Origin of the sequence: Alloalcanivorax mobilis (genome assembly GCF_002864685.1) — a bacterium.
GTDB classification, from domain to species: Bacteria; Pseudomonadota; Gammaproteobacteria; order Pseudomonadales; family Alcanivoracaceae; genus Alloalcanivorax; species Alloalcanivorax mobilis.
This window is the reverse complement of sequence record NZ_NMQZ01000003.1, coordinates 168286-220876: the sequence shown is the minus strand read 5'-3', so window position 1 is coordinate 220876 and position 52591 is coordinate 168286. Positions and strand designations below refer to the sequence as shown.

Annotated in this window: 44 protein-coding genes, 1 tRNA gene and 1 pseudogene (1 of these 46 cut by a window edge); 21 read left to right on the top strand and 25 right to left on the bottom strand. The window is 59.7% G+C overall.

Going from position 1 to position 52591, the window contains the following annotated elements:
• Positions 1-398 precede the first annotated feature (398 nt).
• Positions 399-806 (top strand): DUF2721 domain-containing protein, encoded by a 408-nt coding sequence (locus CGS25_RS03745; RefSeq protein ID WP_101674625.1) that lies wholly within the window; start codon positions 399-401, stop codon positions 804-806.
• Here CGS25_RS03745 and yegS read toward each other — a convergent pair.
• A complete protein-coding gene (gene yegS / locus CGS25_RS03740) occupies positions 803-1708 on the bottom strand; it encodes a lipid kinase YegS (protein WP_101674624.1) in 906 nt (301 codons plus the stop codon). The two genes, CGS25_RS03745 and yegS, sit on opposite strands and share 4 nt — an antisense overlap.
• Positions 1709-1941: 233 nt before the next feature.
• Between yegS and CGS25_RS03735 the strand changes: the two genes are divergently transcribed.
• Both CGS25_RS03735 and CGS25_RS03730 read left to right on the top strand, forming a co-directional pair.
• Positions 1942-2157 carry a DUF2061 domain-containing protein gene (locus tag CGS25_RS03735; protein WP_089034580.1) on the top strand — a complete coding sequence of 72 codons (216 nt, stop codon included), beginning with the start codon at positions 1942-1944 and terminating at the stop codon, positions 2155-2157.
• 76 nt (positions 2158-2233) lie between these two features.
• A complete protein-coding gene (locus tag CGS25_RS03730) occupies positions 2234-2920 on the top strand; it encodes a TetR/AcrR family transcriptional regulator (RefSeq protein ID WP_089033120.1) in 687 nt (228 codons plus the stop codon).
• 13 nt (positions 2921-2933) lie between these two features.
• On the opposite strand, the gene CGS25_RS03725 is transcribed toward CGS25_RS03730, so the two are convergent.
• The 4 genes from CGS25_RS03725 to CGS25_RS03710 form a co-directional block, all read right to left on the bottom strand.
• Positions 2934-3746, bottom strand: a complete 813-nt coding sequence (locus tag CGS25_RS03725; protein ID WP_101674623.1) for a class I SAM-dependent methyltransferase — start codon at positions 3744-3746, stop codon at positions 2934-2936.
• A gap of 278 nt (positions 3747-4024) precedes the next feature.
• Entirely contained in the window at positions 4025-6796 is a 2772-nt protein-coding gene (locus CGS25_RS03720) for a valine--tRNA ligase (RefSeq protein ID WP_101674622.1), read from the bottom strand.
• 74 nt (positions 6797-6870) lie between these two features.
• On the bottom strand, positions 6871-7296 hold the full coding sequence (locus tag CGS25_RS03715; protein WP_089033117.1) for a DNA polymerase III subunit chi: 426 nt from the start codon (positions 7294-7296) through the stop codon (positions 6871-6873).
• 88 nt (positions 7297-7384) lie between these two features.
• Entirely contained in the window at positions 7385-8860 is a 1476-nt protein-coding gene (locus CGS25_RS03710) for a leucyl aminopeptidase (protein WP_101674621.1), read from the bottom strand.
• On the opposite strand from CGS25_RS03710, the gene lptF reads away from it, so the two are divergent.
• The 11 genes from lptF to CGS25_RS03655 all read left to right on the top strand — a co-directional run bounded on the left by lptF (position 8848) and on the right by CGS25_RS03655 (position 20028).
• The gene (gene lptF / locus CGS25_RS03705; RefSeq protein ID WP_269800680.1) at positions 8848-10020 is read left to right on the top strand and encodes an LPS export ABC transporter permease LptF; all 1173 of its coding nucleotides are present in this window, start codon (positions 8848-8850) and stop codon (positions 10018-10020) included. The genes CGS25_RS03710 and lptF overlap by 13 nt on opposite strands.
• The gene (gene lptG, locus CGS25_RS03700; RefSeq protein WP_089033114.1) at positions 10017-11078 is read left to right on the top strand and encodes an LPS export ABC transporter permease LptG; all 1062 of its coding nucleotides are present in this window, start codon (positions 10017-10019) and stop codon (positions 11076-11078) included. The genes lptF and lptG overlap by 4 nt, the downstream gene beginning before the upstream one ends.
• 82 nt (positions 11079-11160) lie before the next feature.
• Positions 11161-11247, top strand: a tRNA-Leu gene (locus CGS25_RS03695).
• Between the two features lie 399 nt (positions 11248-11646).
• A complete protein-coding gene (locus CGS25_RS03690; protein WP_067608685.1) occupies positions 11647-12516 on the top strand; it encodes a metal-dependent hydrolase in 870 nt (289 codons plus the stop codon).
• On the top strand, positions 12517-13533 hold the full coding sequence (locus tag CGS25_RS03685; protein ID WP_198588683.1) for a BtrH N-terminal domain-containing protein: 1017 nt from the start codon (positions 12517-12519) through the stop codon (positions 13531-13533). It abuts the gene before it with no gap.
• A 77-nt stretch (positions 13534-13610) separates the two neighbouring features.
• Positions 13611-14072 carry a PaaI family thioesterase gene (locus CGS25_RS03680; RefSeq protein ID WP_198588682.1) on the top strand — a complete coding sequence of 154 codons (462 nt, stop codon included), beginning with the start codon at positions 13611-13613 and terminating at the stop codon, positions 14070-14072.
• Between the two features lie 43 nt (positions 14073-14115).
• On the top strand, positions 14116-14511 hold the full coding sequence (locus CGS25_RS03675; protein WP_089034576.1) for a PaaI family thioesterase: 396 nt from the start codon (positions 14116-14118) through the stop codon (positions 14509-14511).
• A 49-nt stretch (positions 14512-14560) separates the two neighbouring features.
• Positions 14561-16111 (top strand): long-chain-fatty-acid--CoA ligase, encoded by a 1551-nt coding sequence (locus CGS25_RS03670; protein ID WP_089033113.1) that lies wholly within the window; start codon positions 14561-14563, stop codon positions 16109-16111.
• 43 nt (positions 16112-16154) lie between these two features.
• Positions 16155-17315, top strand: a complete 1161-nt coding sequence (locus tag CGS25_RS03665) for an acyl-CoA dehydrogenase family protein (RefSeq protein ID WP_089033112.1) — start codon at positions 16155-16157, stop codon at positions 17313-17315.
• A gap of 9 nt (positions 17316-17324) precedes the next feature.
• Complete coding sequence (locus CGS25_RS03660; RefSeq protein ID WP_101674619.1) at positions 17325-18437, top strand: acyl-CoA dehydrogenase family protein; 1113 nt, start codon at positions 17325-17327, stop codon at positions 18435-18437.
• Positions 18430-20028 carry a GMC family oxidoreductase gene (locus CGS25_RS03655; RefSeq protein WP_101674618.1) on the top strand — a complete coding sequence of 533 codons (1599 nt, stop codon included), beginning with the start codon at positions 18430-18432 and terminating at the stop codon, positions 20026-20028. Before CGS25_RS03660 ends, CGS25_RS03655 begins: the two co-directional genes overlap by 8 nt.
• A gap of 72 nt (positions 20029-20100) precedes the next feature.
• Here CGS25_RS03655 and CGS25_RS03650 read toward each other — a convergent pair whose 3' ends face one another.
• The 6 genes from CGS25_RS03650 to CGS25_RS03625 form a co-directional block, all read right to left on the bottom strand.
• Positions 20101-21012, bottom strand: a complete 912-nt coding sequence (locus tag CGS25_RS03650; protein ID WP_089033109.1) for a metal-dependent hydrolase — start codon at positions 21010-21012, stop codon at positions 20101-20103.
• Between the two features lie 32 nt (positions 21013-21044).
• Positions 21045-21908: an SDR family NAD(P)-dependent oxidoreductase gene (locus tag CGS25_RS03645; RefSeq protein ID WP_080530901.1), complete on the bottom strand. Its 864-nt coding sequence runs from the start codon at positions 21906-21908 to the stop codon at positions 21045-21047.
• 24 nt (positions 21909-21932) lie between these two features.
• Positions 21933-23435, bottom strand: coding sequence for a flavin-containing monooxygenase (locus tag CGS25_RS03640; protein ID WP_089033108.1), 1503 nt, complete (start codon positions 23433-23435; stop codon positions 21933-21935).
• Positions 23416-24381, bottom strand: coding sequence for an alpha/beta fold hydrolase (locus CGS25_RS03635; RefSeq protein WP_232802240.1), 966 nt, complete (start codon positions 24379-24381; stop codon positions 23416-23418). The genes CGS25_RS03640 and CGS25_RS03635 overlap by 20 nt, the downstream gene beginning before the upstream one ends.
• 118 nt (positions 24382-24499) lie before the next feature.
• A complete protein-coding gene (locus CGS25_RS03630) occupies positions 24500-27577 on the bottom strand; it encodes an Ig-like domain-containing protein (protein WP_101674617.1) in 3078 nt (1025 codons plus the stop codon).
• A gap of 35 nt (positions 27578-27612) precedes the next feature.
• Positions 27613-28893 (bottom strand): OmpP1/FadL family transporter, encoded by a 1281-nt coding sequence (locus tag CGS25_RS03625; protein WP_232802239.1) that lies wholly within the window; start codon positions 28891-28893, stop codon positions 27613-27615.
• 666 nt (positions 28894-29559) lie between these two features.
• On the opposite strand from CGS25_RS03625, the gene CGS25_RS03620 reads away from it, so the two are divergent.
• The 4 genes from CGS25_RS03620 to CGS25_RS03605 all read left to right on the top strand — a co-directional run bounded on the left by CGS25_RS03620 (position 29560) and on the right by CGS25_RS03605 (position 36207).
• Entirely contained in the window at positions 29560-31200 is a 1641-nt protein-coding gene (locus CGS25_RS03620; RefSeq protein WP_089033106.1) for a 3-(methylthio)propionyl-CoA ligase, read from the top strand.
• Positions 31201-31293: 93 nt separating this feature from the next.
• The gene (locus CGS25_RS03615) at positions 31294-32337 is read left to right on the top strand and encodes a BtrH N-terminal domain-containing protein (RefSeq protein ID WP_089033105.1); all 1044 of its coding nucleotides are present in this window, start codon (positions 31294-31296) and stop codon (positions 32335-32337) included.
• A 125-nt stretch (positions 32338-32462) separates the two neighbouring features.
• The gene (locus tag CGS25_RS03610) at positions 32463-34082 is read left to right on the top strand and encodes a class I adenylate-forming enzyme family protein (RefSeq protein ID WP_101674616.1); all 1620 of its coding nucleotides are present in this window, start codon (positions 32463-32465) and stop codon (positions 34080-34082) included.
• A gap of 340 nt (positions 34083-34422) precedes the next feature.
• A complete protein-coding gene (locus tag CGS25_RS03605; RefSeq protein WP_101674615.1) occupies positions 34423-36207 on the top strand; it encodes an AMP-binding protein in 1785 nt (594 codons plus the stop codon).
• A 90-nt stretch (positions 36208-36297) separates the two neighbouring features.
• Here CGS25_RS03605 and CGS25_RS19390 read toward each other — a convergent pair whose 3' ends face one another.
• From CGS25_RS19390 to CGS25_RS03540, 14 genes and pseudogenes are all read right to left on the bottom strand, one after another.
• A complete protein-coding gene (locus CGS25_RS19390) occupies positions 36298-36657 on the bottom strand; it encodes an acyl-CoA dehydrogenase family protein (protein ID WP_408608716.1) in 360 nt (119 codons plus the stop codon).
• A 64-nt stretch (positions 36658-36721) separates the two neighbouring features.
• Positions 36722-36838 (bottom strand): annotated as a pseudogene (locus CGS25_RS19385) (acyl-CoA dehydrogenase family protein); the annotation flags it as partial.
• Between the two features lie 37 nt (positions 36839-36875).
• Entirely contained in the window at positions 36876-37682 is an 807-nt protein-coding gene (locus tag CGS25_RS03595; protein ID WP_232802238.1) for an SDR family NAD(P)-dependent oxidoreductase, read from the bottom strand.
• Between the two features lie 56 nt (positions 37683-37738).
• A complete protein-coding gene (locus CGS25_RS03590; RefSeq protein ID WP_067610063.1) occupies positions 37739-38158 on the bottom strand; it encodes a MaoC family dehydratase in 420 nt (139 codons plus the stop codon).
• Positions 38155-38613: a MaoC family dehydratase N-terminal domain-containing protein gene (locus tag CGS25_RS03585; RefSeq protein ID WP_014994410.1), complete on the bottom strand. Its 459-nt coding sequence runs from the start codon at positions 38611-38613 to the stop codon at positions 38155-38157. Before CGS25_RS03585 ends, CGS25_RS03590 begins: the two co-directional genes overlap by 4 nt.
• Positions 38614-38625: 12 nt before the next feature.
• Complete coding sequence (locus CGS25_RS03580; RefSeq protein WP_014994411.1) at positions 38626-39807, bottom strand: lipid-transfer protein; 1182 nt, start codon at positions 39805-39807, stop codon at positions 38626-38628.
• A gap of 17 nt (positions 39808-39824) precedes the next feature.
• Positions 39825-40700, bottom strand: coding sequence for an alpha/beta fold hydrolase (locus CGS25_RS03575; protein ID WP_232802237.1), 876 nt, complete (start codon positions 40698-40700; stop codon positions 39825-39827).
• 10 nt (positions 40701-40710) lie between these two features.
• Positions 40711-41895: an acyl-CoA dehydrogenase family protein gene (locus CGS25_RS03570; protein WP_089033102.1), complete on the bottom strand. Its 1185-nt coding sequence runs from the start codon at positions 41893-41895 to the stop codon at positions 40711-40713.
• Between the two features lie 19 nt (positions 41896-41914).
• On the bottom strand, positions 41915-43420 hold the full coding sequence (locus CGS25_RS03565) for an acetyl-CoA acetyltransferase (protein WP_101674613.1): 1506 nt from the start codon (positions 43418-43420) through the stop codon (positions 41915-41917).
• Positions 43417-45066, bottom strand: coding sequence for a flavin-containing monooxygenase (locus tag CGS25_RS03560; RefSeq protein ID WP_101674612.1), 1650 nt, complete (start codon positions 45064-45066; stop codon positions 43417-43419). The genes CGS25_RS03565 and CGS25_RS03560 overlap by 4 nt, the downstream gene beginning before the upstream one ends.
• A gap of 32 nt (positions 45067-45098) precedes the next feature.
• The gene (locus CGS25_RS03555; RefSeq protein WP_269800679.1) at positions 45099-46094 is read right to left on the bottom strand and encodes an alpha/beta hydrolase; all 996 of its coding nucleotides are present in this window, start codon (positions 46092-46094) and stop codon (positions 45099-45101) included.
• Positions 46095-46114: 20 nt separating this feature from the next.
• The gene (locus tag CGS25_RS03550; protein ID WP_067610075.1) at positions 46115-46954 is read right to left on the bottom strand and encodes an SDR family NAD(P)-dependent oxidoreductase; all 840 of its coding nucleotides are present in this window, start codon (positions 46952-46954) and stop codon (positions 46115-46117) included.
• Positions 46951-47883, bottom strand: coding sequence for a metal-dependent hydrolase (locus tag CGS25_RS03545; RefSeq protein ID WP_067610079.1), 933 nt, complete (start codon positions 47881-47883; stop codon positions 46951-46953). Before CGS25_RS03545 ends, CGS25_RS03550 begins: the two co-directional genes overlap by 4 nt.
• 193 nt (positions 47884-48076) lie before the next feature.
• Positions 48077-49141 carry an AraC family transcriptional regulator gene (locus tag CGS25_RS03540; RefSeq protein WP_101674611.1) on the bottom strand — a complete coding sequence of 355 codons (1065 nt, stop codon included), beginning with the start codon at positions 49139-49141 and terminating at the stop codon, positions 48077-48079.
• A gap of 123 nt (positions 49142-49264) precedes the next feature.
• Between CGS25_RS03540 and CGS25_RS03535 the strand changes: the two genes are divergently transcribed.
• The 3 genes in view from CGS25_RS03535 to CGS25_RS03525 are tightly spaced (at most 17 nt apart) and all read left to right on the top strand, a layout consistent with a single transcriptional unit that may run on beyond the window.
• Complete coding sequence (locus tag CGS25_RS03535; RefSeq protein ID WP_014994420.1) at positions 49265-49585, top strand: 2Fe-2S iron-sulfur cluster-binding protein; 321 nt, start codon at positions 49265-49267, stop codon at positions 49583-49585.
• Between the two features lie 12 nt (positions 49586-49597).
• Positions 49598-51010, top strand: a complete 1413-nt coding sequence (locus tag CGS25_RS03530) for a cytochrome P450 (protein WP_101674610.1) — start codon at positions 49598-49600, stop codon at positions 51008-51010.
• Between the two features lie 17 nt (positions 51011-51027).
• Positions 51028-52591: the 5' portion of a GMC family oxidoreductase gene (locus tag CGS25_RS03525; RefSeq protein ID WP_101674609.1), read on the top strand. It continues 86 nt past the right edge of the window; 1564 of the gene's 1650 nt are visible here — the first part of the coding sequence; the start codon lies at positions 51028-51030; the stop codon falls past the right edge of the window.

The window sequence follows — 52591 nt, the reverse complement described above, 5'->3', positions numbered from 1 at the left end:
ATCCCCCTTGCATTCGCGCCTACGCTCATGAGCTACAAGCCACAAGCCAAAAGCCACAAGCCAAAAGCCTCAAGCCTCAAGCCCCAAACCCCAAACCCCAGACCCAACCAATCCCAGAAACCCTTCTACCCCCTAACCCAATCCCAGAGCCCTCAGATAAAGCCCACCCCCCCCCACCCCGCAAAATCAAAATCGTCGCTGGCTGGGCCTGCTCCTACAAAATAAACACACACCTCGCCTCCGCCAGCCTGCCCTTTTACACCCAATCCCAGAAACCCCTCTACACCCCAACCCAATCCCAGAAACCTCCCTAAACAAACCAAACCAACCCCCCAACCCACCTCCCCACCCCAACCACTTTCCGGTACAGTCAACCTCTCCACCGCCACGAGCCCGCCATGACCCTCACCACGCCAGCCCTACTGTTCCCCGCCATCTCACTGCTGCTGCTCGCCTACACCAACCGCTTCCTGGTGCTGGCCCAGTTGATCCGCAAGCTGGCCGATGAGGAGAAAGCCGGCCATCAGGAAGTGGCGACGCTGCAGATAGAAATGCTCAATCGGAGGGTGGTGTTGACGCAGAGAATGCAAGTGGCGGGCGTGCTGAGCTTTCTGCTCTGCACGCTCTCCATGTTCGCGCTCTACCTGCACCTGGAGATGCCGGGGGTGGTGCTGTTTGGAGCCAGCCTGATCACGCTCTCGATATCGCTGCTGTATTCCCTGTGGGAGGTGTTGATTTCCACCAACGCGCTGAACGTTCAACTCAAGGCGCTGAACAGCAAAGCAAACGGTGAAGAGCGGGGTTAGTCCGCGTCGCCGGTGAGTGGGCAATCTTCGGGCAGGTGCAGGGCAATCGCGTGAGGGTGCAGCCGAAGAGTGAACTCGGTGTCTTTCAAGGGTTCACCGTCCAGATTCAGGTGCATGGGCTCAGGGGTGGTGATGGTCAACTCACTAAGGCGGGCACGCACGAACAGCCCTTCGTTGTCAGCGACGCCACCATTGTTGAACAGCTTTTTCACCCCGGCGAGCAGGTCCATTTCGGCGGGCAGAATGGCCACGTCCATCAGGCCGTCGTCGAGTTTCGCCTCCGGACACAGGCGCTGGCCACCACCGGCCTGGCGGCCGTTGCCCACTCCGAGGGCGAGAAATTCCCCCTGCCATTCGAAATCAGGGCCCTTGAAGGTGCCCTTGGCGGGGCGCACTTCGGCGAAGCGGGTCAGGCCGGTGAGCAGATAGGCGGCGCCACCGAGCACGCTCTTCAAGTCTTCCGAGGTTTCCGAGGTGACTTCGGTGCCAAAGCCGCCGGTGGCCATGTTCAGGAAGTAGCTGTCGTTGGCCTGAATCACATCCACCGGGGCGGCGGGCCGGTCGAGCAGGGCGAGGGCGTCGGCGGGCGCTTCGGGGATGCCCGCCGCGGTGGCCAGATCGTTGGCGGTGCCCAACGGCACGATGGCCAGGGCCAGGCCGGATTCCCCGGATTCCATCAGCGCCTGGGTGATGTCCCGCACCGAGCCGTCGCCGCCGGCGGCGATCAGGGTCGCGTAACCGAGCGACAGCGCTTCCCTGACGTAACGCTCGGCATCGCCGTCTTCCCAGGTCACCCTCACCGCCAGATCCCAGCCGTCTTCCCGGCGCGCCATCACGGCTTCGCGGATATCCTCGTTACCGGCCTGTTTGCCATGCAGAATCAACAGCGCTTTGCGATCCATGTCGTCCCGTCCGTTATCAAGAGTTCAGTGTGATCATCAGATCGTAGAGTAAGGATATTTGCGCCCCAGCACCGGTGCCCGCGAGCCAATTAACAAAAGTTAACCGCCAGAATTCCGCAATAGTTTTTTGCTTTCCGCGAAATAGAATCTATTCCTTTTCGCTATCAAATGAGAACCATTAATGTTGGGTAATGACGCAGGAGGTTCCCATGTTGAAGACGGTCGATTCCGGAGTGCTGAAGACGTTCAGTTTTGGCGCCATGCACATCAGTGTGGCCTTTTTGGTGGTGTGGGCAATGACCGGCGATTGGCGGATCGGCGGCGCCACCGCGCTGGTGGAGCCGTGCGTCAACACCGTCGCGTACCATTTTCATGAAAAGATCTGGAAACGCCGGTTGGGGCGCCGGGCGGGCGCCAATCCCGGGGCCGGGCCGGCTCTGCCCGCCTGATAGACTCACTGTTTACTTGGAAGGCCGTCCTTGGGTAAGCTAGCTGCCGGGTAAACAAAATCAGGGGATAAAGCGAGTGCAGCGTTCCAGTGAAGACCTGGATGCCATCCGGCAGGTCGTAAATCAGGTGCTTGAGGCGCACGCCGAAGAAGAGGGCGAGCAGCGCTCCCAGGCGCGCGCGGAAATCCTGATTCATTCCGTGCAGGTATTCGCTTTGCGGGGCCTGGCCAGAACCACCGTGCAGCATCTGCTGGACGCCGCCAACGTCTCCCGGCGGACGTTCTATAAATACTTTCGCAACAAGATGGATGTGCTGGAAAGCATTTATCGCATCTTTGTCGACAACATGCTGCTGCATTTTCACCAGGAAATGCGGCAGGCGCTGTCGGTCAAACAGATCATCACCAACACTACCCGTGTGTATTTCAACTACCACGTCAGCATGGGGCCGGTGATCAAACTGATGATGGAGGAAGCCCGCTCCTCGGCGTCGGCGCTGGCGCCACATCGCGTGCGCGCCCAGCAGATTGCCGCCGACGTGGTCACCGCGGAGATCAGCCGCCTGACCGGGCGCGAGCTGGATCCGCTGGTGATGCGCACCATGCTCTGGACACTGGAAAACTATTCGCTGTATATCTTCGAAAACGGCGAGTTTTCACAGGAACGGCTGGAGCAGTGTCAGCGTGTCATGATCGGTATCGCCGAGGCGGCGATCCTGGGCAACGAAGCCAGCCCGGGCTTTCTGGAAAAGCCGGCATCCTGAGAAGACGTCGGCGCTATTGCCCCGGCTTGCGGAAACGCAGGGTCATGCGGTCGCTCTCGCCGATGTTCATGTATTTCTCCCGATCCTGATCTCCCCGCCGCAATGTGGGCGGCAGTGTCCATACGCCCTGCGCATGTTCGGCGGTATCACGGGGATTGGCGTTCACGGGGCTGTTGCCATCGAGAACAAAGCCGGCTTTTTCCGCCGCTTCGATCACATAGGTTTCGGTCATGTAGCCGCTTTCAAGCTGCTCTTCCAACGGCCGGCCGGCGGGGGCCCGGTGTTCCACCACGCCGAGTAGGCCACCTGGTTTGAGCGCTTTATAGAAACTGGTGAACACGGCATCGGTGACGCCCGCCTGGGCCCAGTTGTGCACGTTGCGGAAGGTCAACACCCGGTCGACGCTGCCCGCTGGCGCGATGTCCAGGTGCTCAGGCGCTTCCAGCGCCGTGACCTTGACCTGATCATAAAGCTCTGGCTGGGTCGCCAGTTTCTTCTCGAAGGCCGCCCGTGAACGGCGAAAAAACGCCACCTTGCTGTCCGCCGGGAACTGGGCCGCGTACAGCGTGCCGCGGTCACGCAGCCACGGCGCCAGGATCGAGGTGTACCAGCCGCCGGCGCCGGGCCATATCTCCACCACCGTCATTTCCGGCCGCACCTGAAAGAACTCCAGGGTTTGCTTGGGATGCCGATACTGGTCACGCAGCAGTTCCCCGGCCTGGCGATGGGGGCTCTGAATAACCTGTTCCAGGCTCGCCGGGGTGGCCGCTTGAGTGACGCTGGCGAAGGCCGTTAACACGGCGCACAAGGCAATAACAACACGCATGGGTTCTCCTTGTCGGAAAAACAAATGACCGGCCGCGGGCGGCCCGCTGGCGGCGCCAGCGATCAGGTGATCACCCTTAGAATAGGGCCCGGGGAGGAAAGCGCAACGCGAACGCCGTGAAGGCGCGTTGGGTTGCCCAAAGACACCGCCATCGGAGCGGCGTCACAGCGTTCCCACTGACAGGCCAGACCGGAAAAGCGGTGCGAGGGCGTATTGCCGTACCGGCGCGGATCGGCGGGGCCCTTCAGAGCGCCCTCCTTGCCGCGCCGGCGAGGCGATTACAGGTACTTGATCTTCTCCAACTGCTCTTCCAGGCGTGCCTGCTGGGAGCGGTAGTCGTCCAGTTTCGCGCGCTCCTTGGCGACCACTTCTTGCGGCGCTTTATCGACGAAGTTGGGGTTGCGCAGTTTGGCGTCGCCCCGGGTTACCTCATTGCGCAGTTTGTCGATTTCCTTGCCGAGTCGTTCGATCTCCGCGTTCTTGTCGATCAAGCCGGCCATCGGCACCAGAATTTCCATATCGCCCACCAGACCGGTGGCGGAGGCGGGCGCCGAGTCTTCCGGGTTCAGCCAGCGCAGGCTGTTGAGGCGGGCCAGGCGGCAGAGAAAATTATGGTTGGCATCAAGGCGCTGGTGGTCGGCCTGTTTGCCATTGTGCAGGAACACGTCCAGATCCTTGCCGGGGGGAATGCGCATCTCGCCACGGATATTGCGGATCGCGGTGATCACCGCCTTGATCCACTCGATGTCCCGTTCCGCGTCGGTGTCCAGGCGGTCCGATTCGCCGGCGGGGTAGGGCTGGCACATGATGGTGTCGTGCTCCTTACCCGTCGTTTTGCCGGCCAGAGGCGCGACCTTTTGCCAGATTTCCTCGGTGATGAACGGCATGAACGGGTGCGCCAGACGCAGCACTGCTTCCAATACTCGCACCAGGGTACGGCGGGTGCCGCGTTTCTCCGCTTCGCTGTAGTCGTCGCCATAGAGCACCGGTTTGGACAACTCCAGATACCAGTCGCAGTACTCGTTCCAGATGAACTCGTAGGCGGCCTGGGAGGCCACGTCGAAGCGGAATTGATCCAGCGCTTCGGTGACTTCTTTTTCGGTGCGCTGCAGGGCGCTGACGATCCAGCGGTCCGCCAGTGACAACGTCATTTCGCCGTCCAGACCACAGTCCTGGCCTTCGGTGTTCATCAGCACATAACGGGCAGCGTTCCAGATCTTGTTGCAAAAGTTGCGGTAGCCCTCGATTCGGCCCATGTCCCATTTGATATCGCGGCCGGTGGAGGCGAGCGACAAAAAGGTGAAACGCAGCGCGTCGGTGCCGTAGCTGTTGATGCCGTCGGGGAATTCCTTACGGGTGCGCTTGGCGATCTGCTTTTCTTTCTGAGGCTGCATCAGCCCCCGGGTGCGCTTGTCCACCAGGGTGTCCAGCTCGATGCCGTCGATCAGATCCAGCGGATCAAGCACATTGCCCTTGGACTTGGACATTTTCTGCCCTTCGGCATCGCGCACCAGGCCGTGCACGTAGACCTTCTTGAAGGGCACTTCGCCGGTGAATTTGAGCGTCATCATGATCATCCGGGCGACCCAGAAGAAGATGATGTCGAAGCCGGTGACCAGCACGTCGGAAGGGTGGAAGGTCTTCAGCTCATCGGTTTGTTCCGGCCAGCCCAGGGTGGAGAAGGTCCACAGGGCGGAGCTGAACCAGGTGTCGAGCACGTCTTCATCCTGGCTCAGCGGAATGTCGCCCAAATTGTGGCTCCGGCGCACTTCGTCCTCGTCACGGCCCACGTAGACGTTGCCGTTTTCGTCGTACCAGGCGGGAATCCGGTGGCCCCACCAGAGTTGCCGGGAAATGCACCAGTCCTGCAGGTCGCGCATCCACGAAAAGTACATGTTCTCGTAGTTCTTCGGCACGAACTGGATGCTGCCGTTTTCCACCGCCTCGATGGCCGGCTTCGCCAGGCTTTCCACGGCCACGAACCATTGATCGGTGAGGTAGGGTTCGATCACCACGCCGGAGCGGTCACCTCGGGGTACTTGCAGGGTGTGATCCTGCACCTTTTCCAGCAGGCCCAGGGCATCCAGGTCGTCGATCACTTTTTTGCGCGCGTCGTAACGGTCCAGGCCGCGATAGGGCTCGGGGACTTCATCGTTGAGCTGGGCATCGATGGTAAGAATATTGATCATCGGCAGATCGTGGCGTTTGCCGACTTCGTAATCGTTGAAGTCGTGCGCCGGGGTGATCTTCACGCAGCCGGAACCGAAATCCGGATCCACGTAGTCGTCGGCGATGATCGGGATATCACGATCGGTCAGGGGCAGACGAATGCTCTGGCCAATCAGATCCTTGTAGCGCGGGTCGTCGGGGTGCACGGCCACGGCGGTGTCGCCGAGCATGGTTTCTGGCCGCGTGGTGGCCACCACCAGGTGCCCCGAGCCGTCCGAAAGCGGATAGCGGAAGTGCCACATGTGGCCCTGTTCTTCGCGATTTTCCACTTCCAGATCCGAAATCGCCGTGTGCAACGCCGGGTCCCAGTTAACCAGCCGTTTGCCCCGGTAAATCAGCCCCTCCTGGTGCAGTCGCACGAACACCTCGCGCACCGCGTTGGAGAGGCCGTCGTCCATGGTGAAACGCTCGCGGGACCAGTCCGCGCTGGCGCCCATGCGCCGTAGCTGGCGGGTAATGGTGCCGCCGGACTCCGCTTTCCATTCCCACACTTTTTCGATAAAGCGATCGCGGCCCAGCTGATGGCGGTTGCTGCCCTCGGCGGCAAGCCGGCGCTCGACCACCATCTGAGTGGCGATGCCGGCGTGATCGGTGCCTACCTGCCAGAGGGTATTGCGCCCTTGCATGCGGCGGTAGCGCACCAGGGTGTCCATGATGGTGTCCTGGAAGGCGTGGCCCATGTGCAGGCTGCCGGTCACATTGGGCGGCGGGATCATGATGGCGAAGGGGTCGCCCTGGCCGGAGGGGCGGAAATAGCCCGCTTTTTCCCAGCTCTGGTACCAGGACTGCTCAATACGCTCGGGTTGGTAGGTTTTATCCATGATGTCCGCTGTGTCTGTTGCCGCAAAAAATGAGAGGCGGAGTATACCGCAGGAGGAGAGCGGGCGCGCCGCCTTCAGCCGTGATCGTCGAGCTTGTGGGTGCGGATATCGAACCCGCGCTCCCGGTAAAAGCGAAAGCGCTCGCGGCCCGCTTCACGCAGCGGCGCGTCGCCGGTGATCATTTCCGCCACGCGCTGAAAACGGGTGGCGAAGTCCGGCACCCGTGGGTTGAGGTTGATCATCACATCGTGGTGTTCGCCGGGGTTGTCGCCGTGGCCAAGCACCACCGGCGCCGCCTGGCCGGCCAGGCCGTGGGGCAGGAAACCGGTGGCCGGCCGGCTCCAGAACAGCGCATCAAGATGATGGCTGTGCTGTTCGTTCTCGCAATGCACGTAGACCTGGCGCCCCTGGCGCCAGGCTTTGTCGGCGATACGCCAGGCCAGGGCATCGCGCACCCCTTCGCCGGCTTGCTCGGTGATATAAAACAGGATTTCGGTCATCGGGGTCGACGCTGGCACGCATCACGCTGGCACGCAAGCACGCTGTGGGCCGGGCCCGGTGGCGTGCTTGCGTATCGCGTGTCGCCTGTCAGCCCTGCTCCGCCAGGTTGATCAGATAGCGGGTCAGCATCGGCACCGGCCGCCCCGAGGCGCCCTTTTCCTTGCCGCCGCTGGTCCAGGCGGTGCCGGCGATGTCCAGATGCGCCCACTTCACGTCACGGGCGAAGCGGTGCAAAAAGCAGGCGGCGGTGATCGAGCCCCCCTTGGGGCCGCCGATGTTCTGCATGTCGGCGAACGGGCTGTCCAGCTGGCTTTGATAGTCTTCCCAGAGCGGCATTGGCCAGCCTCGATCGCCGGTGGTACGGCCGGCTTCCAGCAGTGCTTCGCCGAGTTCGTCATTGTTGCTGTACACCGCCTGGGCGTGGGAACCCAAGGCGACCACGCAGGCGCCGGTCAGGGTGGCGATGTCGATCACCGTGTGCGGCTTGTGTTTTTGCTGCACATAGGTGAGCGCGTCGCACAGCACCAGACGGCCCTCGGCGTCGGTATTGAGAATCTCCACGGTCTGTCCGGACAGCGTTTTGACGATATCGCCGGGGCGGGTGGCGCCGCCATCGGGCATGTTTTCCGCCGCCGCCACCACCGCCACCAGGTGAATCGGCAGTTTCAATTCGCACACCGTTTTGACGCTGCCAAACACGCTGGCGGCGCCGCCCATGTCGTATTTCATTTCGTCCATATTGGCGCCGGGCTTCAGGGAAATGCCCCCGGTATCGAAGGTAATGCCCTTGCCGACCAGCGACACCGGCGCGCCGCTGGCGCCCTTGTATTCCATCACGATCAGGCAGCCCTCACGGGTGCTGCCCTTGGCGACGGCGTGGAAGGCGCCCATGCCCATCTTTTCCGCCTGGGCCTGGCTGATGATCTTCACCGACAGCTTTTCGTATTCACGGCCCAGTTCACGGGCGCGCCCGGCCAGATATTCCGGGTAGCAATCGTTGGGGGGCAGGTTGCCCAGATCGCGCGCCAGCGCCGAGCCGGCGGCCACCGCTTTGCCCACCTTGCTGGCTTTTTTCAGGCCGGCGTCACCGGCCTGGTGCCAGAACGTCCACTTTTTCAGGCTGGCCGCCTTCGGGGTCTTGCTGCGGTAGAGATCGAATCGGTAAGCGGCTTCTTCGGTGACCCGGGTGCCTTCACGAACCTGCCATTGCAGATCCTTGTTCACCGTCAGGGTGTCGAGCAGCCATACGGCGTGCTTGGCCGGGCCGCCCTGCAAGGTTTTGCTGACGCGCCCGAGCAGCTTAAGAAAGGTCAGGCCATCGAGCTCCGTTTTGTCGCCGCAGCCGACCAGCAGAAGGCGGCTGGCGGCCACCCCGGCGGGCTGGTGCAACCATGCCATCTGGCCCTTGTTGCCGGAAAAATCGCCGGCTTTGATGAACGCCTCCACCGTTTCGCGTGTCTCATCGGGCAGACTCTCCGGCAGGGATGACGCGCTGCTCAATGGGATTATCAGGCAATCCGCTTTCAGTTTCGGCAGGGCCGTATGGCTAATTGCGTACTCCATGCTCTCTCCTGGGTTACAATGCCGCGCATTGCGAGGCTGGATTCGTTGCGGGACCGACGTTGATATTACACCGCTACATTAATCGACAGGTATTCATGACCACGGTGATGGTCACCTTCATTCTTGTGATGGTGCTGGTCAGTGGTCGCTTTATCAAGTATCTGGCCGAAGCTGCCGCCGGGCAGATCGCCGCGGATGCGTTGTTCATGGTGATGGCGTTCCGGTTGCCGGAATTCCTGCAGATGATTCTGCCATTGAGCCTGTACATCGCCTTGCTGCTGGTGCTGGGGCGCATGCACATGGACAACGAAATGGTGGTGCTGCACGCCGGCGGCCAGGGCAACGCGCGGGTGATCCGTTCGCTGATCGCGCCAGTGCTGGTGGCGATGGCGGTGGTGGCGCTGTTTTCTCTGTACGTGACGCCCAAGGGCGACGCCGAGGTGAACCGCATCTTCGAGGAGCAAAAAGGCCGGTCGGTGCTTGAGCTGCTCACGCCGGGGCGGTTCCATGTCAAAGGCGACGGCGAGTCCCAGCGCGCCACCTACGCCGAGAGTCTTAATCGCGAGGAAGGCGTGTTGGAGAACGTGTTCGTCGCCGACGCCAGCTTCGGCGACGACGAAGCCGGCCGCATTCTTACCGTGTGGGCGCGCACCGGGCGGCTGGTGCAAGACGACAACATCAGCTACCTGGAGTTGCGCGATGGCTTTCAATACCAGGGCAAGCCCGGCGCCGCTGATTACCGCGAGGTCGCCTTTGAAACCGCTCGCGTGCGCATCGGTAACGAGCGATCCAGCAGCCGGCCGCCAGAGGTGCGCGGGCGCGCCACCGCCGAGCTGATCGAGGACGGTTCCAACAAAGCCCAGGCCGAATTGCAGTGGCGCTGGTCGCTGATTCTTACCATTCCGATCATGTGTCTGGCGGCCATTCCGCTTGCCAGGGTGAATCCTCGGCAGGGCCGTTTCCTGCGCATGATTCCGGCGGTACTGGGGTACATGTTCTACGTCGGCCTGCTGCTGACCATGCGCAGTTGGATCGCTGACCTGCCGGGCAAGGAACACCCCTGGTTCTACTCGACGTTATGGATTCACCTGTTGGCGGGGATCGCGGTGTTCGGCTTGTATTACGGTGACCGGCTGTTTAAGCGGAGGACCCGCCAATGAAGCTGTTGCAAGGCTACGTCTGGCGTGCGGTGTTGATTCCCTCCATCGCCCTGGTGTCGATCATCGTGGCGCTGGACAGCCTGTTTAATTTTATTTACGAGCTGGAGTTCCTGAAGGGTAACTATCAGGTGTTCCAGGCGTTGCAGTTCATTGTCACCACCTCGCCGCGCCGTTTTTATGAATACCTGCCGATGGCGATCCTGCTGGGCACGCTGATTGGCCTGGGCCTGCTCGCCAACAGCGGTGAATTGTCGGTGATTCGCGCCGCCGGGGTGTCCACCCTGCGGGTCAGCTGGATGGTGCTGCGGCCAGTGCTGTTTTTGATGATCCTGTCGATCCCTCTGGGCGAGTATTTGGCGCCATACTCCGAGCAGGTGGCGCAAAGCAATCGCTCCCTGGCGACGTCCGGAGGCGAGGCGTTGAGCAGCAAAAATGGCTTCTGGCACCGCGAGGGCGATGAGTTTATCCATATCAATACCGCCCAGCCCAATGGCGTTATCTATGGCCTCACCCGCTATCGTTTCAGCGAGGACCACAAACTGGCGGAAAGCCTGTTCGTGGAGCGCGCGGTATTCCAGGGTGAGCACTGGTCCCTGCAGGGAGTGCACGGCACGCGCTTCGACGAAAACGGCACCGAAACGTTCGAACGCTCCGGCGGCGACTGGACCACCAGTCTGACCCCGCAGTTACTCAGTGTGGTGGTGCTCGACCCCAACCGGCTGGCGATGAGCAAGCTGTGGACCTATTCGCGCTACCTCAAGGCGCAGGGGCTGGAAACCGCCGACTACATGCTGTCGTTCTGGCAGAAGCTGTTGATGCCGGTGGCCACCATGGGCATGGTGCTGATCGCCATTTCGTTCGTGTTCGGCCCGCTGCGTGAGGTCACCATGGGCCTGCGGGTGGCGGCGGGCATTGTCGCCGGCCTCACCTTTCACTATGGCCAACAGTTTTTCGGCTATCTGTCGCTGGTGTTCCACACCGAGCCGTTGATCGCCGCCGCCTTGCCGCCGGCCCTGTGTCTGGGGGCCGGCATCTGGTTGTTGGCGAGGGTGCGCTGAGCCACGCAGACACGGTATGGCCACTCGAGGCCTCCTGCATCTGGCGTCTCTCGTCTGGCGTGATATACTCGCCGCCCGCTTTGCCAGAGTGGTGAAATTGGTAGACACGACGGATTCAAAATCCGTTGCCCGCGAGGGCGTGCCGGTTCAAGTCCGGCCTCTGGTACCAAACATTATGTCGGGAATGGACTTCCGACGCAGCGTCGTCACTGGGATTTCCCTTTCTGGATTCGTTAGGACGCCCGTTCAACTTGCTCCTTCGACTAGCTACGTTGAGGCGGCTGTAAACATCCCCGCTTCATCTGGTTACAAGCCGGGCAGCCGTAATCGGTGGTTGCCCTCCTCTCTCCTCCCTTGAACCGCACGACTACCTTATCAAACAACGGACCTGAGTTCCGCGGACGTCCCGACGCCCCTTTGTATGCACTGCTGCTTCAGATGGCAGTGTCCTGTTACGGTAAAAGATGAGCGAGCTTTAAGAAAAAATTCTTATTGAGTCTTGGTTGGTTAACCAATAGCATCTTTGGAAACGTATACTTCATGCTGTAGTTCTCTAGAGGAGGTTCTGATGAGTGCAATCTCAATTCAGCCCCGTAAAGTAGATTTTGATGTGTCCTCTGTGCCGCGCCACTGGAATGGTGGTGATCCTGTGGTAACCCGTTTTTTTGACGCCTTGTCGGTGCATTTTCCCGAGGGGGAGCGGTTTTTTATCCAGTCGGTGCGCCATTTCCAGGATCAGGTGACGGACCAGCGCTTGCGTGAAGATATCCGCCATTTCATTCGTCAGGAGGGCCAGCACGGTATCGTCCATGATCGTTTCAATGACGTGATGGAGGCGCAGGGAATCGATGTCGATCAGATTACCCGCAACCTGCGTCGTTTTATTCGTACGACACAGAAATACATGCCGGAAAAGTATCAACTGGCGATGACCGCGGCTTTCGAGCATTTTACCGCCACTCTGGGCGAGGCGATGCTGAAGGATGAAACGGATATGTTCCGAGATGCGGATCCGGTAATGCGGGCGATGTTTCTCTGGCATGGTGTGGAAGAGGTTGAGCACAAGGCAGTGGCGTACGATGTATACCGAACCGCCGCAGGCGGGGGTTATTTGACTCGCGCTTCGGCCCTGGTGGTTGCCATGCTGATGGTGCACCTGGTCGTCGGACCGGTGTTCGTGAATATGTTGCGTCTTGACGGTGCGATGCGACGGCCGACGGTAGTGCTGCGTGGTCTAAACCGGCTCTACGGTCGTCGCGGTATTCTGACCCGCATGTTGCCCGAGTTTGTTGCGTGGTTCCGTCCGGGATTCCACCCCTGGCAAACGGGCATGCCGGAGAAAGTCGCGGCATGGTTGAAGGAGTACGGAGAGCATGGTGATCCGATGCGGGCATCGGCCGCCGTATATGAAACCGAGCCGGTGAGCGAGGCCGCTTGAATGGTCGGCGGAGAAGTGTCTGAAACGGCTGTAAGGCCAAAGATCGGGGCGCGTCACTGCCACAGGCCGGGCAGGCACTGTGGCAGTTCGGCCATCCGTGACTTGCTTGAGTTCCACGGCTTGGTGATGAGCGAGGCTTGCTGTTTTGGTCTTGGGGCCGGACTCGGCATTACCTATGTGGAGACTGCAGCCTCCAATACCCCTTTCATCGTCCATGTGCGTTCAATGGAATTCGAGGAAAACGTATTCAATACTTTGGATATTCCCTTTTCCTGGCGCGGCTACCGCGATCAACGGTCCGCCAATACGGATCTCAAACGGGTGCTGAATGAAAATCGACCCGCACTGTTGTTAACTGACATTTTCCATTTGCCCTACTTCCAAAGCAGCACACATTTTGCAGGGCACGCCATTGTGGCATGGTTATATGACGAGGAGCGGGACGAGGTGTTGGTCAGTGATACCGAACGCCCGGGATTGATCGCGGTATCTACGGCTAATTTGGCCGACGCACGCTTCTCCACTGCGCCCCCTTTTATTCATAACGGAAACCTGTTTGCCCCCGAAGCTATCAAAGCCAGCGTAACTCCGGAACGTATTCGGAGGGCCATCTTTGACAATGCCTATGCTCTGGCGAACGGCGATCGTTTTAGCGGTCTCGCGGCGCTGGATACTTGGATTGACGGGCTGTCACATTGGGCGGCTGACGAAAACTGGCGCTGGTCGTTGCGTTTTGCTTACCAGGTGATCGAAAAGCGCGGTACTGGGGGAGCCGGATTTCGTACCCTGTACGCCGATTTTTTGGAAGAGGCCAGTGCACGGCTTGCCGTGGTGAGAGATGCGAAGTTAGTGGAGCTCATGCGAGGCGCGGCAGCGGCTTGGTCCGGCTTGGCGGCTGTTTTGAAAATGGCTTCCGAGGCAACGACATTTCCTTCCGCCGATATCGAGTTGGCTATTAATCGGGTTAAATCACACGAGTCGCGTTATGTGAAGTGTGCACTAGATGCTCTGGGCTGATTAGATAAAAGCGACCGGACCCGGAGCGAGATACCGGCTCCCGAGTGGGCCAGCCAATGAAAGGGGGAAGCGATTCGATGTCAGATCGTTATTTAACCATGGCTAAGACCTTCTTTGGCACGTCCCATCCCTTGTTCAACGCCTTCGGCGTGGAAGTGGAGGAAGTTGGCAAAGGGCGTGCCGCCATGAGCCTCTCCTGCCGTCCAGCGCTTTGCGATCGGCACGGGGGGCTTCACCGAGGAGTTGTTGTCACGCTATTGGATACCAATTGCGGGTTGGCAATATTTTCCCGACTCGGTGACATGCGTCCGATTGCGACCATCGATCTGCGTGTGGATTTCATTCGCCCCGTACCCGCGGGGGAGGGAATCTACAGCGAGGTGGAGTGTTACGCGGTAAGAGGTGATATCGCCTATGTGCGCGGACAAGGTTGCGCTTATTCCGATCATAACTTGCTGGCAACGGTATTTGGTTCGTTTGCCGTCGGTACTCTCGGGCCTGCATTCGATTCAGCCATGAAAGGGGAGGGGACAGTATGAAAGAGCGATCGCTTTTGAATCGCCAGATGACGGGTTGGCCGACATGGCTCTGAATAAAGCGCAAAAAGAAATGCTTGAAAATACTCCATTTGTGGAGTTTCTAGGTCTTGAGGCGCTGACCTCTGATGAGGGGTTCTCTTGCCGGTTGTGCTTTCGAGAGCAGCATATCGGTAATCCTCTATTGCGCACCTTTCATGGCGGCATTCTCGCCAGTTTTGCCGAAATAACGGCAGCTCTTTATTTGATGGAATCGCTTGATCTGGTCGAAGAGCCGTTATGCAGTAGTATGACCTTTGATTATTTACGGCCCGCGTTTGCGGGCACGATTCGTGCCGAGCCTTGTATTGTCCGTGCAGGAAGACGTTTCGTAGTCGTTTCCGTCGACGTTTATCTGGATAAAACGCTTGTGTCAATCGGGCGCTTTATCTATAGCCGCTAAGTGTTTTCAACTGGGGGCTGATGCTTTTTGAACGACCTGGGAGAATACCATGATCATATCGCAAACATTACGTCGTGCGGTCCAGCAAAATCCTGACGGCATCGCCACGATTTACAAGGATAAAAAGCGGTCATGGCGCGCTTTTGAGAATCGTGTTGCGCGGCTGGCCGCGGGCCTTCGCGCCTTGGGAGCGGAAAGCGGGAATCGCGTCGCGATCTTGTCACTCAATAGCGACCGCTACCTAGAATATTTTTACGCCGTGCCATGGGCCGGCGCGGCTCTTAACCCCGTCAATATCCGCCTGGCACCGCCGGAGATCGCGTACAGTCTGAACGATTCCGCATCGTCCATCCTGTTTGTCGATGATGCATTCAGCGACATGCTGTCAAAACTGTGGCCGCTGCTTGAGACCGTTCAACATGTGGTTTTCATGGGCGACGGTAGTTTACCGGACGGGTGTGTCGACTATGAGTCGCTTATCGCTGAATCCGATCCGATGCGGGATATCAGCGAAGGAGGGAGCGAGCTTGCCGGACTGTTCTATACCGGGGGGACCACCGGGCGGTCGAAAGGCGTGATGCTGAGCCATGACAACCTTGTCTTCAATGCGCTTAATGTGGTGCCGGAAATGGATTATGGGTCCGGCACGATCTACATGCATGCGGCTCCGATGTTTCATTTGGCCGATATGGCAAGCACTTTTGCCGTGACGCTAGCTGGTGGCACGCACGGCATCGTACCTCGTTTCGACATAGACGATGTGCTCTCTTTTATTGAGCGTGAAAGAGTTACACATGCCTTACTCGTGCCAACGATGATCAATCTGCTGGTGTCCTCCGGAAGAATAAAGGAATTCGACGTAAGTAGCGTCAAGCGCATGCTCTACGGAGCGTCGGCCATGCCTGAGTCAGTATTGATCAGCGCCATGAAGCAGATGCCGGACGCTCTGTTCGCTCAAGGGTATGGACAGACGGAGGCGTCACCCATCATCACCGCCTTGCCACCCGATTTCCATGTGCCTGGAGGCGACAAACTTCGAAGCGCGGGCAGAGCCGCGCTGGGAGTCGAGGTTGCCATTTTTGACAAGGATGATACCGAGCGGCCGAGATGCGAAGTTGGCGAGATCTGCGCCAGAGGTCCGAACGTCATGCTGGGTTATTGGGGAATGGAGGAAGCCTCCGCTGAGGCCCTGCGTAACGGCTGGTTGCATACCGGTGATCTCGGTTATATGGATGAAGACGGGTTTGTCTTCATCGTCGATCGCGTCAAGGACATGATCATCAGTGGTGGGGAGAATATATTCTCGGTCGAAGTTGAGAGTGCTATCTATAGTCATCCCGCGATACAGGAATGCGCGGTGGTGGGGATTCCCCACGATGAATGGGTTGAAACGGTGCATGCAATCGTCGTGCCTCGCCAAGGCCATGTGCTCACGGAAGACGAGCTGTTGAGTCATTGCCGGGAGTTGATTGCCGGTTACAAACTTCCACGTAGTATCGAGTTCCGTAGTGAGCCATTGCCGATAAGTGGCGCCGGCAAGATTCTCAAGAATGAGCTGCGTGCACCCTACTGGGAACGGATGGGCCGATCGGTTACCTGATTTATCATTCTTGTCAAAACCACTTGCTTGGATGAGGAAAATTATGAATTTGCAATTTACGCAGGAAGAGCAGGAGTTTCAAAAGACGATACGCGCATGGATGCGCGAAAATATTCCTGAAGAGATTAGTCGTATTTCCGCGCTTGGCGAAATGCCGGAAAAATCGCAGCAACAGCAATGGGAGAAACGGCTCGGTAAACAGGGTTGGCTGGCGGTAACTTGGCCTGAACAATACGGAGGTCCGGGATGGACCGCGACACAACGTTATCTTTTTGATCTTGAGAGGGCCATGGCTGGGGCGCCTCCGGTAAGTCCCTTCGGTGTCGCCATGGTAGGCCCTGTGATCTACACGTTCGGATCCGCGGAACAAAAAGAGCGATGGCTGCCCGGGATAGCCAGCGGCGAGACGCTTTGGTGCCAGGGTTATTCCGAGCCCAATGCCGGATCGGACCTCGCATCCCTTAAAACCCGCGCCGAGCGCAAACGGGACCATTACCTGGTCAATGGCCAGAAGATTTGGACCACCCAAGCGCATTGGGCGGACATGATGTTCTGTCTTGTCAGAACCGACCCCGATGCCAAGAAGCAACAGGGCATCTCTTTCCTGCTAATAGATATGAACACGCCGGGTATCGAGGTTCGTCCCATTTATACCATTGATGGGCACCATCACCTCAACGAAGTGTATTTCACCGATGTCAAGGTGCCGCTGGACAATCTGGTGGGGAAGGAGGGTATGGGGTGGACGATCGCCAAGTTTTTGTTAACGCATGAGCGCACAACGATCGCCGGCGTTGCCGACAGTCACTATGCATTGGCGCGCATGAAGATGGCTATTGACGAAGCTCCGTATTACATCGATAAGCAACAGGCGCGACGACGTGTGGCCGAGCTGGAAGTCGAACTGATGGCGTTGGAGTACACCAACTTTAGGACCGTTGCCGCGACAGACGAGGGCCGACCTTTTGGACCGGAGTCTTCCGGTCTCAAGATCAAGGGTACCGAGCTACAGCAGAAAATGTCCCAAGCGATGGTCGAGATGGGCGGGTTGATGTCGCTTGTCTGGGATAGTTCATCAGCGGTGGGTAATGAAAGCTTTAATCATTCCCCTCGTCGGTACAATTTTCTTCGTGCCTGCACGATTTATGGCGGATCGAACGAGATTCAGAAGAACGTGCTTGCCAAGATGCTGTTAGGTTTATGAGAGGTCATAATGGAATTCAATCTTTCCGATAACACGACCATGGTTGCCGATACGGCGCGGCGGTATCTCAAGGATCACTATGGTTTTGATACCTACATGCAACAACTCAACCAACTCAATCATTGTGATCCATCACGATGGGAGTTGATGCGCGAGCTAGGCTGGTTTGGTCTGCCGTTTCCTGAGTCGGTCGGAGGCTATGGCGGCGATCTGATCGACGTGGCGATGATTGTTAGGGAAGCCGGCGCCGTCTTGTGTCTGGATCCCTATGTCGATCTGGTGATCGGTCCTGGAAAACTTCTCGAGTATCTGGGTACTGAGCGGGCATTGAAGGTATTGCAATCCATTGTCGATGATGATGAGAGAGTGGCATGCGCGCTCTATGACTATCACGCCGGATACAATATTTTGAAGCCGTCCCTGTCGATTAACGGTAGCAAATTGTCTGGACGGAAGAATTTCGTTCCTGATGGTGGCTGCGCGAATAGGGTGCTGACGACGGCGATGCTTGGAGATGAGCTGACCTTGGTCCTTGTGCCGCTTGAAGGCTGCGAGGTGACCCGTTATCGGGGCTTGGACGGTAGCCGGCTTGCCGATGTACTGTTCGATGACGTGGTGATTGACGAGGAGATGATTCTTTCTCGTGGCGTGAAGGTGGAGCGCGCCGTCAGCAAGGCGGTCGCCTGGCTGCAGGCGCTCGATTGCGCGCGCATGTATGGCGCCGCCAGCGCGCTTTATCAGCGCACTCTTGATTACGCAAAGACGCGGAAGCAGTTCGGTGCGCCGATCGGCAGCTTCCAGGTAATCCAACATTACCTTGTGGATATGTTCACGGATCTTCAACAGTTGGAGTCGATGCTGTTCATGGTTTCCGTCAAAGCGGATCTAGACGATACGCTCGAGCGGGAACACGCTTGTTCGGCCACCAAGGCGTACTACGCCGACAAGGGGGTGAAGATCGCGCAACAGGCGATCCAGATTCACGGCGGTATCGGGGTCACCGAAGAGCTTGATATAGGCCATTACTTTCGTCTCATGACGTACTGCTCCCTAACACACGGCCATGGTGACTACCATCTTGATCGTATCGCCGCCCTCGGAGAGGAGTGCGATCGTGGATGAATATGATTTCATCGTAGTCGGAGCGGGATCCGCCGGTTGTGTCCTGGCCAACCGACTAAGCGAGTCCGGCCGATTCTCTGTTTGCTTGCTGGAGGCGGGTCCGCACGACAACAGCGGGTTTGTGAACGTGCCGTTCGGGGTGATCGGTTTGATCAGGGAGGGCAAGCGTAACTGGGGCTATCAAACAGTGGCTCAACGAGCGCTTGACAATAGGCAGCTCTATTGGCCCCGTGGAAAAACTCTCGGTGGCAGTAGCTCAATCAACGCCATGGTTTATATTCGTGGACAACCTGAGGATTACGATGCCTGGCGGGACAGCGGGCTGAAGGGTTGGGGGTGGGATGATGTCCGGCCCATCTTCAACGCGCATGAGCACAATGAGGAGTATCCGCCGGACGCCTGGCACGGTAACGGAGGACCGCTGAACGTCACTCGGGTCAGGGATCCTAATCCGCTGACTGAGTTGTTCATTCGCGCCGGGGAAGAACTAGGCGAAAAGCGTAACGATGATTTCAACGGTGAATCGCAGCGCGGCTTCGGCCAATTCCAAGTGACGCAAAAAGATGGGCGACGCTGGAGCGCCGCGAGGGCGTTTCTCGATCCGGCGAGGAACCGCGGTAATTTGACCATTCTGACTAATGCAATGGTTTCCCGGGTAGTGATCGAAAATGGACGTGCGGTAGCCGTCGAGTATAGCGATACGGCCGGCTCACCTCACACCGTTCGGGCAAATCGGGAAGTCGTACTTTCGGGTGGGGCAATCAACTCGCCCCATTTGCTGATGCTTTCAGGCATTGGTGACCGTGACCATTTACAAAGTGTTGGCGTTGATTGTCTGGTGGACTGTCCAGAGGTGGGGTGTAATCTTCAAGACCATCTGGATATGACTATTTCGATTCACGATCGTAGCAAACAGTCAATTGGCTTCTCCCCTTACTTTCTACCGCGTTTGATGCGAGCGTTCTATCAGTACTTCCGCCATCGGCGCGGCTTTCTAGCCAGCAATGCGGCTGAGGCGGGGGCGTTTATTAATGTCGGCGAAGGGGCGCGCCCGGATGTGCAGATGCATTTTCTGCCCGCATTTCTGCGCGATCATGGCAGGGAGTTGACGTCAGGCTTTGGCTGCACCATTCATGTATGCCAGTTGCGGCCTAAAAGTCGCGGTTGGATTCGTCTCGCCAATAGCAACCCTCTCAGTGCCCCGCTCATCGATCCCTGTTACCTCTCCGATGCTGACGATCTCGGCGTCCTGAGAGAGGGCGTCAAACTGGCTCGGCGGGTGTTCCAGACAGAAGCTTTCGCCGAGGTCTTTGGAGGAGAAGATCTGCCGGCGAGCGATGTGCTAACCGATACCCAGATTGAGGACGATATCAGGCGGCGCGCTGAAACTATTTATCCTCCGGTGGGCACTTGCCGTATGGGGGTGGATGATCTGGCTGTAGTGGATGATCGGTTAAGAGTCAGGGGCGTGTTAGGATTGCGCGTGGCTGATGCGTCCGTCATGCCTTCTTTGATCAGTGGCAACACTAACGCGGCAAGCATGATGATCGGCGAGAAAGCGGCTGGTTATATCATTCAGGATCAAAAATGAGACGACATTGGCGCCACCAAACGGTAGTGCTAATGCCGTCCCCGGGTCTTTTGAGGCGGTTGAATTCGGATATTAGGCGATCTTGACTTGGTCGCCCTCGGGACGGTTTCTGTAAGCTCGGTACAGTGATCCGTTTTCAGCGAACAGGCGTTGTCGCCACGTATCTTCCAGTGCCCGCGTGTCGTGATTGTCAGGATGGTAACGCCGATCAACGAACTCCGGAAGCCGGCGTATGATCCCGGAGACAAATCCCTTTGGACCGAACAGTACGTTCAATCCAACGGCATTGTCCTTGACGCTGCCCAGCTTCCCGTCCTTGGCGAGCATCCATGCCCAAGTGATCCCCAACATCGGCAAGAGCACGACCAGGGATGCCGCCGTCGCTGCGATCCGCTCACCGTGACTATTGCCGATGATTTCGTAAACGTTGTAAGCAACAGATTTGTGTTCAAGCTCCTCAAGAGCATGCCATTGCCATATCTTTATCATCTCCGGGTCGGCCAGACTTTGAAACGTCTCGTCTTCCAATAGCTGCTCCGCAAGCAAGGCGGTAAAATGTTCCATGAAAGTAGTGGCGGCAAGCTGGGTGCTCTTCGGCAACATTTTCAGAACGCGGAGGCCGAATTTTACGAAGCGGTCCGGAGTGTCCATGTCGAAGCCCCTCTCGGCAAGCAATTCGTTAAGGCGGTCATGCTCGCGACCATGAATGGCTTCTTGCCCCATGAATCCGGAAATGGCCGCTCGCTGCTGCTTGTCGGTGACATGGCTTCGAAAATAACGCACCGAATCCATGAAGTAGCGCTCGCCGGGTGGAAAGAACCCGGACAGCATGGCAAAGAATGTGGTTGCCGTAGCGTTGTCCGCATAGAAGTACTTTGGTGTTGTGTCCGGAAACTGGAAGTCTATGTGACGGGGAGGGATGCCCACTGACGCACCGTTCAGGACATTGGACGTCTTTGCACTAGTTCTCTTCTTTAAAGCCATGACTCGGCCCTCTTTTTGAAGTTTGATCCTGCTTATTGCGATGATTGACTAGACATTTTTTGCCGCCCCTGTCGCATTCGAAAGAGCGCTTCGAGGGGCCGCTGATAGCCCGCCGGCATCAGGCGTTGGCCGGCGTCCAGTATCGTTGCGTCATTACCTATCAACACGCGACGCCGGTTCTTGCGAACCGCGTGGAGGATAGCGTTGGCTGCCTGTTCCGGCGTGGACCGTGCGATGCGATCGAAAAGTTCCGTAATTTCTTCCTTGCTGCCTGGGGCTATGTTACCCATATCGCCCATGCGGCTGTTACGGGCAATGTTGGTCTTGACGCCGCCCGGGTGCACGCAGGTTGCACTGACACAGCTTCGCTCAATGTCCAGTTCTTCGCGCAGCGACTCGGTGAACCCTCGAACAGCGAATTTCGCGGCGTTATAGGCTGATTGGGTGGGGACTCCAATGATGCCAAAGATGCTCGAGATGTTTATCACATGGCCGTCGCCGGATTGCTTGAGGTAAGGCAGAAAGGCCTTGGTTCCGTATACCACCCCCCAGAAGTTAATGTTCATAAGCCATTCGAAGTTGTCATAGCTCATGGCATCGACGGTTTCTCCGAGTCCAACGCCGGCATTGTTCATTATCAAGTTAACCTGTCCGTGCTCCTTGACACATTGATCCGCATACCGATACACCTCATTCCTTCGGCTTACATTAACAACATGGGTGGTGACTCTGACCGGGTAGTCGCGCAGGTCGATGGCGATGTCTTTTAGACTGTTTTCGTCGATGTCCGACAGAGCCAAATGGCAGCCTTTTTTAGCCAGCAGCATGGCGGTCGCTCGACCTATGCCTGAACCGGCACCAGTAATCGCAGCGACTTTCCCGTAAAAACGTTTCATAATATGCTCCAACAGGTAGGCGGATCAGGCACTCAGTAACTTGCGAAATACGCGGTTCCTTCCGCGCTTGATGCTACTTCCCTCAAAACGAAGGTGGCCATCCTCGAGGTTGCCATAGCGTAATGCGGGCAGGTCACGTAAATAGTCATCAAGATTCTGCCAGGGGGTCCTGCTGCCCTGACGAGGGAGGCGGTCGTTGGCGCGAAGAACATATCCGGAACGTAAGTTAAGGAAGTTCATCTGGGTCTTGCTCCCTTGCCCATCGACGGGTGTGACCACCCGGGCGCCAATATCGCGCATGTGATTCAGGAGGCGGCAGACGAATTCAGAGGCGATGTCGGCCTTCAGCGTCCAAGAAGCGTTGGTGTAACCGAACACCAGGGCCATATTTGGTACCCCTTCGAGCATCAGTCCCTTGTACATCAGGGCGTCCGCCACATGAACCTCACGGCCGTCGACTTCCAACCTCGCGCCACCGAACAGCTGCAAATCAAGGCCAGTGGCTGTGATCAGAACATCAGCGTCGATATGAGCGCCGGACTTCAATTGGATCCCGGTTTCGGTGACCGCTTCGATGTGGTCGGTGACCACGGAGGCCTGGCCTTCGCGGATAACCTTGAAGAGATCACCCTTGGGAACGGCGCACATGCGTTCTTCCCAGGGATTGTAATGGGGCTGGAAATGCCGCATGTCGACCTCCGGGCCGAGCTGCCGGCGCGCGGTCGCCAGAAGCAGGCGTCGCATCGCCTTGGGCTTACTCAGAGAAAGCCGATATACCGCTCTCTGCAACAGAATATTGCGGGCCCGGGCCAGCCGGTAAACAGCCATCTCCGGCAGAATGCGGCGCAGGTTCCTGGATATCAGATCCTGCTCTGGCACGGTGGCTACATAGGTGGGCGAGCGCTGCAGCATCACTACATGATCCGCCTTGTCGGCCATAGCCGGTACCAGCGTCACGGCAGTGGCGCCACTGCCAATAACCACCACCCGTTTGCCACTGTAATCGTAGTTTTCCGGCCAGTGTTGCGGATGGATCACGTCACCGCGGAATTGGTTGATCCCCGGAATCTCCGGCGTGTAACCGGAGTCGTACTTGTAATATCCGGTGCAATTGAATACAAAGCCGGTGCTGAACTGGTGCTCCTCATCGGTTGCCTCGTCGATGGCTTTGACGATCCAGTGTTTGTTTTCGCTATGCCAGGATTGCGAGATCACTTTCAGACCGAACTGGATTCGACGTTTCACACCGTATTCGCGTGCGGTGTCGTCAATATACCGACGGATAGAAGGGCCGTCGGCAAGCATCTTGGTATCGGTCCAGGGTCGAAAGTTATAACCCAGGGTAAACATGTCGGAATCGGAGCGGACGCCGGGATAGCGGAATAAATCCCAGGTGCCTCCGATCCGTTTGCGTCGTTCAACGATTCCAAAACGGACGTTGGGGCATTTTTCCTTTAAGTGACAGGCCGCGCCAATTCCCGACAGGCCCGCCCCGACGATCAGAACATCAAGATAAGGGTGTTTCATGGTGTTGCTCCGTAGTGGCAGTGCGGCACGATTCCGGCTCAGTGGCGGCTGGCCGTTCTTGCAGAAATCCCAATACCGCCTCGGTGAAAACACTGTTACGGTCTCCGGCGACCATATGGCCGGCCTGTTCCAGAACGACATAACGTGCCTCGGGGATTAGAGTGAGCAACTCTGTTGCGCCCCGGTCACTAAGAACATCGCTGTAGTAGCCACGTATCAAAAGCACCGGTACGTCCAACTGGCGGGCCGCCAGCTCCAGCCTTGCGCGGTCGAACATGCTCCCGGCCTTGGTTGGCGCGTTCGCGTGGTTGAGAAAAGCTGGGTCCCAGTGCCAGTAAAACCGGCCATTACTGTGTTGCCGCAGGTTTTTGCGTAGCCCGGAGAGATCTTTTGATGGCGGGCGGCGCGGGTTGTAGGCGGTGATAGCATCGCGTACCTGCTCCAGCGTTTCGAATCCGTCCTGATGATGACGCATGAATTCGATGATCCGGCGGACGCCCCGAGGTTCCAATCTTGGCGCCACGTCGACCAGTACCAGCGCCTCGCAATCCAGGGAGGCGTCTTCGCCAAGTGTAAGCAAAGCGGTCAGACCACCCATGGACGCGCCGACGATAACTGGCCGGGCCGGTAGCGAGCGAATCACCGCGCTGAGGTCCGCTGCAAGGGCTCGGGCACTGTAGTCGCCTTCTCGAGACCAGTCGCTTTCGCCGTGGCCTCGTGCGTCCAGGCTAAACGCGCAGTAGCCGGCATCGGCCAGCGCGATCGCCGTGTCGGACCAGGCATGGCGGGTCTGCCCGCCGCCGTGCAGGAGCAATACGGGGGGCGCCGTGTCTTCACCATGGCGGCTGGCCCACAGGCTCAACCCGTCACTGCCAGTGAATCGCACCCGAACACCGCGTCGAAGGCCGCAATGCGCGGAGGATGTCGTCGTGTGAGGGTCAGTCATAGTCAACTCTTTTGGCAATGCATTTGGTCGTCCAACCAATGTTACAGATTGAATATATCAACGGCAATGTTTCTCCAGCCCCTTCCAGACCAGCTTGTAACGGCCAGGGTAAAAGACGTTAAAAATCCTTCACCGGAAGGAACGTGAAGGTCAGGTCCACTCCCAAGGGAGGTGCTTCAAGTTCAACCGACGCCAGACCGATGCCGATCAGGTCGATGTTGGCGGGAATGGTCAGCGGGTCGGGATTGGAGACCTTGAGTATCAGTCTGCCATCGTCGACGAACCGAAGCGGTCCTTCGAGAGTGACGTTGTTAACCCGTTTGCTGCGAATATCGTGCCCAAGTTCAATAATCAACCTAGGTTCCAGTTCAGGCGCGTCTATCAACAGGTCGAAAGTGGTGCTGAACCAGGGACCGTCCTCTGTCTCGGTGATGTAGCCTTCAATAAACGGTGAATCGCCCTCGGGTAGTAAACGCAGAACCAAGGGACCTGTCTCGAGACCAATGGTGATAAGGCCTAACGCTCTGGCTTCGAGAAAGACTTGCGTGGTGGTCAGCGTGGTTGGAAAGACGGAAACAAGAACAGCGCCCGTGGTCCGATCATCCGTGTCCGGGTTACCGTCAATCAGTCGACGGTTGATGGAGACGGCGGAGTCGTATTCCCGGGGGCCGGCCTGCAACGCGCCGGTGCTGACGAAGGCGAAGCGTTTCTCCGGACAGTCCTCGCCAATTGAGCAGCCCAGGTTGGCGTTGGTAATCACGCCCCCGGTGTCCCGCAGCTCCAACCGCAGGTGGTTGGCGGGCGCCTTGATGACACCATTGTTGTCGGTAGCACCTTGTTCTGAATTGTCGACCTGTAGATTGGCATTGACGTCGACCGTCGGTAGGGAACGCAGGGATACGAGGGTATAACGCTGGTCGTCACCGGTCACGACAAAGTGGTTCACCATATCGGGGCCTCCCTCGCGCGGCGCTGGAGCCGTGTCGCTGCTCTGTGACAGTTGGCGTGTTTGCAAGGCAGCACCGTCCAGTGTGCAGATGGCGTTGTTTCCGCAGTCGGGACTGGTGGGCTCCGAGCGCAACGTATAGCGATATAGCTGACCGTCTCGCCAAGGGCTGTCAGGGAAAAACTCGACCCGTTGCGCCAGCACGTCGAGATGGCCTGGCACCGTTTGCCAATCCCCACCGGCATCGCGACGCTCGACGAAAAAAGTGTCGCCGTTGACTGTTGCCGGATCTATACGGCGGTTGAAGATGACCCGTATAGGGTACTCTCGAAAAAGCCCGACCACGGGGAACAGGGGGTCGCTTCCCTGGCCGCCCTGGCAGCGCCCGTTACGCCATTGTGATCGTTCATCGGTTAACCGGGCGTCGGTCAGAGCACAGGGGTATCCGGGGAAAACAGCGGCTACCAAGGGTGCACGAAGGCTGTCGCGGTTGCCATTCGGCAAAAACAGATCGTCAAGGCGCATATCAAGGGTGTAATCCTTGCTCAGCGGGTTGCCCGCCGTGTCCCGTAGTTGGCTGGTCAGTATGATTTCAACGTCCTGGTTGTGCTCCACGATTCCGGTGCCTTCGAGGATGACGGTGGCGCCGTCGACACGCATCGAGACGTCTTCAGGTGGTAGCGAAGTGCCGTTAACCTGGACGTTGATAGCGCCATCAAGAAACGCCGACGCAGGATCAATCGCCTTGTTAAAGTTCAGAATGACCGGATCCCCCGGGCGTGTGTTGGCCTGGAAGTCCTCACCCGGCAACCAGGATTGTAATTCCAGAGGGCGTAGATCCGGCTCAGGCATTGGCGGGTTTCGCTGCCCGGCGAAGGACTCCATGCGGAAGGATAATTGGGCACCAGCCTTTTCAAGGCCGAGAATGTCGGGGTCGACCACGGAGATCGCATCCAGCACCAGCTTGCCATCCTCGACAATGGCGAGACCGACGACCTGGATATTGAGCAGATTCTGACTGAGGGCGGCATTGGCGATGGTTCCCTCCGCGGTCATGGCCGCATCCATTCTCAGCAGTGCATAGCGAGGCGCCGTCGCCTCGGTACTGAAGGGATTGGGAATCAGATAGCCGTTGGCGTCACTGAGAAGGGTAATCTGCAGGTCGCCGGTCTCGATACCGGCGGGGATTTCCCCCAGAATGTTGACATCGACCGGCGCGCCTCGCAGTACCGTGCCGGCCGGCACCCGGAGGGGGACGGCATCGGCAAAGTCCGGGACAAAGCCCAGGTCCGCGGCTAGCGAGCCTGTTAGTTCGGTAACGGCGCTGTCACCGATGATAAAGCTGTCCAGTGGCACCTGATTGACCGGTCTTCCCGTCAGCTGGGATTGCAGGTCCGGCTGTTGCTCGCCTAGGGAACCGACCTTGATGACCGTGGTTTCGCGCGGCTGCGTGCCCATGGGTGTGAACTGGCGCTCGACTTCCGGCAGTAGAGAGCCGTCACGACTGCGCAGCCCCGATAATGCTAACGTGTATTCCACCGAGTCGAGGTCCCGGCGTGGATCCAGTATCAAATAGCGCCCCTGCAGTAGCACGGAGGCGTCGATCAGCTGGCCCTGGTCGTCGACAAGCGTGATCTGCTTGCCATAAACGGTGGTGGTCGGGTCGAGCGGTCGGTTGAAGACCATGCGTAGCGTGCTCATATCATTTATTCTGGCGTCCTGGATGCCGGCCAGCAGTGGATCGGGATCCAGAGGGGTGATGCCAAGTATCTTAAAGCCGTCATTGCCGACGGCGTCGGCGAACCCCGCATGGGCGCCCATCGTGTGAAATTGAAAATTTTTGAACACGGTATCGTCGATACGACCCAGGCCCGCCTCGCTGACACTCAGCCGATAATGCGTATTGGGCGACAGTGAAGTCCGTGGTTTCAGTACCAGTCCCCGGCCGCCATCGATCACTTCGGGGGTATAGGGCACGGTGTTTCCGGCGTCGTCGGCGAGCCGCAGACGGTCCTCGACATCGCCGCTCACTTCGTCACTCAGTGTGGTGGAGAAACGCAGCACGACATTGCCGCTCGTCGGCACCTCCTGCTGGCCGGGGTAGGGGTATGCGAACACCAGTGTGTCCGAAGCGCGCCATGGATTGGCGACTTTGCCTTCGTCATCGCCGCACGCACTGATCAACATCAGCCCGAACACCCAAAGGGCAAACGAAACGTACCGCGGACGAATGTTTATTTGCTTATTCATCTCTACTCTCCTGAATTCGGCTCCGCCATCGCGGTCTAGAATTTGAGTGACAGGGAACCCGAGATGACGTGTATGTCGCCATCCACGCGAACGGTCTCGTAGGGGCTGGGATTGGTTGGCGAGTTGATGGATGTGAGGTTGAACTCTCTTTCATCAAGCTGCTGGTATTGATAAGCCAGGGACATCACAAGGGGCATATTGATCACCGGCGCGCGTTTCAGGCGGTAATCGGCGCCAACACCGACCACGATACGGTCGCTGTCGAGGAAGTTGACATCCTGGGACCGGGTCGATTGAAGTGGGGAATCCTCGACGGCCACACCCCCATAAAGTTTAAGAGCGTCCGACCATGTGTAGCGGACGCCGATGCGGGGAACGGTGGTGTCATTAAAGCGCAGTCCAGCCTGGTCCCTGACCGTGTCACTGGCGAATTCACTATCCAGATCGGACCAATACTGGCGCTCTACAGCCGCAACCAGCTCGAATTTACCTAAAGGCACCAGCAATCCGATTCCGTACACCTGGGGCTGGAACGTGTCGAGAGTCGCCAGTGCAAGATCAAGGCCCGGCTCGGGTATGACGCCAGGAATCACCACGTTGGCGTCCACGCTGACGTCGTACTCCGATTCCCCTCGATAGAACAACGCCAGCTCCGGTTTAAGCGCGAAAGGCAGGCAGGCGCTCGAACCGCACAGCGTGTCGCTCAAATTGACGTTAATGCCCAGCGAGGGCGTCAATGTCGGTTCGGCTTCCAGGGAGAGCTCTTCGGAGTCGGTATTGCCGGACAGATCGGAGACCGCTTCAAGGCGGGCCTGGGCCGCCAGCGTGAGTCTTGCCGAGGCACCGATATCAACGCCGCGCAGGACGTTGCCAACCGCACCGCCAAAAGCGAGATACAGGGGTTGCGACTCAAAACGCAGGAACTGGCCTTCCTGGCTGGTATTGGCCGCGAAAGGCAGTGCGTTGGAGGCATACTCATCCACGCCGACGTTAATACCAAGATAAATCGGTGTGTCCAAGTCCGCCGCGCCGGCGACACGGGTCTTGATACCAAGAAGCAGCAACTCCGAACTCTGGTCCGTGAGCACATCGTTTTCGCGATCGAATGGTGCGGCTCCGCCGAGTGATTCGGCACGCAACTCCTGGTCACCGTGCTGAAAGACCACTGTGAGTTCACCTTCCGGCGAGCGCGCAAGTGCCGCCGGGTTGTAGTAGGTGGCCCAAGCACCGCTGTGGAAAGCGCTGAATGCCTGGGCCGAGCCGGCGTGAATGGGGCCCAGGCCGTAGGTGCTTGCTGCATCGCCCGCTCCGGCCATTACCTCGCATGGGAGCAGCACGACTATCAGAACGGCCAAGGCACGACGGACCCGAAGACCCGCGTTGGGGAGGAAAAGATATCCGCGGGACTGATGGTGAGACCTGATTATCGTCATAGGGAATCATCCTTTTTGTTATTCGGGGGTGGCATTTGGCATGCTTTGTTTGGTCGAACAAACAATGCGCTGGACTTGTTTTTGAGGCAATACGAAAAATTTCTTATCAGTCAATGAAAATTTAAGGTTTTACGGTGTTGTCGTCGCCAGCCGCCTTCCGCTCCAGCGAAAAAGTCGCGCAGTTCGGTGCGTATGATGCGCTTCTGGCCTTGCCGGTCCCGGTGCGGGGGAAGTCCTCGTGGATCTGGGCCACTTTCGGCACCTTGGAGCTGCCCGGCCACTGGCGGCGTGATGCTCCGGTTTCGCGAGCAGCACACGGGCTCGGGACATCGCGCGGAGAGTGGTCCTTGACCGCTCTGGGGCGGCTCTTGTTCTTGCCTATCGAAGTTAAAGAAGGATAGGGTCTTGAGCAAGCGCTTGGTTAGGAAGCAACATCGCGGGGCCTCCAGTGCGCTCAAAAATACTATTTTGTTCTGTCGACTGTTGCGGTTCCGAATACGCCATCCGACAGAAACCGCCAGAGAAAATCGACTGATTGAGGAGAGACAGATGCGTGGATTAATGATGGACCGGCCTTTGATGATTTCCCAGATCATCGAGTACGCGGCCGCCAGCTATCCAGAGCAGGAGATCGTGTCCCGGACTCCGGAAGGCGGCCTGCACCGTTACAACTACGAAGATGCGGCCAAGCGTAGCCGCCAGTTGGCCAACGCGCTCAAGTCGCTGGGTGTCCAGGCCGGGGATCGCATCGCGACGGTGGCCTGGAACACCTATCGGCACTTGGAGCTGTATTACGCGGTCTCCGGCATTGGGGCGATCTGTCACACAATCAATCCGCGTCTGCCGGTCGAGCAGTTCGGCTACATCGTCAATCACGCCAAGGATCAGTACATTTTCCTTGATCTGACCTTCGTTCCATTGCTGGAGAAGTTGCAAGGTCTGTTTGAAGGCGTGAAGGGCTACGTCGTCATGACCGACCGCGCTCATATGCCCGAAACCTCGCTGCCCAACGTGATGTGCTACGAGGAATTGGTCGGCGAGCAGTCCGATGAAATGGCCTGGCCGGAGTTCGACGAGCATACCGCTTCGTCGCTCTGCTATACCTCCGGCACCACCGGCAATCCCAAGGGGGTGCTGTACTCGCACCGCTCGACGCTGCTGCACGCCTTCTCGGTGTTGACCATCCCCGGAATGAATCTGGGCGAGGAGAGTGCCGTGCTGCCGGTGGTGCCGATGTTCCACGTTAACGCCTGGGGCGTCCCCTACTTCGCGCCAATGGTGGGCGCGAAGATCGTCTTCCCGGGGCCGAAGCTCGATGGCGAGAGCCTGGCCGAGCTGATCAATAACGAGGGCGTCACCGAGGCCTGGGGCGTGCCCACCGTGTGGCTCGGGCTTCTTGGTCATATGCGTAAGACCGAGCAGAAGTTCACCTCGCTCAAGCGTGTTCTTATCGGCGGCTCGGCCGCGCCACGGGCGATGATGCGCGAATTCCAGGAGAAGTACGGCGTCGAAGGCCAGCAGGGCTGGGGCATGACCGAGATGAGTCCGATCGGCACGGTTTCGATGATCCGTCCCAAGGACGCCGATCTGCCGCTTGATCGGCAGTTCGACATCAAGGCCAAGCAGGGGCGTGCGGTGTTCGGGGTGGAGATGAAGATCGTCAACGACGACGGTCAAGCGCTGCCGCGGGACGGCAAGTCCTTCGGTGAGCTGCTGGTGCGCGGCCCGGCGATCATCAGCGGCTACTACGAAAACCCTGAAGCCAGCGCCAAGGCCTTCGACAGCGAGGGCTGGTTTCGCACCGGCGATGTTTCCAAGATCGACCCCGAAGGCTACATGGAGATCGTCGACCGCACCAAGGACGTGATCAAGTCCGGTGGCGAGTGGATCAGTTCCATCGATCTTGAGAACGAAGCGGTGGGGCATCCCGAGATCGCCGAGGCAGCGGTCATCGCGGTGCATCATCCGAAATGGGACGAGCGGCCGCTTCTGGTGGTGGTGCGCGAGCCGGACAGCCAGCTCGACAAGCAGGGCGTGATCGACTATCTGAGCCAGCGGGTCGCGAAATGGTGGCTGCCGGATGACGTGGTATTCGTCGACGAACTGCCGCACGGGGCGACCGGCAAGCTGCAGAAGGCCAAATTGCGCGAGCAGTTCAAGGACTATTCGTTCCCAGAGGTTGGCGGTTAAAAAAGGCCTCGATCCGCGCCTCGTCGGCGGAGTGAGCTCGCGGTACGCCAACCGGCGTTGGCTCAGGTCTTTGAACACAGCTGGAGTAGTGGAATGAAAAGCGTGCAAATCTCCAACTATCCCCACCGGATGGGTGGGCACTGCGGCTCGGGCGCACTGCGCGACCTGTTGGAATGGGCCGGGCTTGGCTGGGACGGGCCGCCGGGCGAGGGGCTCGTGTTCGGCCTCGGCGGCGGACTGTCCTTTATGTATATGAGAGTATCCGAACTCACGCCTCCCATCTACCTGGTAGGGCGCAACGGTGACATGGAGCTCGACTTCTGCCACCGCCTCGGCATTGAAACCGAGCGTCGCCAAACCGACGATCCGGACGAGGGTTGGCGCTGGGTCGCCGACGAAATCGACGCCGGCCGTCCCGTGATGATCTGGGCTGACATCGCCGAGCTGCCGTATCTCAGGGTACGTTTATCCAACACCCGTCATGACATCGTCGTCATCGGCTACGACGAGAGGCGCGGCGTCGCCCGGGTGGTGGACAACGATCGCGAGGAGGTGCAGGAAGTCCCCCTAAAAGCTCTGGCGCGAGCTCGTGCCTCCCATGGCTTTCCCGATCCCAATCGCCACGCGACTTACCCGATACGCTTTCCTGATCGGCTGCCTGAGCTACTGCCGGTGGCGCGCGATGCAGCGGCAAGCGCGGCGCGCAATATGCGCGGCACGGATGCGACGCTGTTCGATCCGGCGGACCTGCCCGCCGATGGTGTGGTCGCCTCCGGCCTGAAGGGCGTCAATATCTTCGTCGACGATCTGGCCACCTGGGGAGATAGCCTGACTGATGACCAGCTTAACGCATCGCTAAGGGTCTTACCGGTCTTCGTCGAGAAAGCCGGCACAGGCGGTGGCTTGTTCCGCCGCCTCGAAGCGGAATTCTGCGCCGAGGTTGCCCGCCTCACTGGCGATCGATCCTTTGCCCGTGCCGCCGACGTCCTGCTCGACTGCGCCAACGCCTGGAGCCGTCTTGCTACATATGCCGCCGCCGATCAGCTTGACTGGCGGGCGCTCGTCGTCCATGCCGAACAACTCCCGTCATCCGAGCAACGCGCGGTGCAGGCGCTGGAGGAGGCGGCAAGCCCGTAGAGTCGGCGGTGAGCGCCGGCGAGACCCGACCCGCCGCTCGCGGATGCCAGCCATGAACCACAAGGCGGTAAGGCGCAGCGAGCGCGGACTCGGTTGGGGCCAATAAGCTTGGAGGAATAGGGTAAATGATCTTACACGAACCTGAACTGATCGAGGAATACTCCGATAAAGGCTACTGGGGTGACAGAACCCTGCTGGATCGCTTTGCCGCCAATCGTGCCGCCTACCCGGACCGGGAAGCGGTGGTGGATCCACCCAATCGTGACGAGCTGGTCGGCACACCGCCCCAGCGGCTCAGCTGGGCCGAGTTTGGTCGGGCCGTGGACGCCACCGCCGCCGAGCTGGCACGCCGGGGCTTCGGCAAGGACGACCTACTGGTGGCGCAGTTGCCGAACATCTGGGAGCTGGCCATGCTCTATCTGGCGGCGGCCAAGGCCGGCGGTCTGCTTTCCGCGTTGCCCCTGCAATGGCGAAGCAAGGATGTGGGCTATGTGAAAGAGATCACCGGCGCCAGATTCTACGCCTCGGTGGAAAGCTTCCACGGCTTTGATTACCGGGCCCTGGGGCAGGAGCTGGGCTTCGAGCACTACATTGGTCTGGCGGCGCTGACCGATATCGCCCATGGAGATCCGGGCCGGGTCCCGGAGGTGCCGGTGGATGCCAATGACATCTTCACCCTGTGCTGGACTTCGGGCACTGAGTCAAACCCCAAGGGCTGCCCCATGAGCCACAACAACTGGGAGTACATGACCAACCTGGTGTTCACCACCTGTGGCCTGCGCGAGGGTGACCGTATCCTGTGTGTGGCACCGCTGGTGAACATGACGGCGGTAGGGGTGAACTACCTCCCCTGGCTGGCGGCGGGGGGCACCCTGGTGCTGCATCATCCGATTACGCCGGAAATCCTGTTGCGCCAGCTGACCGAGGAGCACATCGAGTACACGATTCTGGTACCGGCAATGCTGAACATGATTGTCAAGCTGCCCAACGTGGACCAGCTGGATCTCTCCAGCGTGAGGACCATCACCACTGGTTCGGCGCCCCCCTCGGCCTGGTCGATGCAGGAGTTCAAGCGCCGCTGGGGCATCGAGATCGTCAACATCTGGGGCCAGAACGAGGGCACCAGTCTGGTAGCCGGCCCGGCCGATGTGCCGGACCTGGAGATGCGGGTGGATCACCTGCCCTGGTGGGGCGAGGCAGGAGTCCAATGGCCTTCCGGCGTCAGCGGGGTCGAGCTGAAAATTCTCGGCGATGAGGATGAGGAGATAACCGAACCAGGTGGCATCGGCGAGCTTTGCTATCGCAGCCCGGGTGTGTTCGCGGGCTACTTTCAGCGCCCGGATATTACCGCGGCTTCGTTCACTTATGACGGCTTTTTCCGCACCGGCGACCTTTTCATCGTGCGGGATGACAGGCACCTAGGGTTCTATGACCGCAAGAAGGACATCGTGATTCGGGGTGGTTACAATATCTCCAGTGTGGAGGTGGAGAACGCGGTGCTGGGCTTCGGCAAGGTACGGGACGTCGCGGTCATACCCCAACCGGACGAGATCATGGGCGAGCGGATCTGTATCTGCGTGGTGCCTGTTGACGAGGATAACCCGCCGACCCTGGAGGAAATCAACGACTACTTGAGGGAGCAGGGCATGAGTGTCTACAAGCTGCCGGAAAAGATGAAACTGATCAACGCCATTCCCCGCAATCCGGTGGGCAAGATTCTGAAGAAGGAATTGCGAGCCCTGTAGCCGGTTCGCCGTCATGCCTCTCATAGGGTGTCTCCAAATGACCCCGTATTGTCAAAAAATGACCTCGCTAGGCTGCTGTCACGCAACCATGGTTGGGAACAGATGGTGCTGCTGAAACTTCCACCGTTGCATAGACAGCCGGCTGGCCTAATTGCAACCGCGCATCCTGTGGGAGGAACTTTTAAGCGTTTCGACAACACCGAAATCGTCGACGAGTTTGAACGGGTTGCGGTCCAGCTTCGCGCGCGTCCGGTTCGGTGGAAACCACGGAAACGGGCGGGTTACCAACCCCGTCTCGCGCCTGCCATAACAACATAACACCAGTCAGGAGATCTTCGAAATGTCCGCTATAGCCCAGCTGAAAGCAATGCCCGAAGCCCGTGCGGCCCTCAGGGAGATTTTGGGCCAGTTTGGTTGGGGCGCGTTGGCGATTGGTGGCGTCCGGGCCGCGTGGCGTAGCCGGCTTAAGCGACAGGAGCTTCCGCGGCAATTCCTGCTTGCTCTATGGGAGCATTGGGGAGATCGTGAGGCGATTGTCGACGGTGATCGTCGGGTCACCTTCGGTCAATTCAGGGATCGAGTTCTCCGCCTGACCAATGGCCTGCACCGGCTGGGTATCGGCGAAGGCGAGGCGGTGGCCGAGGTGATGCACAACGGCGCGCCATGGTTCGAATTGATGCTGGCTTGTACGCTCAGGGACAATCCCATGCCGATGCTCAATTGGCATCTCCAGCCCAAGGAGTTGGCGGAATGTATCAACAAGGCCTCGCCAAAGGCTCTGGTATTGGGGGGCGCCTTTGTGGAAGCGGTACAGTCGGTTCGTGATCAGTTGACCACCGTCGAACACTTCATCGTGGTTGATGCTGACGAGTTGCCCGAGGGTATGATCGCCTACGAGTCACTGATCCGGGACAGCCGGTCCATACTCCCAAGCGGCAAGCTGGGCATGGCCCCAAAGACCTACAGCGGCGGTACCACAGGGACGCCGAAATACATCAACATCGACCGGGACCGGCTGACATCGGATTCGGCCGAGGCGCGGCGGGGCGCCTCCAAGGAGGAGGTGACCCGGTTGGGGTTGATGCAGATATCGGCCTTTCATTTCTACAAGATCGGCAAAATCCGGGATCCGATCAGCAACAACATCCGCACGCTGATTCCGGGGCCGCTGTATCATGCCGGGGTACAGATCGCGGTGTTGCCGTTCTTTCTCGGCGGCACCGCGGTGCCCATGAGCAAGTTCGATCCCGAGCTCATGCTTAAACTTATTCAGGACGAGCGTATCAACTGGACCTTCGTCGCCCCGACCATGCTCGAGCGCATCCTGGCACTGCCCGAGGCTCTGAAGTCCCAATACGACCTTTCCAGCATGCGGGTAATCATTTGCGCGGCGGCGCCTTGTCCGCCCAAGGTCAAGCGCGAGATCAACGCGCTGTTCCGCCACCAGGGAGCGTCGGATGATGTCTTCCATGAATACTACGGCGCTTCGGAGAGCGGCCTGATCAGCGTTCTCGCCAGCGAGGACTACCAGGAGAACCCGAAGCGCTACGACAGCGTGGGCAAGCTGCGGGCGGCGGAATGCCGGATCTATGACGAGGAGACCGGCACCTGGACCCCACCCGGCAAGGAAGGGAAGGTGCTCGTGCGCTCTCCGATGGCCCTTGCGCTGAACTATGTCGGCCTCAGCGAAGAGAAGATGAAGGAGAATTACATCGAGGTCGAGGGCAAGCTCTGGTACGACGATGGTCTGATTGGTTACGTGGACGAGGATGGTTTTCTGTACCTGACTTCGCGGATCAAGGAAATGATCATCTCCGGCGGGGTGAATCTTTTTCCCAATGAGATCGAGACGGTTATCAAGCAGCATCCGGCGGTTCTTGACGTTGCCGTGGTGCGGGCGCCGGACAAGGACCTGGGCGAGGTGCCGGCGGCGGTAATTGAGCTCAAGGAGCACCAGCAGGCCACCCGCGAGGAGATCATCGAGCACTGCAAAAAGGAGGGATTGTACGGATTCAAGCTGCCGAAGATCGTGGACTTTGGCGAGCTGCCCCGCAACCTGGCCGGCAAGCTGCCGAAGAAGCAGCTTGAGGAGAAATACTGGGAAGGTGTCGCCCGGCACGGTTAGCGGGCTGTTGGAAATGCTCGGCGGCGGCACCCCCGGGGACTGGGCGATATCGCCATCCGGCTGATGGAAGTCCGGCGACGTGAATCGCATTCAATCCTGCCCCCGCGCAATCAGCTCCTTCATGATCTCGTTGGTGCCGCCGTAGATCTTCTGTACCCGGGCGTCGGCGTACAAGCGCGCGATGGGATACTCGAGCATGTAGCCGTAGCCGCCGAAGAATTGAAGGCACTCGTCGACGATCTCGCACTGCTTTTGCGTGCACCACCATTTGGCCATCGAGGCCGTCTCCGCGTCGAGTGCGCCGACGCCGATGATCAAGCGCTCGCCCGGCTGTTCGACGACCAGCAGCGAGACGCCCCTGGCGGCCTCGGCCGGATTGGTCTTGCAGACGACGATCAGCAGGCCGCAGTGATGGCCGTTGGAGATGAAGGTTTTCGACCCGTTGACCACATGTTCTCGCCCCGCCGTATTCCTCCGGCACGTCGGTGCACAGGAGGCCGGCGGCGCCTGCCCTGGTCCACAGCGCGCGCTCGACGTGCTGCTGGGCGTCCCAATGTTCTTCGAAGGGTGTGATTTCGGTGGCGATGAACTTACGGACGTTGTCGCGGAACAGCGTTAGTTCTTCGTCCATCCAGGGTGATTGATTAAACGTCATGGTGTCCATGGCCTCACATTGAGAACCCGCCGCCACAGAGCAGCGTCTGACCGCTGATGTAGTTCGACTCCGGAGTGCAAAACAGATAGACGGCCCCGGCGGCCTCGGCCGGCGTGCCGGCGCGACCGAGCGGCACCATGGCCTCCATGGTCTTGAGCAGATCGGGGTTGACGCCGACCTTGATCTTGCGGCCTTCCACGTCGATGCTCGCATCGGAGCCAGCCTCCGCCTCTGTGAGGCGCGTTTTGATCAGTCCGAAGGCCACGCAGTTGACGTTCACCTTGAGCCGGCCCCATTCCTTGGACATCGCCTTGGTCAGGCCGATCACCGCCGCCTTGGCGGCCGAATAGTTGGCCTGTCCGGCGTTGCCGCCGGTGCCGGCGATCGAGGCGATGTTGACCACCTTACGGAATACCTCGCGCCCTTCGGCGGCTTCTTTCTTGGCCTGCACGCGGAAGTATTCGGAGGCCGCGCGCAGAATGCGAAAGGGCGCCGTGGCGTGCACGTCCATGATCGCCTGCCACTGCTCATCGCTCATTTTCTGAATCACGTTGTCCCAGGTGTAGCCGGCGTTGTTGACGATGATGTCCAGACCGCCCAGCTGTTCGATTGCCGTGTTCACAAAGCGTTCGGCAAAATCCTCCTGTGTCACGCTGCCGATGCAGGTCACGGCCCTGCCGCCGGCGTCCTTGATCGCCGCGACCGTTTCCTCCGCTGGGGCGGCATCAAGATCGTTGACTACCACGCTGGCGCCTTCGGCGGCGAGTTTGAGGGCGATTTCCCGGCCTATCCCGCGCCCTGAGCCGCTGACGATGGCCACTTTATCTTGAAGTTTCATACGCAGTCCTGCTTTGTTGGTGATGGAAAGGACGTGTTTCAGGCCAGCGCCACCAGGGCGTCGCCGGCGAGCTTGACTTCCCCCTGTTTATCGACCACGCCGATCTCGAGCCGGGCCAGTGTTTCGTGGCCGTCCTCGGTGATTTCAACGATCTTGCCGGTGCAACTCAGCCGTGCGCCGACTGGCGTGATGGCGGCGAAGCGGACCGAGAACCGGCGCAGCCGGGTCTGCGGTGCCCACTGGGTCAGAAAGCGGCCCAAATAGGCCATCGGCAGCATGCCGTGCGCGAACACGTCCGGCATGCCAGAGGCCTTGGCAAAGTCGATGTCAATGTGGATCGGGTTGTGGTCACCCGAGGCGCCGGCGAACAGTGCCAGCGTCGCGCGCGTGATGGGCGGAAGCTCGAGTGGCGGAAGTGCTTCGCCGACCTTGACCTGGTCACGAGTGGGGGCGTTCATGCTGCGTTCTCCTGCGGGTTGCGGACGACGATCACGCTGCGTGCCTCGAGCACGGTCTCGCCAGTCGCGTCCTTGATCAGCGAATCCTTGACGATGAATTCGAGCGCACCGCTCTTCTTGCCGTAGATGTCGCTAATCTTTGACTCGACGCTGAGCACGTCGCCGGCACATACCGGCGCGTGATAGGTGAAGCTTTGCTCGCCGTGCAGGATGCGTCCGATCGGCACGTTCAGCGTTTCGAGCAACGTGGTCATGGTGCCGGCATCGAGGTCGGCGCCCATCAGAAAGGTTGGTGGTGCCGGCAGGCTGCGGTAGCCGGCTGCCCGGGCCGCAGACTCGTCGAGGTACTCGGGCCGCGTTTCGCCGGTGGCTTTGGCGAAAAAACGTAACCGCCCCTTCTCGACCTCGAAGCTGACGGTCGGCAGGCGCAGCCCGATGTGTTTAGTGTCGATCATAGTTCGTCCTCTTCAGGTGGCCTGGTACATCGTCACCACGCAGGCGCCGCCCAGGCCGAGATTGTGTTGGAGCGCAATGCGCGCACCTTCGACCTGGCGGTCCGCGGCCTGTCCTCGCAGCTGTTGGACCAGCTCGGTGCATTGCGCCAACCCGGTGGCGCCCAATGGATGACCCTTGGAAAGCAGCCCGCCCGAGGGGTTGGTAACCACGCGCCCACCGTGGGTGTTGTCGCCGTCCTCGACCATCTGCTCGCCGCCACCTTCCGGCGCCAGCCGCAGTGCTTCATAAGTCAGCAGCTCGTTGGTGGCGAAGCAGTCGTGCAGTTCCACGGCGTCGAGCTCCTCCGGACCGATGCCAGCGGCCTCGTAAACCTGATCGGCGGCGGCGCGCGTCATGTCATAGCCGACCAGTTGCATCATGTTGCGCGCCTCGAACGTGCTCGGTGTGTCGGTGGTCATCGCCTGCGCCAGGATGCGCACTCGGTGATCGAGAGCGTTGGCCCTGGCGAAGGCTTCGGAGCAGACGATGGCCGCCGCCGCGCCGCAGGTCGGCGGGCAGGCCATCAGGCGGGTCATTGGGCCGATCAACACCGGGGAGTCCATCACTTCCTCCACTGTCACTTCCTTGCGGAACAGCGCCACCGGGTTGCGCGCGGCATGCCGGCTCGCCTTGGCGCGTATTTTGGCGAAGGTCTCCGCCTTGGTGCCGTACTTGTCCATGTGCGCCATGCCCGCGCCGCCAAAATAGCGGATCGCCAGCGGCACCTCGGGCTGTCCCACCAGCTCCTCGCAGATCCGGTCAAAGGGTTCGAAGGGGGTCGGCCGGTCGTTGTAGTAGCTGCCCAGCGCTCCCGGCTTCATTTGCTCGAAGCCCAGGGCGATCACGCAGTCGGCGGCGCCGGACTCCACCGCCTGGCGCGCCAGGAACAGGGCGGTCGAGCCGGTGGAACAATTGTTGTTGACGTTGACCACGGGAATGCCGGTCATGCCGATTGGGTAGAGCGCTCGCTGGCCGCAGGTGGAATCGCCGTAGACATAGCCCACGTAGGCTTGCTCCACCTTGGCGTAGTCCAGTCCGGCATCGGCCAGGGCCTGACGCGCCGCCTCGGCACCCATCTGGTAGTAGGGCGCGCTGGCGCCGGGTTTCGCGAACGGCACCATGCCGACGCCGCTGATCACCGCTGTGTGTTTCATGCTTTTCTCCTTACCCTCTAGGTATCACCGTGCATTGCTTGTCGCACTGCATCCCGCACCACTTCCGGTCGCTCCATGGGCAGAAAATGGGTTGTTCCAGCCAGAACGTTCAACTCGGCGGAGGGTAGCAAGGCATGTAGGCGCCGGCGCGCCCTTGGCGAGAAGGTTGAGGCGCGTTCCGCGGCCAGTACGACCATCGGACACCGCAATCGTCGGACGGCGGGCCAGGGGTTGTGTTCGGTATGGGCAAAGGTGGTGCTTTCCCATTCCGGCGTACAGGCCAAGCGAAAACGATCATCATGGGCCACGAGGCCGTGCTCAACGTAGTTTTCCAGCCATGCTTCCGGCCAGGTTCTGAAGCCACCACGGCCACGAAAGTTCTCCAGTGCGGCGGCGCGCGAGTCAAACACCCTGCGGCGACGTGCGGCTCCGGCGGCCAGTGAAAACCGCTGTGACTGGCGTAGCAGCTTGGCCGACCACAATCGCCAGCCCTGCCAGGGATCCATGATCACCGGTTCCGCCAGGATCAAGCCCCGCACCTTGTCCGGTCGTCGGGCCGCGGCCATGATACTGGTCGTGGCACCGATCGAATGACCGGCAAGCCAGACAGGCTCATCCAGACTTTCCAGCCAAGCGACAAGGTCTTCGTAGTACGTTTCCCAACCGCGGAATGTTTTAATATCGGCCGCCTCGGCGCTGGCCCCGTGGCCCCGCATATCCCAGGCCAGCACGTTGCAATCGTCAGCCAATTCGTCGAGCAGCGAGCGGTAAACCTGGCTATGGAAGCCCGTCGCATGGGCCCAATGCAGGGTGGGGCGTTCGCGCGATCCGGGCCAGCGCCACAGCGCGATTTGCCGCCCGTCCGGGGCAGTGAATCCGTCACGCTCGATCACGTCACGCGTCTCAGTAGGATTTGGGTAAGCCAAGGACATGTTCTCCGATGTAGTTGAGCAGCATTTCGTTGTTGATTGGTGCAACCTCCATTAACCGTGCCGAAGGCCATAGCGTGATGATGTCGTAGTCCCGGTCGAAACCGTAGCCGCCGTGGGTCTGCAGGGCGGCCTCGACGGCTTTGACCGCCGCGCGAGAACCCAGCAATTTCGCCATGTTGGCATGAGAACCGGCATCGCCACCGGCGTCGAACGTCGCAGCCGCGTGGATCATCATCAGCCGTGCTGCCTCCAATTCGGCCTTGGCCTCGGCCAGCCGGTGCTGTATAGCCTGATAACCCCCGATGGGGGTGCCGAAAGGTTTGCGTTCGTTGGCGTAGGCCACTGCCTTTTTGAGAGCGTAATTGCCCAGGCCCACGGACATGGCGGTGACCAGCAGGCGCTCCGAATTCAGCGCCTCGAACATTCCGGCCAGGCCCTGTCCCGGGTTGCCGATCAAGCGACCCGCGTCGAGTTTGACGTCATCGAAAAAAACCAGGTATTGCCGCTCCGGCCAACCGACGTCGATATTCAGGGGCTGTAGTTCCACGCCGGGCGCGTCGGTATCCACCACGAACAAGGACATACCCTCGGTGCGTCGTTTGACTTCGCCGGCTTTTTGGGTGCGGGCCACGACCAGCATTCGATCGGCGTCCGCCGCACCGGAAATAAAAACCTTGCGCCCGGTCAGCCGATAGCCGTCACCATCCGGTGTCGCCAGCGTGGACATCGCGAAGCTGTTGGTCCCGGCATCCGGCTCGGTGATTGCGAAGCACAGTTTCTCGGCCCCGCTGATTGTCGGCTTGACGAACCGCTCTATTTGCCCGGGTGTGCCATTGCGGATGATCGGCACTCGCGCAAACCCAGTGAGCAACAGCATGGGCAGCACCAGCCCGGCCTCGGCCAGCGTTTCCATCAGCGCGACTAGTTCCACCTGGCCGCCGCCCGAGCCCCCCAGGTCCTCGGGAATGGTGATGCCAAGCAGCCCATATTCGCCCAGCGCTTCCCAGGCCTCCTGAGGGAATCGGTGATTATCGATGCATTCGCGCATGTATTCCCGGGAAAAGCCTTCGCTCACGACGCGGGTGGCCTCGCGAATGTCACGCATGCGTTCGGCTACGCGCGCTTGGTCGAACTGGGCTTCGGACGCGATGCTCATTATCGTCTCCTCCTTGCGCTCACCCCTCCGGGGTAAATAGGTTGCGTTTGCCATCGTGGTGCACGCGGCCCGTGCGATTGAGAAATTCCTCGTTCGTCATGGCATTGAGCAGGTCCGTGTCGGTGGGAGTGTTGGCAACAAACCGCCGGCCATCGCTCAGGCGGCCCAGCACAATACCCTGGACCGGGCGGTCGGCGCGGTCGTGCATGACAGTGTAGGTCTCGATGCGGGCCTTGCCCTGCGCCTGCTCCACCAGTTCCACGACGGGGCCGGCGTCGATCTCGGCTTGCAGCCCGGCCGGATCGATCGGCCGCCAACCGCCGACGGGCGGTCTTCCGCCGTAGAGCCCCAGCGAATGCTTGCTCATGTACCAGCCCACGCCGCTGACCAATCCAGTGGTGCTTCGGTCGGCGCGGATACGGTTCATGATCTCGGCGATGGCGTGGGTGCAATAGTTGTTGCCGGGCCCGCCATGGTAAGCCAAGCCACCCGTGACGGTCAGTGGCCGGGGATCATGCACGGAGATACCCAGCGCATCGCGCGCCATCTGTACAGCGCTGGGGAAACAGCTGTACAGGTCCAGGTGATCGATCGCGTCGATCCCGAGTCCGCTGGTCGCTGCCAGCCGCTCGCCGCAGGCGGTGATCGCCGGCGAGCGGGAAAGATCCGCCCGCTGGGAGACGAACCAATGATCGTGGCCGTTTGCCGCGGCCAGGGGGTACACCCAGCGTTCAGGCTCGATGCCCAGCCGCCGGGCCTTGGCCGCCGACATCATCACCAGCGCGGCGGCCTGATCCACCGCGATGAGGGCGTTCATGTGCTTGGTGTAGGGCGCGCCGACCATGCGATTTTTGGGTGAGCGCTCGGCGATGTCGGCCGCCGATAAAGGTTCGCGGCGCCAAGCTCGCGGATTGTCGACCGCGACGGCGTTGAATCGGGCATAGAATTCGCCCAGCATTCGTCGGTGCTCGACTGGGTTAAGGCCGTAGCGGCCCCGCAGCGCCTGCTCGAACAACGGATAAATCTGGATGGGCAGATTGAGTCCGTGGCGTTGTTCCGCCGAATTGGTCGGCTCGCGGTCATCGCCGAGCAGTCGCGGGCCCTCGCCGGTGGCGGTGTCCAGCACTCCGGACAGGCCGGCGCCCTTGCCGCGCATCTGCGTGGCCAGCGCCTCGCCGCCCGCGATCAAGATACAATCGAGACCGCCGGCGGCGATGCGATCGGCGTAGTAACCGACCAGCCATTGACCCATGTTCCCGCCTATCGGGGTGTAGAAGCGCTCGCCGGGGTCGATGCCCAGGTGCCGCGCCAGGGTGGACGGGGCATCGGAATAAGACGGCGCCAATATGTTGAGACACGTTAACGACTGGATCTGACCCAGCACCCCGGTCACACCGCAGTCCGCGGCCGCGGCCCGTGCAGCCTCGGCGACCAAACCGATGGGGGTGCGCTCGGGATCCGGTTCGCGCGCGGTGATCTGGCCGGCGCCGACCAGCACCGGTGTTGTTTCCTCATGAGTGGTCATCGGCGAGTAGCCTCCGCAACGGGATCATCACCGGAAAAACGCCTGCTGCTGGACGTCAGCCTTGAGTCACCTGATAGCCATCCTGCCGGATAGGCCTTTTTGAAATGGTAATGAGCCATGGGCAGGTGCTTCGCTCTCCAAAGCATCTCGAAAGAGGTAGACGGTCGCAGCATGGGCGCGTCGCCGTGGCGGTCGAAGTAATAGCTGTTCGAGGTCGCGCAGTTGTGGTTCAGGAACACGGTCCCCTGCTGGCGCTTCTGGATGTTCTGGAAGTAGCGATCGTGCACGTCCTGGCGGATCTCCACGCAGGTCGCGTCACGCTCGTGGGCGGCCTCGATACAGCGCACCACGTGAATCGCGTTGCCCTCGACCATTTTGAAATAGGACGAACCGATCAGCGCGTACGGTCCCAGCATGATGTAGAAGTTGGGGTAGCCGGGCACCGTGAGACCCTCGTAGGCCTGGTACCGGTTTTCTTCCCAGAACTCGCCCAGATCCGTGCCGTTACGTCCCGCGACTTCGTAGGACGGCAGGTTGCCCTTCTCGAAAACCTTGTAGCCAGTCGCCAGGATCAGCACGTCGATCTCGCGCTCGGCGCCGTCGGAGGTCTCGATGCCCCCGGCCGTGATGCGCCGGATGGGCGTGGTGACCAGATCGACGTTATCCCTGGCGAAAGTGGCGAAGTACTCGTTGGAGAAGGTGGGCCGCTTGCAGCCGAAACCGTATTGGGGCGTTAACTTGTCCCACAGCTCCGGGTTGTCCGGCAACTGCTCGCGCATGTTGTTCACGCCGGCGTGCTCGGCCCAACGTACCAGCCAGGGCATGTGCCGGTAGTATACCGCCGCGATGATCATCAAGGATTCGGTCAGGGCATCGGTGGTGGCGCGCACCCCCTGCTGGGCCAGCCCCGACCAGCGGAACACGGTGCGCAGCCAGCCGGGCAGGCGGGCGTCCGGTTTCTTGAGGACCCAGATGGGCGTGCGCTGATAGACATCAAGGTGCGCCACCTTCGGGGCGATCTCGGGAATGAGCTGCACCGCCGTGGCGCCGGTGCCGATCACCGCCACGCGCTTGCCGGTGAGATCCACATTGTAGTCCCAGCGCGCGGTGTGCATGCGCTCGCCCTGAAAATCCTCGACACCGTCGATATCCGGCAGCTTGGGCGAGATCAATCCGCCGGTGGCGGACACCAGATGGCGGGCGGTGACCAGCCCCTTGTCGGTTGTCACCCGCCACAAGTGGGCGTCTTCGTCGAACTCGGCCCGGTCCACGCTGACGCCGAAGCGTATGTAGGGATAGAGGCCGTATTTGCTGGCCACGCGGCGGGCGTAGTTCTGCAGCTCGTCGCCCGGGGCGAAGACCCGCGACCAGTTCGGATTCTGCTCGAAGGAAAAAGAGTAGACGAAAGAAGTGATGTCCACCGCCACGCCGGGGTAGCGGTTGTCGCGCCAGGTGCCGCCGACGTCGGCGGCACGCTCGATGATCGATAAGGATTTCATGCCGCGGCTGAGAAGCTCGATGGCCGCGCCCATTCCGGCGAAGCCGGCGCCGATGATCAAAATCTCGTGGTCGGGTTCAGCGCTCCCGTGGCGCGGCGCCCGCTGGCCACGACGGCTTTGTTGAATCCGGTCCTCCGCGACATTCATAGTGGTCCTCCTTCCAGTTTTTAGCAGGCCGCTTAGCCGCTATGCGCGAGGCGCAGTTTCGTCCGTGCCACGGCCCGGGTGCATGCTACGGGCGCCGACAAATGCCGGCGCATAAAGCCGACTATTTCGGTAACGTCCTGGCGCGCCTCCGGCAACATGGAATGAAACACCGGCCACACATGTGGCATATTCCAGCGGGCGCGCAGGGTCACGGCCACGCCGGCCTGGCGCGCACGGTGCGCTACCCGATAGGCATCATCACGCAGGGCCTCGGATTCGCTCACAGTGAGCATAAGAGGCGGCAGGCCACGGAAATCGCCGTATATCGGTGAGACATAGGGATCCCGGGGATCATGGCCGGCCAGATACAGATTGGTGGCCATCTCGATCATGCGTGGAGTCAGCATGGCATCGCTGGCCGCGTTGGCCTGGCGCGATGGTGCATCGCCAACCGCATCGGCGCCGGGCGAGATCGACACGGCGCAGGCTGGCATGCGGGGGGAGGGATCGGGCGAGGCGGCCTGCGCATCGCGCAGCCTCAGCAGCGTGGCCAGAGTGAGGTTGCCACCCGCGGAATCTCCGATCAGGGCCAGCGGCTCGTCAGGATAGTCCTCCGCCAGCGCCCTGTAGGCATGGTGGGCATCGTCGAGGGCGGCCGGATAGGGCGCCTCCGGCGCTAGGCGGTAGTCGATCCAGAACACGCGTGCGTTCAGTCTCTTGGCCAGTTGCCCGCAAAGCTCCGCATAAGTACGGAAACGGCCACTGATAAAAGCACCACCGTGGAGATACAGCACGGTGGCCGTGGGCTGACTGGGACTGACACGCACCGCCGGCACACCGGGGGGTACCGCTGGTTCATTGCCAATGGTGGTCTTGCGCGCGGTGACCCCGGACGGCAGCCCGCCCGGCAGGCGGGCCACCGCGGCGATGCGCCGTAACCGCGTCACCAGCTCGTCGGGGTTAGCCGGCTCGCGCTTCATCAGTAGCCGAAAACCACGGTCGGCAACTCTTGCCGAGAATGATGTCATGATTTGCCTCCTGCCGGATATCAGCCCCCGGCCAGGCGATACGCCTCGCCCAGCGCGCGAGCGTATAGCCGCGGCGCGTAGCGCTTGAACCGCCACATGAAACGCCCGTCGAACTGCGGCACCACATAAAGCTGCTTTCGGTCGAGGGCGTCCAGGGTCTGGCGTGCCACCTGGTCGCTGGTGGCGAAGGCCCACTTGCGCATGGCCGCGTGGGCGAAATCGCCGCGGTTCTCGGGCAGGCGCGCCTTGTCCAGGATATTGGTGGGTACCACGGTGGGACACAGGGCCGAAACATGCACGCCGGTGCCGGTCAGCTCGGCCGCCAGAGTTTCGGAGAGCGAAAGTACCGCGGACTTGGTCACGTTATACGCACTCATCTCCGGCGCCGCGCCGAAACCGGCGGCCGAAGCCACGTTGACAATGCCGCCGTAGCCCAGTGCGCGCAGCTTGGGTGCGAAGAAGTGACAACCATGGATGACACCCCAGAGATTGACCTTGAGGCACCAGCGCCAATCGTCAAGCGGCACTTCTCCGATGCGGCCGCCTACGCCCACCCCGGCGTTATTGACCACCAACGTCATTGGCCGTCCGAGCAGCGATTCGGCCTTGTCGGCGAGCGTGGCCATCTGCTTTTCGCTGCCTACGTCGCAGCGGTAAGGGACAGCCCGACCTTCGCCCAACTCCGAGAGTATGCTGGCGGTTTGCTCGGCGCGCTGGCGGTCTATATCCGCGCAGATCACTGATCCGCCACGGCGCACGATCTCATAGGCGAAGCTGCGGCCGATACCGCTGCCCGCCCCCGTTACCAGGGCCGCTGCCTGCTCGGAGGGTTTCAGTGTTTTACGCTTGGCACCGCTCACGCCGCCGCCACTCGTTCCGCTGTTGTGTCACGCCTGTTATCGTCATGCCATTGCCGGAATGCTTGGTAAGCCTGCTGGGCATCGCCGGTTTCCTCGTAGGCGCGCTTCCAGGCGTGGATGACTTCCCGGTTATCGGCGTCCCATGGATGGAAGCGGGGGGAGAGAAACGGCAGCGTATCGATCACAAAAGCTCGGGTGAAGATCCCGGGTGCGAAGTACAACCACTTAATGGCGCGCAGTGCCGAGGGAATGTTCGTGAGCTGCCTATCCTTCCAGAGGAAATACAGCCAGTTGCCGTGCACCAGAGGCAGGAAAAGGGCTGTACCCAGAGCGAGCGTCGCCATGCGGATCGCGTAAGCGCGGACGCCGCCGCCGCTCACCTCTCCGAACACATCGAAGCTGACTGACTTGTGCTCCGTCTCCTCCACGAAGTGCCAGAACAGCATGGCAGCGACTTCCAGCCTGGTATCGTCCCACAGTTCCGGATGATCGAGCATGACCTGGGAAATCACGGCCGTGAAATGCTCGAAGTTCGCGGCCATGGCGCATTGGGTGACACCGCCCAGGTAGCGTTGAAGGGGCTTTCTGATCGCCTTGAACACGGCCTCCGCCCGGTCTATTGGAATGCCGTGCGCGACCATCGCTTCATTCATGGCGTCATGCTCCCGTGCATGGGTGCGTTCCTGTCGAATAAAGCTGATCGCGGCTTTGCGCACTGACGGATCGTGAAGATTCTCGAGTTGCTTACTCGTGGCCTGCATGACCCAGCGCTCGCCGTCCGGCACCGCGGCCAGGATCGCGTTCATCCAATGGGTCATCCACGGATCATTGTTGAACCAATGGCGTGGCACCGTCTCCGGACTCATGCCGAAATTCAAATCCCTATGCTCGACTTCATCGTAACCAATCTTGCGGCTTGCGATCACCATGTCGGCCTCCTGAGTAGTTCGACTGTTGAATCACTCTATTTGGGCGATTGACCAAATGTCAAGGCCCGAAAAAAGCAGTCAGTGGATATCTTCGCGCGCCGGCAAACAGACCGCGCCAGACCGGCGGGAAAGGTCGGTCGAGGTACGTACAAAAGAAAGGAAACGGAATGCCGAAGCGTGGTACCGGGCGACCTTAGGGGGCAGGGGGTAGAGTGTGCCGGGAACCGGCGTGCTGCCGGTACTGATCGGGCGAAAGACCGAACCAGCGTTTGAAGGCACGCCTGAAATTGGCTCCGTCATGATAGTTCATCAACGCGGCGATGGCTTCGATCGACAGCTTGCTGTCACACAGGTAGCTTGTCGCTTGCCGGGATAGGATTTCGTCACGAATTTTCCTAAAACTACTGTTTTCCTCCTTGAGCTTGCGAGCGAGGGTGCGTTTGCTCATGAAAAGGGAGGCCGCTGCTTCGTCTTCGCTGAGCGAACCGGGGGGTCTCGATAGCATCATCTTCTTAAGCCGGGTCTGGTAGCTAGGCTTGTGGGTCTGAAGCTCGGCAAGCATCGATTCACACTGCTCAAGGGCCAGACGGTAATTTTCATGATTGGCGGAGGCGTTCGGTTCCCGGCACAGTGCCATCGGCAGTTTAAGCGTGAACTTATCGGCACCAAAACGAATACGCCCGGGCAAATAGTCCAAGTACATCGCGCGGTACTCAGGTGCTCGGTGGGTAAAACAAATTTCAGCCTCATGTAGTGGGCGACCGACAACGAACTCGCCGAATTCAAGCAGCACCACGATCATGGTATCCGCCAGGCAACGCTCGATATCCGCGTCCAGCGGCACTTGGAAGTCCAGTCGGCATTCCAGGTGTTCTTCAGCCTGCTGCAGGTGTAGCTCGACGATGCTTGCGCGAGTAGGTAGGAATGTCTGTATCGCCTGTAGCGCGCTGAGCAGGTCCGGACTGCTCGAGGCGGCAAAACCGATGGCGCCGTGGGTCGCCGGGGTCAGGCGCTTACCCAGCCGTAAGCCGAATTCAAACTGGCCGGACAACGCCAGTGCATTGCGCAAAATCCGCACCTGGTGAGCTGGCGTGAGCAGACTGTCCTCGCCCAGAAATTGCGCGATACCGAGACCGGTACCTTGCAGCAACGAAGGTAGCTGGCTGACGGTTAAGTCCAGCTCGCGGGCAATAAGTCGTGAATAGTTCGACGGAATGCCGCCTTCCGAAGCTTTCAGTTCACCCTTCTGCTGTGTCATTGATACTGTCCGTTGATAGGCATGCCTGTCTTTAAATGACCCCAGTGTGTCAATAAATGACCTCCCCGGCAAGCGGATCAACAACCACGATGCAGTCATTAAGTTACTTGCTGGAGAAAGGCCTTGGGTAAGATTACGTTCATTGAGCATGACAGTACCGAGCACATTGCCGAGTTTGAATCTGGTTCCTCGCTGATGCAGGTTGCTGTTAATAACGCTGTGCCCGGCATCGACGGAGATTGCGGTGGGGAATGCGCCTGCGGCACCTGCCACGTGATAGTGACCGATGAATGGTTCGGCAAGACCGGGGAAATAAATGATGCTGAAGAGCAGATGTTGTCCATGACTCCGGAGCGGGCAGAAACCTCTCGGCTGGGCTGTCAGATCCGAACCACCGAGGCGATGGACGGTATGACCGTTCTGTTGCCTGAATTTCAGATGTAGCGGGAGGTCCCCATGTCAACCAAGTCAGGCACGAACGATGCCATGCAAACAAAGATGATTAATGCCACATCGAGATTGGTGCCTATGCACTTACAGATCAAGGCACTCAAATCTCTGATGAAAGCGAAGAAAAAGGCACTGGGGTCAACACGCCCACAGGTCAAGTTTCTCGAACAGCCCGTGCCTGACGTTAATACCCTGGCACTTGAGGATATTGATACCAGCAACCCTTTTCTGTATCGGCAAGATCAGTGGGGTGCCTATTTCAAGCGGTTACGTGATGAGGCACCGGTGCACTTCCAGAAAAGCAGCCAGTTCGGGCCATTCTGGTCGGTGACACGCTATGAAGACATTTTGTTCGTCGATAAGAATCACGAGCTCTTTTCCTCCGAGCCACAGATTATTCTGGGTGATCCTCCGGAAGGGTTGTCGGTGGAAATGTTTATCGCCATGGATCCGCCAAAACATGACGTGCAACGCCGGGCGGTCCAAGGTGTAGTGGCGCCCCAGAATCTCAAGGAAATGGAGGGGTTGATCCGGGAGCGCGCCGCCGAGGTGCTCGACAGCCTGCCCCTGGACAAAGTTTTCAACTGGGTGCCGACAGTGTCCAAGGAGTTAACAGGGCGCATGTTGGCGACGTTGCTGGATTTCCCTTACGAGCAGCGTCACAAGCTGGTTGATTGGTCGGACCGACTGTCCGGAGCATCTTCGGCGACTGGTGGCGAGTTTACCGACGAAGACATCATGTTTGACGATGCCGCGGACATGGCCTGGTCATTCTCGAGGCTTTGGCGAGACAAGGAGGCACGACGCAAGGCTGGCGAGCCTCCGGGTTTCGACTTGATCAGCATGCTACAGAGTAACGAGGATACCCGGGATTTGATCAACCGTCCGATGGAGTTTATCGGCAACCTGGCGCTGCTGATTGTTGGCGGCAATGACACTACCCGCAACTCCATGAGCGGCGGTGTGCTGGCCCTGAATCAGTTCCCCGAGGAATTCATCAAGCTGAAAAAAAACCCGGAATTGATTCCGAACATGGTTTCGGAAATTATCCGCTGGCAAACTCCACTCGCGCACATGCGCCGGGTTGCCACGCAGGACGTGGAGCTGCGTGGTCAGACCATTAAGAAAGGGGACCGCGTGTTGATGTGGTATGCCTCGGGTAATAGGGACGAACGAAAGTTCGAAAATCCCGACCAGCTTATTATTGATCGCAAGGACGCGCGCAATCATATTTCCTTTGGCTACGGCATTCACCGTTGCATGGGCAACCGTCTGGCTGAGTTGCAATTGCGGGTTTTGTGGGAAGAGTTACTCAAGCGCTTTGATAACATAGAGGTCGTGGGTGAGCCCGAGCGTGTGCAGTCCAACTTTGTGCGGGGCTATTCCAAGCTAATGGTCAAGTTGACCGCAAAAAATTGAATTTACGTCCGGAGCCGATGTCACCCGAACAGTTCGATTATGTCGTGGTTGGGGCGGGCTCGGCCGGATGCGTCGTCGCCAACCGTCTATCCGAATGCGGCCGCCATTCGGTGCTGTTGCTTGAGGCCGGTCCGGAGAGCCGCCGCAATCCGTTCGTGAATATGCCTTTGGGCTTTCTGCAGCTGATTTTCAGTCGTCGCGTCAACTGGCAGTTCAATACCGAGCCGCAACAGCACATGTATGGCCGTGCCTTGTATCAGCCGCGGGGTAAGATGGTCGGCGGGTCCAGCGGCATGAACGCGCAGGTCTACATTCGCGGACATGCCCGGGACTACGACGAGTGGGCACGGCTCGGTTGCGAAGGGTGGTCGTATGCCGATGTGTTGCCTTACTTCCGAAGATCCGAACATTTCGAGCCGGAGCTGGCGGCTCTTGAAACGGCGTTTCATGGTCGGGGTGGTCCGCTTAATATTACCGAGCGCCGCTATACCAACCCGCTGAGCACGGCGTTCGTCAAGGCGGCGATGCAGGCGGGCCACCGGCGCAACCCGGACTTCAACGGCCGTGAACAGGAAGGCGTGGGCTACTACTATGTTTATCAGAAGGACGGCACGCGCTGTAGCAATGCGCGTGCCTATCTCGAACCCGCGGCGTTTCGGTCCAACCTGACTGTCCGCAGCGGAGCGCACGTCACGCGTGTGTTGCTCCAGGGCGGCCGTGCCACCGGTGTCGAATATCGGAGCGCGAAGGGGCTGGCTCAGGTCCGTGCCCGGCGCGAAGTTGTACTCTGCGGCGGCGCGTTTAACTCTCCGCAGCTGCTGATGCTTTCCGGAATTGGACCGCGCGGTGAACTGTCCCGGCACGGGATTGAACTGCGTCATGAGCTGGAGGGCGTCGGACGGAATCTGCAGGATCACATCGACGTGTTCGTGCGTGTCAGAGCGCGCGACCGCCAGAGCATTTCCATGCATCCGAGCTACTGGTTCAAGGGCCTTCGGGCCCTGCTGCAGTATCTGAGCGGTCGCCGCGGTGTACTGTCGAGTAACGGCGCCGAGGCCGGTGGGTTTATTCGTTCCCGCGCGGAGGAGCCGATCCCCGACTTGCAACTGCATTTCGGGCCGATGTTGTACGCTGATCACGGGCGGGACATGAAGACCGCGATGAGCGGTTATGGTTACATCGTAATGATTTATGGGCTCCGGCCTTTGTCGCGCGGCCACGTCGGTCTGCACAGTGCCGACCCATTCGCGGCACCGCTGATAGACCCCAATTATATGGCTGAGCCCACCGACGTCGAGAGACTCGTTCGGGGGGTGCGTTTAGTACGCAGGATTCTGGAGCAGCCGGCTTTCACGCCTCACCACGAGGTCGAGATATCGCCGGGACCGACGCTGCGCAGTGACGAAGACCTCGCCACATGGGTGAGGCATAGCGGCGAGTCGGCCTATCACCCTGTAGGTACCTGTAAGATGGGATTGGATCCAATGGCGGTGGTCGATCCCCGACTGCGCGTGCATGGCCTCCGGTGCCTGCGGGTGGTTGATGCTTCCGTTATGCCGACCCTGGTGGGCGGAAATACTC

Coding starts and splice junctions, on each gene's coding strand:
- CGS25_RS03570 (WP_089033102.1), bottom strand. CDS start 41,895: ATGAGCATCGCGTCCGAAGCCCAGTTCGACCAAGCGCGCGTAGCCGAA.
- CGS25_RS03640 (WP_089033108.1), bottom strand. CDS start 23,435: ATGAAACACCCTTATCTTGATGTTCTGATCGTCGGGGCGGGCCTGTCG.
- CGS25_RS03555 (WP_269800679.1), bottom strand. CDS start 46,094: ATGACATCATTCTCGGCAAGAGTTGCCGACCGTGGTTTTCGGCTACTG.
- CGS25_RS03565 (WP_101674613.1), bottom strand. CDS start 43,420: ATGACCACTCATGAGGAAACAACACCGGTGCTGGTCGGCGCCGGCCAG.
- CGS25_RS03680 (WP_198588682.1), top strand. CDS start 13,611: ATGTCAGATCGTTATTTAACCATGGCTAAGACCTTCTTTGGCACGTCC.
- CGS25_RS03660 (WP_101674619.1), top strand. CDS start 17,325: ATGGAATTCAATCTTTCCGATAACACGACCATGGTTGCCGATACGGCG.
- lptG (WP_089033114.1), top strand. CDS start 10,017: ATGAAGCTGTTGCAAGGCTACGTCTGGCGTGCGGTGTTGATTCCCTCC.
- CGS25_RS03615 (WP_089033105.1), top strand. CDS start 31,294: ATGAAAAGCGTGCAAATCTCCAACTATCCCCACCGGATGGGTGGGCAC.
- CGS25_RS03560 (WP_101674612.1), bottom strand. CDS start 45,066: ATGAATGTCGCGGAGGACCGGATTCAACAAAGCCGTCGTGGCCAGCGG.
- CGS25_RS03715 (WP_089033117.1), bottom strand. CDS start 7,296: ATGACCGAAATCCTGTTTTATATCACCGAGCAAGCCGGCGAAGGGGTG.
- CGS25_RS03690 (WP_067608685.1), top strand. CDS start 11,647: ATGAGTGCAATCTCAATTCAGCCCCGTAAAGTAGATTTTGATGTGTCC.
- CGS25_RS03635 (WP_232802240.1), bottom strand. CDS start 24,381: ATGACTGACCCTCACACGACGACATCCTCCGCGCATTGCGGCCTTCGA.
- CGS25_RS03540 (WP_101674611.1), bottom strand. CDS start 49,141: ATGACACAGCAGAAGGGTGAACTGAAAGCTTCGGAAGGCGGCATTCCG.
- CGS25_RS03585 (WP_014994410.1), bottom strand. CDS start 38,613: ATGATCGACACTAAACACATCGGGCTGCGCCTGCCGACCGTCAGCTTC.
- CGS25_RS03720 (WP_101674622.1), bottom strand. CDS start 6,796: ATGGATAAAACCTACCAACCCGAGCGTATTGAGCAGTCCTGGTACCAG.
- CGS25_RS03645 (WP_080530901.1), bottom strand. CDS start 21,908: ATGAAACGTTTTTACGGGAAAGTCGCTGCGATTACTGGTGCCGGTTCA.
- CGS25_RS03625 (WP_232802239.1), bottom strand. CDS start 28,893: ATGGCCGGAGCGGGCGATGCAGCAAGCACCTACGGCCTGGGCCCCATT.
- CGS25_RS03745 (WP_101674625.1), top strand. CDS start 399: ATGACCCTCACCACGCCAGCCCTACTGTTCCCCGCCATCTCACTGCTG.
- CGS25_RS03545 (WP_067610079.1), bottom strand. CDS start 47,883: ATGGTGATCGCAAGCCGCAAGATTGGTTACGATGAAGTCGAGCATAGG.
- CGS25_RS03590 (WP_067610063.1), bottom strand. CDS start 38,158: ATGAACGCCCCCACTCGTGACCAGGTCAAGGTCGGCGAAGCACTTCCG.
- CGS25_RS03605 (WP_101674615.1), top strand. CDS start 34,423: ATGTCCGCTATAGCCCAGCTGAAAGCAATGCCCGAAGCCCGTGCGGCC.
- CGS25_RS03675 (WP_089034576.1), top strand. CDS start 14,116: ATGGCTCTGAATAAAGCGCAAAAAGAAATGCTTGAAAATACTCCATTT.
- yegS (WP_101674624.1), bottom strand. CDS start 1,708: ATGGATCGCAAAGCGCTGTTGATTCTGCATGGCAAACAGGCCGGTAAC.
- CGS25_RS03725 (WP_101674623.1), bottom strand. CDS start 3,746: ATGCGTGTTGTTATTGCCTTGTGCGCCGTGTTAACGGCCTTCGCCAGC.
- CGS25_RS03620 (WP_089033106.1), top strand. CDS start 29,560: ATGCGTGGATTAATGATGGACCGGCCTTTGATGATTTCCCAGATCATC.
- CGS25_RS03530 (WP_101674610.1), top strand. CDS start 49,598: ATGTCAACCAAGTCAGGCACGAACGATGCCATGCAAACAAAGATGATT.
- CGS25_RS03710 (WP_101674621.1), bottom strand. CDS start 8,860: ATGGAGTACGCAATTAGCCATACGGCCCTGCCGAAACTGAAAGCGGAT.
- CGS25_RS03665 (WP_089033112.1), top strand. CDS start 16,155: ATGAATTTGCAATTTACGCAGGAAGAGCAGGAGTTTCAAAAGACGATA.
- CGS25_RS03580 (WP_014994411.1), bottom strand. CDS start 39,807: ATGAAACACACAGCGGTGATCAGCGGCGTCGGCATGGTGCCGTTCGCG.
- CGS25_RS03685 (WP_198588683.1), top strand. CDS start 12,517: ATGGTCGGCGGAGAAGTGTCTGAAACGGCTGTAAGGCCAAAGATCGGG.
- CGS25_RS03670 (WP_089033113.1), top strand. CDS start 14,561: ATGATCATATCGCAAACATTACGTCGTGCGGTCCAGCAAAATCCTGAC.
- CGS25_RS03610 (WP_101674616.1), top strand. CDS start 32,463: ATGATCTTACACGAACCTGAACTGATCGAGGAATACTCCGATAAAGGC.
- CGS25_RS03650 (WP_089033109.1), bottom strand. CDS start 21,012: ATGGCTTTAAAGAAGAGAACTAGTGCAAAGACGTCCAATGTCCTGAAC.
- CGS25_RS03630 (WP_101674617.1), bottom strand. CDS start 27,577: ATGAATAAGCAAATAAACATTCGTCCGCGGTACGTTTCGTTTGCCCTT.